Consider the following 55,369-nt stretch of genomic DNA (forward strand, 5'->3'; position numbering starts at 1 on the left):
GCTCCCGGGACGGCCCACAGCGGCCCGAGGCCGGTGGTCGCGCCGGCGAGGCCGAGCGTGTCCAGCGCATCCGACACCGCGCAGGTGTCGACGCCGCGCAGCCGGCCGAGCAGCGGGGCGCTCACCCCGTCACCCCGCGGGTCGCGCGCGTTCGTCGGATCGGCTCGACCATGGGCGTTCCACCTCTCGATGTCGGTCGCGGACCGGGACGCTGCAGCGCGGGCCGGGGGCCGTCCCCGCCTGCTCCCCCGACGTCTCGCCCGGCAGCGGCACCACCTGGGCGGCGGGTACGCCGAGCACGACCTCGCGGCCCACGTTCAGGTCGTCCGGCCCGAAACGGCCCAGCTCGCTCTCGTCCACCTGGGCCCGCACCAGCTCTCCGCCGAGGTCGACGAGCACGCGCGTGCAGCTGCCCAGGTAGGTACGCGACCGCACGCGCCCGGTGAACGTGCTCGACTCGCCGTCGGGCGCGGGTGCGGGAGCCGGGCCGTCCACCCGGACGTGCAAGGCGCGGAAGGCGACGGCCGCCGGGGTGCCCGCCGGGCCGGGCGGGCGCCCCGAGACCCGCACGGCGGCCGCCGTACCGGCCAGGTCGACGACGTACCCGCCGTCGGCCACGTCCGCCACCGTGCCCGACAGGATGTTCTGGAACCCCATGAAGTCGGCGACGAACGCGTTGGCCGGGCGGGTGTAGAGCTCCCGTGGGCTGCCGGCCTGCTCGATCCGCCCCGCGTTCATCACCACGACCCGGTCGGCCAGCGAGATGGCCTCCTCCTGGTCGTGGGTGACGTAGACCGACGTGGTGCCGAGCGCGTCGTGCAGATCCCGGATCTGGGTACGCATCGACAGCCGCAGCTTCGCGTCCAGGTTGGACAGCGGCTCGTCGAACAGCATGAGGGCCGGCCGGTTGACCATCGCCCTGGCCAGGGCGACCCGCTGCTGCTGGCCGCCGGACAGCGACGTCGCCATCTGGTCGACGCGGTCGGCCAGGCCCACCCGTTCGAGGATCTCCAGGACCTGCCGGCGGGCCGGTGCCTTGCCGACCTTCGCCAGCTTGAGCGGGTAGCCGACGTTCCCGCCGACCGTCATGTGCGGCCACAGCCCGTAGCTCTGGAACACCATCCCGATGTCGCGCTTGTCCGGCGGCACGAACGTGGCCGTGGCGGCGGAGTACACGACCCGCTCACCGATGGCGAGCTCACCCCGGGTGGGGACCTCGAGCCCGGCCAGGCAGCGCAGGGTGGTCGTCTTCCCGCATCCGCTGGGCCCCAGCAGCGTGACGAACTCCCCTGCGGCGATGTCGAGGTCGAGGTGCTGCACGGCCGTGGCGCCACCGAACCGCTTGACCAGCCCCGTGATCGACACCCCGGTCATGCCGCCACCTCGGTGGGCTGCCATGCGACGAAGCCCATGCCGCACCCGGTGCCGGCCTCGGAGCGGTAGCAGGGCAGGTAGTCCACGACCCGCGCGCGCAGCCCGCTGCCGGCGACGGCGCCGCTGGCCACGATCCAGTTGCGCATCTCGGAGGTGCCCGAGCGGAGCAGGTCGGCCGGCAGCCCGCGCAGGTAGGCGGCGTCATCGTCCTGCAGCGCGGTCAGGAACCGGCGGTCGAGCTCCTCGTCCACCACGAAGTGGCTCAGCCCGCCCGAGGCGACCACCCCGACGGTGAGGTCGCCGGGGAAGCTGCGGATCGCGGCGCCCAGCGCCACGCCGAAGTCGTGGCAGCGGGCCGGCGCCGGCGGGTTCGGTTCCCAGAACGTGTTGACGAACACCGGCACGATCGGGATGTCGGCCGTGCCGCCGAGCACCTGCTGGAGCACGAAGCCCCATCCGTGCGGGATGCCGTGGTCGCCGTACCTGCCCGCGGGCAGCTCCCGGGAGGCGCCCGGGTCGAAGCCGGCCGCGCTCGTCTCCCGGATCAGGTGCAGCGCCAGCTCGCCGTGACAGCGGCGGACCGTGCTCTCGGCCGGCACGTTCGCCACCTCGGCGATGGCCAGGCCCGGCGGCAACGCGTCGAGCGCCTCCTGGGTGAACGGCTCGTGCGCCACCGTGTCCCCCCAGTAGACGGCGAACGCCGGCAGCAGCTCGTCGGTGAACGTCTCCTTGTGGTCGCTGCTCACCACGACCAGGACGTCCACACCCGACTCCCGCACGATCCGGCCCAGCTCGTCGATCGCCGCGCGGGCGCGGGTGTGCCGCTCGTGCTGGCGCGCCACGTCGCACTCGCCGGCGAACGCGGCACCCCGCAGCCGCGACAGCTCCTCGAACGAGTGGTCGGCGCCGCGGTAGGCCAGGGCCGCGTTGCCCCGATCGGCACGCGCGCGCTGGCCCCACTCCTCGGGCGGGGTGGACAGCTGCGGTGCGTGGGAGGTACCGATCCCGAGACCGATGTGTGCCATGGGCTGCACTAGATCCGGAAGAGCTGGCGGGCGTTGGTCTCGAAGAGCTGCTTGCGCTGCCCGTCGTCGAGCCAGTCGATGTCCTCGATCAGCAGGTGGATGTCGTCGACCCAGCGCCCGGTCTCCGGGTCCGGCATCGACCCGGTGCCGGGCTTCTCGGTGCCGAACAGGCAGCGGTCGACCCCGACGGCCCGCAGCAGGAGCTCGATCGAGTCCCGGGTGTAGAGGCAGGTGTCGTAGTGGAGCCTGCGCAGCTGCTCGGCGAACGTCGTGCCCTTGCGCAGGGCGCCGGGCTGGAAGCGGCCCCGCTGGTACGGGACCGCGCCGCCGCCGTGCGAGACGATGATCTTCAGGTCCGGGAAGTCGTCGAGGACGGTCGAGTTCAGCAGGCCGATGACTGCGAGGGTCTCCTCCTGGATGAAGTGCAGCGAGTACGTCTCGCGAGCGGGCGGGCGGCAGCCGGCCGAGTGGATCAGCACCGGGACGTCGAGCTCGCACACGGCTTCCCAGACCGGGTACCAGAACCGGTCGCCGAGCCCGGGCGGTTGCGCGCTGCCCTCGTACGGGTCGGGGTTGAGCATCGCCCCGACGAACCCGTGCTCCTGCACGCAGCGACGCAGCTCGGCCGTCCACCGCGCGGGCTCCAGCTCCATGCTCTGCGGGAGCCCGGCCACGCCGCGGAAGCGGTCCGGCTCCAGCCGGCAGGTGCGGGCGATGACGTCGTTGGTCTCCTGGGCGAACCACTCCACGAGCCGCCCCTGCTCGCTGTGCATCATCTGGTAGGGCCGCGGCGAGATCAGCTGCACGTCCACGCCTGCGTCGTCGAGGTGGGCGAGGTGGGACTTGCCGCCGAAGCTCTTGTTCGGCTCGGTCAACGCCGCACGCAGGGTGTCGTCGGTGACGCCCGCGCTGCCACGGCCGTGCGCGCCGCGGTGGGCGAGCAAGCCGGCCTTGTAGGCGTAGAGCGACTCGGGGGCGCTGACGTGGCCGTGGATGTCGATCTTCATGCTTGCCTCCATGCGTCGAAGGTCGGTGCGGATGGCGAGGTCAGCTCGCGACGCCCCAGGCGTTCTTGACCCGGGCCAGGTTGTCGGCGGAGACCTGGCCCACCTGGTCGATCGTGAACGGCTTGAGCAGGTCCAGTTCGTTGACCGACGGGTAGCCCCCGGGCGCCGGGCTGTCCGGCATCAGCGGGTAGTAGCCGATGTCGGCGGCGGCCTGCTGGCCCTCGGGCGTGAACAGCCAGGTCATCAGGAGCTTGGCGGCGTCCGGGTTGGGCGCCCCCTCGAGCAGGGCGAGGTAGTGCTCCGAGACGTGCACGCCACCCTCGGTCGGGAACACGAACTCGATCGGCGCGCCCTGCTCCTTGTCCCGCAGGTAGAAGCTGTAGGGGTAGAAGGGGTCGAGGGCGAACTGGCCGGTGGCCACCGCACTGCCCGCGACCGCTCCGGACGCCTGCATCGTGATCTCCTGCGCGGCCAGGCCCTGCAGGAACGCGTCGTCGTAGCGCACGTCCCACAGCAGGTGGCTCAGCACGCCGAAGGAGCCGCCGTTCCTGGTGGTCTCGTCCGAGGTCATCTTCCCGCGGTACGCCGGATCCAGCAGGTCGGCCCACCCCTTCGGCGCATCCTCCGGCGACATCAGGTTCGTGTTGTAGACGATGCCGAAGACGCTGCCGCTGGCCGCGGTGGCATGGCCGGTCGGCTCGGCGAAGCCGGAGCCCTCGGCGGTGACCGGACGGAACGGGACGAGCTTGCCCTCGGCGATCTGTGGGGACACCGAGGTGTTGCCCTCCTGCACCAGGTCGGCGACGTGCTGCCCGCTCGCGAACTCCGCCTGGATCTTGGCGGTGGCCTCGGGGCCGACGATGTAGACGGGGGTGACGTCGATCTCGGGGAACCGTTGGGAGAAGACCTCGTAGAGCGGCTCCCTGTCCTTCTCGCCGGGGCCGTACACGGTGACCGTGGTCTTGCCGGAGTCCCGGGCCGCGCGGTAGAGCTCCTGCATCGCGGTCACGGCCGCCTCGCCGCCGAGAGCCTGCGCGTCAGCCGCATCGACGGTGCCCTCGCCCACCGCGGAGACGGCCGGGAGTTCGCCACCACCACCGCCACACGCGCCGAGGGCGAGCAGTGCGACGCACGAGAGCAACGTCCTGCGCATGTGCTGTCCTTCCGTCGTGGTGGACTCGGGCGACGCTCAGCGCGCGCCGACGGGTTCGGGCGTGGCGGCTTCGGCCGGCAGTGATGCCGGTGGGTCGCCCATGGCCGGGCCGATGCGGCGGCGCAGCAGTCGGGACAGCCCGCCCATCACGACGAGCCCGACCAGCAACGTGCCGAGGACGATGACGAACAGTGCGGCCGCCCTGGACGTCTGCCCCTGCGTGTAGAGCTCGTAGACGAGCAGCGGCACGGTGGGGTTCTGCGCCGAGGACAGCATGATCGGGATCGCGAGGTTGCCCGAGATCACGATCGCGACGACGAACCAGCCGGCGACGAAGCTGGGCATGATCAGCGGCAGCACGATGCCGACGAGCATCCGCAACGGTGCCGCGCCGCTCACCCGGGAGGCCTCCTCCAGCTCCCGGGTGATCTGCCCGACCGCGGGTTGGATCGCGCGGGTTGCGATCGGGACGGCCGCGACCACCAGGCCGATCAACACCAGGACGACCGAGCCGTACAGGTTGCGCAGCCCGGGGATGCTCACGTAGGTCCACGCCATGCCCAGGCTGAGCACCACCCCCGGCACCGCCCACGGCAGCCAGGTCAACAGGTCCAGCACCCGGCGCAGCCGGGACTCGTGGTGCGCCATCGCGTAGACGATCAGCATCGCCAACGTCATCGCGAGCAAACCGCCGACCAGTGCGACCACCAGGGTCGTCTGCAGGGCGGTGACGGTGCGCCGGTCCTCGAGCAGCGCCTCGTAGTTGGCCGGCGAGTAGGCGCCGTCACCGCCGAAGAACGGCTGCATGCTGCCGAGCACCAGCTGCAGCATCGGCAGCACGATCGCCAGCAGCACGTACCCGACGATGAACACGGTGCCGAGCCACCGCCACGCCCCGATGTCCCAGACCTCGGTGCGGTAGCCCTTCCCGGACACCGTCGTGTAGTTGCGCCGGCCCAACACCTTCCATTGCAGGGCCACCAGCGCCAGCACCACCAGGACCAACAGGAGCGACAGGGCGCTGGCGCCGCCGTAGTCGGCCGGGGTGCTGTCGTTGATCCGGCCGTAGATCTGGGTGGAGAAGACCGCGATCCCGGCCGGTGTCCCGAGGAACAACGGGACGTCGAAGGACTCCAGCCCGATGACGAAGTTGAGGATCACGACGCCGGTGATGGCCGGGGCCAGCACCACCAGGTCGATGCCGAGCAAGGTGCGCAGCCGACCGGCGCCCGACACCTGCGCGGACTCCTCCAGGCTCCGGTCGATCGCCCGGAACGGGCCGAGCAGCAGCAGGTACGCGAACGCCGCCCCCTTGACCGTGGCCACCAGGAACAGCCCGCCCCACGAGTTGGCGTCGAACAGGACGCCCTCGGTGCCGGTCAGGTCGCGCCACGTGGTGTTCAGCAGCCCGATGCGCGAGTTGCCCAGCATCCCCCAGCTGATCGCGTAGAACAGCGGCGGCAGCGCCACCACCAGCACCATCGCCGTCGTGACCAGCCCGCGTAGCGGCGTGTTCGTGCGGGTCACCAGGAACGCGAGCAGCAGGGCGACGACCGTGGCCGCCACGGTGCCGACGCCGGAGAGCAGTACCGAGTTGAGCATGGTGGAGTACGAGCCGGGATCGGTGTAGGTGTGCACGAAGGCGTCCACCGACCACTGCGCCGGCAGCCCGGGCGGGGCGTTGCGGAACGCCCCGACCGCCAGCATCGCGATCGGCACGGCGAACAGGAACACGCAGACCGCGATCAGCGGGAGCATGCCGCGGGCCGTGGTGAACGGGCCCGTGCTCGGCATTCGCGTCCGGGTGGCCGACTCGGGCCGGGTCGGCCCAGCGCTCGGTTCGGTCATCGGGCTCCTCGTCGCTGGTTCGCCTCCTGGACCTGGCGGCCGACCCTAGAGCAACATTCGCTCTAGAGGACCTCGCCGCAAACTAGTTCCTTTATAGGGAATCACCCGGGGACGCCGTCATTTCAGCTGCGGCGATTCGCCCCGCCACCGGGCACCGGCACCTGATAGGCATCGGCGACCAGCTTGCGGACGGTGGGGCCCAACTCGACCGGGTCCCAGCGCGCGCCCTTGTCCGCGGTCGGGCCGTGCCGCCAGCCCTCGGCGACACCCACCGACCCGCCGCCGACCTCGAAGACCTGACCGGTGACGTCGGCGGATTCGGTGCTGGCCAGCCACGCGACCAGTGGCGCCACGTTGTCCGGGCTACGCGGATCCCACCCGTCGCCCTCGGGGGCGGCGGCACCCCGTCCCAGGGTGGCGGTCATCCGGGTTCTGGCGACGGGCGAGATGGCGTTGGCGGTCGCGCCGTAGCGGCCGAGTTCGCGTGCCGCACCGATGGTCATCGCCGCGATGCCCGCCTTCGCGGCGGAGTAGTTCGCCTGCCCCGCGCTGCCGTACAGGCCGGCGGGCGAACAGGTGTTGATGATCCGCCCGTCGTTCGCCAGGCCCGCTTTCTGGCGGCCGCGCCAGTGGATCGACGCCCACCGGGTCAACGAGAAGGTGCCCTTGAGATGGACCCGGATGACCGCGTCGAAGTCGTCCTCGTCCATGTTGAACATCATCTTGTCGCGCAGGATCCCGGCGTTGTTCACGATCACGTCGAGGCCGCCGAAAGCGTCGATCGCGGTGTCGACGATGCGTTTCGAGCCGTCCCAGTCGCCGACGTCCTCCTGGCAGGCGATCGCCTCACCGCCGGCGTCGGCGATCTCGGCAACCACCGCCCGGGCGGCCGATCCCGGCTGCGCGGAACCGTCGAGCGCGACACCGAGATCGGCGACGACCACCTTGGCGCCCTGCCTGGCGATCTCCAGGGCCTCGGACCGGCCGATACCGCTGCCTGCGCCGGTCACGACCACTACCCGGCCGGCCAACAACTCTCCCATGGGAACGTCCTCTCAGAGCGTGTGCCGCGCGATCACTTCGGCAACACACGCCGGCTTGGCGCCACCCTCGACCTCGACGGTGAACTGGTTGACCACCTGCACCGTGTTCTCGGAGACCTGCTCCACCGACAGGTTCTGCACGCGCGCACGAACCCGCGATCCCACCGGCACCGGCGCGGGGAACCGGACCCGGTTCAGCCCGTAGTTGACCGTCAACTTGACGCCGTCCGGGCGCGGGCCGAGCCCCCGCCCGAGCCACAACACGAGCGACAGGGTGAGGAACCCGTGCGCGATGGTGCCGTGATACGGGCCGTCCTCGGCCCGCTCCGGGTCGACGTGGATCCACTGGTGATCCTCGGTCGCGTCGGCGAACCGGTCGACGCGTTCCTGGGTGATCTCGACCCATTCTCCGACGCCGAGCTCCTGGCCCTGCTTCTCGAACAGCACCGCGAGTCCGTCACCCATCAGCTTCCACCTGCACCGTTGCGCACGCCGGCCGCCGGAACGTCCATCTCGGTCAGCGCCCAGACCTCCTCCGCAGTGAAGCCCGGCGCCACCGAGTCGATGCCGAGCACGCCGTCGCGGCGCCGGAACACCGCCAGGTCGGTGACCACGATGTCCACGCACGCCTTGCCGGTCAGCGGGAAGGCACACCGCTGCACCAGCTTCGCCTCGCCCTTCGTGCCGCGGTGCTCCATCAGCACCATGACCGTTCCACCGGAGGCCACCAGGTCCATCGCACCGCCGATCCCACCACCGGTCATGCCGGGGACGGCCCAGTTCGCCACGCTGCCCTCGGCGTCCACCTGGTAGGCGCCGAGCACGACCACGTTCACCCGCCCCGAGCGGATCATCTCGAAGGACGTCACGCTGTCGAAGTAGGAGATCCCCGGACGCGGCGTGACGGACACGCCGCTCGCGTTGAAGACGTCCGGGTAGAGCTCGTCGTCGTCGACGATCTCGCCGTAGCCGAGGATGCCGTTCTCGCCCTGCAGGGTGATGTCCCGGTCCTCGACGAACGAGGAGAGATGGCTCGGGATCCCGAGGCCGAGGTTGACGTAGCTCGGCTCGGGCAGCAGACCGGCGGCCTGTTCCGCGATCTGGGCCCGGGTCCAGCCCGGCTTGCCGTTGTACTCGCGTGCGACGTCGGCCGGGCGGCGGCGCAGCCCGTACTTGGGCAGCGGGTTGGCCTCGGTCTTGCGCACCACCCGGGCCACGAAGATCCCCGGCAGGTGGATGCGTTCGGGCGGGAGCTCGCCCGCCTCCACGATCTCGTCGACCTCGACGATCGCCACGCGCGCCGCCTTGGCGAAGCTCGGGGCGAGATGCCGGTTCGCGCCCCGGAACTCGACGTTGCCCAGCCGGTCCGCGCGGTGCGCCGCGATGAAGGCGTAGTCGACCCGGATCGCGGGTTCGAGCAGGTAGGGCTTGCCGTCGAAGCAGCGGACCTCCTTGCCCTCGGCGATCGGGGTGTTCAGCCCGGTCGGGGTGAAGATCGCGCCGAGCCCGGCGCCACCGGCACGCAGTCGTTCGACCAGGGTTCCCTGCGGCACGAGCTCGAAGGTCATCGCGCCCGTGGAGAGCAGCTGGTCGGTCACGCTGCTCCGCCCACCGCGCGCGGTGAACGACACGACCAGGTGGCGGACCCGGCCGCCCTCGACGATCGGATCCGCGCCCGGCGGGAGGCCGTTGGCCACCAGGCACAGCTCGCGGCTGCTGCGTTCGCGCAGCGCTGCAAGCAGGCTGACCGGAGCGCCGGCGCTCTGCCCGAACCCGGACACCGCGATCGACGCGCCGTCGTCCAGGTCCGCGATCGCGGCAGCAGGAGAGCCGTAGACCTTGTCGATCACTGGGACCGGTTCCTCCCCTTCGAGGGCATGCGCGCAACGCTGCGCTACCTGCCAAAACCCTATTACGGACGTTCTTCGACTGCAATGGACCTGTCGTCACACGGAAGCCGGCCAACCGCCCGATCCGGGTCGCACCCGAGGCAGGATCCAGCCGCGAGACGCCATTAGCATCTGGGCCGTGCCAGACCCTGCCGGCCCACCGCCGCCGGACCCGCCCGCGGCCGTTCGGCCGGCCACGGCCGCCGAGGCACAGGTCCGGCGCGGCCGGCGCCGCGACCCCACCATCGACACCCGCGTCGCCAACTCCGTGATCGAGATCTACGCCGAGTTCGGATGGGCCGGGCTCACCTTCGACGAGGTCGCCCGCCGGGCGAAGGTCGGCAAGGCCGCGCTGTACCTGCGGTGGGCCTCCAAGGAGGATCTGCTGCTGGACAGCATGGCGAGCGTGCACGTCCGCCGCATGCCACACGACCGGCACGACCTTCGCACCGACCTGGCCGCCATCGGGCACTCGCTGCTGGCGTTCTACAGCAGCCCGCGAGGTCTGGCCTACCTTCGGATGTACGTGGAGGCCCGCTACGTACCCGGCCTCGAGGACCGCTGGCGCAAGCAGCACACCACGCCGATATTCCGCCGGGCCCGCTCGCTCATCCACGAGGCCATCGCCCGGGGGGAACTCCCGGAGGGGACGTCACCCACCATCGTGCTCGACGCCCTGATCGGCGCGATCACCAACCACGTGCTCGCCACACCCCCGGAGCTGTTCTCCCAGATGCAGGCCAACGGGCCCGCATACGTCGAATCACTGATCGACTTCGTGCTGGCCGGGGCCCGCGCCGATCTGCCGTGACCACCGGAGCAGATTCGACGCTCAGGAATCCTTGCACGAGGTGTTGCGCGGAGCCGGACATGCCGGGGTAGCTTCTGCCGTCGGATCGCGACGACCCAGCCGGAGGTGCCCGTGCCCGCCTTGTCCCAGCTGGTCGCGCTCGAACAGGAGCACCTGCGCCGGCCGGCCGAGGTCTACGCGCGGCTGCGCGCACTCGGCGTCCACTACGCCCCGGAGGTGGACGCGTTCGTGGTCGCCCGGCACGACGACGTCGTGCACGTGCTGCGCGAGCGCCACACGTTCTCCTCGCGGAACACGGTGGGCCGCGAGCTCCCGCCGGCCGACCCGAGCAACCCCAAGGCCCCGCTCTCGCCGTTGCTGCTGCTGTCGGACGACCCCGAGCACGGGAAACGGCGGTCGATCGTCAACCGCGCGTTCACCCCGATGCGGATCGCCTCGTGGGAGCCGCAGGTCCGGCAGGTCGCCGCCGAGCACATCGACCGGTTGCGCGAGCTCCGCGAGGTCGACCTCGTCCGCGACCTCGCCGCGCTGCTGCCGGTACGCGTGATCAGCCTGGTGCTGGGCGTGCCGCAGCAGGACGTCGCCCGGTTCCGGGCCTGGTCGGAGGAGATCACCCGCTCGGTCGGCAACCACGGCGGTGACCCGGTGCGCCGGGAGCAGGTGCAGGACGAGTTCACCGGCTACCTCGGCCGGCTCCTGGACCGGTGGGACGAGCAGGTCGACTCCAGCGTGCTGTCGCAGATCGCCGCCGCCGAGCGGGCCGGCGAGCTGACCCGCCGGGAGTGCGTCAGGTTCGTCGCGGAGCTGCTGGTGGCCGGCAACATCACCACGACGCACCACCTCGCCAGCAGCGTCGCGTTGCTCGCGAGCCGCCCGGAGCTGTTCGACCGGCTGCGAGCCGAACCCGTGTCGGTCCGGTCCTTCGTCGAGGAGTCGCTGCGGCTGGAGGCGCCGATCCAGGGCTTCTACCGGTTGGCCACGACCGACACCGAGATCGGTGGCGTGGCCGTCCCGGAGGGCTCCCGGGTGTTCGTGCTCTACGGGTCGGCGAACCGGGACGACGAGGCCTGGGAGGCCTGCCCGCACCTGGAGCTCGACCGGCGGGACGCCGCCTCCCACCTCGCGTTCGGCCGGGGGGCGCACGCCTGCATCGGCTCGTCCCTCGCCCGTCTGGAAGGCCGGGTCGTGGTCGAGGAGCTGCTCGACCGCGTGGAGTCGCTAGAGCTCACGGTGCCCGTAGACGAGCTGCCCTACGGGGCGAGCTTCATCAACCACGGCCCGGTGAGCGTGCCGGCGCGCCTGAGGTTCCGCGCCCAGGCGACGATCCCGGACTGAGGCCGGTCCGAGGCCACTTCACACACCCTGCAGTGGCTTCACATAGGTCCGGCCTTGTGTGAAGCCGGTCCTGGCTGTGTGAAGTCCGGTCGGGGACGGCCGAACGGGCGGCCGCGGTCGTCACACCTCCAGGCCGAAGACCCGCTCGGCGTTCGTCTGGAAGAACTGGCGCTTCTCCTCGGGCGACAGCGGGAGCGCGTCCTGGTCACGGACCTCGTCCAGCTCGTACTCGTACGGGTAGTCCATCGCGTACATGACGTGGTCGGGCCCCAGGACGTCCCGGCAGAACAGGATCGCCGGCGCCCACGGCATCCCGCTGGTGGTGATCCAGACGTTCTCCCGCAGGTAGTCGCTCGGCCGGCGGGCCAGCGGCCGCATCGTCTCGTACCGGCCGGCGCGCACGCCGGCCGCGTGCATGTAGTCGAGCCGGTAGAGCCAGAAGGGCAGCGCCTCACCGAGGTGGCCCACGACGAGCTTGAGGCGGGGGAACCGGTCGAAGACCCCGGCGATCACGAGGCGCAGCAGGTGGAGCCCCGTCTCGACGGAGAAGCCGTAGATCGCGCCCTCCAGGCCCACGTCCAGGAACGGCTGGATCATGCCGCGTGACGGCGTGTTCGGATGGAGGTAGACCGGCGTGTCCAGGGCTTCGGCCGCCTCGAAGATCGGCCAGTACTTCGGGTCGTCGAGGTACTCGCCGTTCGTGTGCGAGTTGAGGATGACGCCCTTGAAACCCAGGTCGTGACCGCGGCCGACCTCCTTCGCCGCGGCCTCCGGATCCTGGGGCGCCACCGCGGTCAGGCCGGTGAACCGGTCGGGGCGAGCGCGGCACGCGTCCGCCAGCCGGTCGTTCGCCAGCGTCGCCATGGCCACGGCGGTGTCCCGGTCGAACGCCTGGGTGCCCGGCGCGGTGAGCGAGAGGATCTGGTGGTCGATGCCGGTTCTGTCCATGTCGGCCACGCGCTCGTCGCCCAGGTCGACCAGCCGCCGCCGGATCGACGCGGGACGCTCGCTGGAGCTGAACGCGTAGAACCCGCCCCACATGCTCAGGAAGCCGGGATCGGTGTTCGTGCCCTGCTCGGCCATGTCCCGCCACCGCGACAGCAGCTCCGGGATGACGAACGCCTCCTCGGTGGCGATGCGCAGGTAGCCGCGGTCCGGACTGCTCTCTTCCACGTGTCCTCCCCGGGAGTCCGGGGCCACGCTACGAGGAGATTCCGCCCAGCAACAAGGCTACCCAAGGAAGTTCCTCACAGTGGAACCTGACGATCAGGCCCGCTTATGCCGCGGTAGGCGGAATGGTGACTTCCCCTTTTACGATCACGCGCTGTTAGCTGAACGCCCGTGAGCTGAAATGCGCTGTCGGAACTCGACGAGGAGTGGACGACGATGCGGCGTGTATCGCGGTCGGTACGGGTGTGCGCTGTTGCCGCGGCGCTGGGCATGGCCCTCGTGACGGCGTGCGGGGCGGTGGGCGCCAACACCGGCGCCGACGCCGGGGTGCCGGCGCTCGGGCCGATGGAACCCTACGGCGGTGACCTGGCGGCCGAGGGTGCACCGAAGCGGGGCGGGACGCTGCTCGTCGGCAACGACCGCGAGGTCACCAGCTTCGACCCGACGGTCCAGAACGGCAACGCGATCGCCAACGCGGTCTACGACCTGCTGCTGCGGCTCGCGCCGGACGGCACGGTGGTGCCGTACCTGGCGCAGTCGATGGAGACGACCGACGACGGGCGCACCTGGCGCATGGGCCTGCGGCCGGGCGTCGTGTTCTCCGACGGCACGCCGCTGGATGCGAACGCGGTCGTCATCAACACCCAGCGGCACATCGACGCACCCGCCTCTCCCGCGGGCGTCTACGCACGCCAGATCGAGGAGATGACGGCCCCGGACCCGCTCACCGTCGAGTTCCGGCTGAGGAACCCGCTCGGCGACTTCCCGGTGGTGTTCACCCAGGGCATCTTCGCGGGCACGCTCGGCATGATCATCTCGCCGGCGGCGCTCGCCCGGTACGGCGACGACATCGGCAACCACCCGGTCGGCGCGGGACCGTTCGTGGTCACCGACTGGCTGCGGGACAACCGGATGGAGCTCACCCGCAACGAGCACTACTGGCAGGAGGGCATGCCCTACCTCGACGGGATCGAGGTCCGTCCGCTGTCGGACACCGAGACGCGCTACGCCACGATGGTCAACGGCGACGTGGACATGATCTACGGCGGCTACAACGTCGAGCTGGTGCGGGCGTACACGAACCCCGCGTTCCGCGTCTACTACGGGCCCGGCAGCGGCGGGTTCTTCTTCACCTTCAACTTCGCCCGCAAGCCGTTCGACGACCGCAGGATGCGGGAGGCGGTGTCACGCGCGATCGACGTGCGCGCGCTCGCCGCGAGCCAGTACAGCAACCAGCTGATCGGCTCCGACAGCCTCTTCGCGGCCGACAGCCCCTACCACTCCCAGGCCGCCTCGGACATCTGGCCCGAGTACGACCCGGAGCGCGCCAAGCAGCTCGTGCAGGAGTACGTCGCGGACGGCGGGAGCGCGCACTTCTCGTTCTCGACGAGCCGCAGCGAGGTCACGCTCGGCGAGTTCGTGCAGGCGCAGCTCTCCGCCGTCGGGATGGACGTGGAGGTGCGCTACTTCGACCTCGCGGAGTTCACGTCGCGGCTGCTGCAAGGAGGCGACTTCGAGCTCATCAGCAACCTCGCCGGGTTCGACTACCCGTTCCCCGCCGCCCAACGCCTGCTGCAGACCGGCGGCGCGATCAACTTCGGGAAGTACTCGAACCCGGAGGTCGACCGGCTCCTCGGGGAAGCCGCAGCCACCACCGACCCGGCCGAGCGCACCCGCGCGTACCAGCAGGTGGAGCTGCTCGTGAACCAGGACCTCCCGCTGCTGTTCCTGAGCCGGAGCTACCTCTCGACGATCACCAAGCCGGACGTCAAGGGCATCGACCGCTACATCACCCGCGACCTGTTCTACGCGTCGATCTGGCTCGACCGGTGACGCGGGTGAGCCCGCGTCAGCTGCCGCGCAGGGGATCGCTCCCGTCCCAGTCGAGCGAGGCCCGCCACATCGCGGTGAAGCCCCGGTCCATGCCGGGGGTCGCCTCGATCAGCTCGAGCATGCCAGGCCTGTCGGGTCCACCGTCCAGGTACGCCACCTCTCCCCCGGACCCGACGCCGGCGCGGAACGCCAGCGCGTAACCGTCCTCCTCCAGCCTGGAGATGTCGCCGTCGATGTCCTCGCTCGCCACCCCGAAATGATGGAAGCCGTACCCGGAGCGGTCGACCAGCTCCTTGTAGACGGAGGGGTTGTCGTCCTCGGGCTGGATGAGCTCGATCTGCATGTGCCCGGCGAAACCCATCGCGATGGTCACCGTCGCCGTGCTCGGCTCGCCGCGGTAGACCGGGTGCTCACCCCGCCACTGCGGGATCAGGAAGAAGGGCCCGGCTCCCAGGTCCCGGACCCAGTGCGCCACCGCGTCATGCACGTCCGGCACCACGAAGGCCGTCTGGATGATGCCGCCGTGCGGCTGGCCGAATCCGAATTCAGGCATGCCCACCTCCGGCCTGCACGATGCCAGCCGGTGGCAGGGGCGAGCTGTCCAGTTTCTGAACAGCCCGGCGCGCCGGCGGTGGCCGCATACTGCGGGTCGGGTCGCTGGTTGGCCCGCGGTCACCGGGGATCGCGGCCGGCGCCCCGAGGGCGGTAGACCGGATGCTGCGACGGGACGCGTGGGTGTCGTTCCAGGACGGGAAGGACCCCACCGGGGTGTCCGCGCAGCTCCTCGACTCGTGGCGACGCTCGCGCTGGAGCGGGGTCGATCCCGTCCGGACCGAGGTGCCGGTCGTCGACGTCGACACAGACACACCGTTCGTCCGCGCGGCGGCGCCCGTGCTGCGGCGCACCGCCGAGACCCTCGGCGACGCCACGATCTGCCTCGCCCTCGCCGACGCGCAGGGCAGCATCGTCTGGCGGTGGGTGTCCGACCGGTCGTTCACGCGCGTGCTCGACGCGGTGCGGATGAGCACCGGCACCAACTTCGAGGAAGAGCTGGTCGGCACGAACGGCATCGGCACCGCGATGGAGAGCCGTGAGCTCGCCAGCGTGATCGGCCCCGACCACTACTGCCAGGCCTTCCACATGTGGGCCTGCGTGGCCGCTCCGGTTCGCGACCCGATCACCAACAAGATCTGCGGTGCGGTCAACGTCACCTGCTGGGCGAGCGACGCGAACGAGTTCCTGCGCGGGATGACCCGGGCCCTGGCCGACCGGGTGCACCAGCGGCTCGCCGAGCTGGCACACCCGCGCGAGCGGGCCCTGCTCGACGCCTTCCTCCACGGCCGGGCTCGAACCACGGCACCCGTGCTCGCCGTCGACGCCCAGACGATGATCGCCGACGAGGTCGCGGCATCGTGGGGGCTGGAGCACCGTGCGATCTGGGCCGCCGTCTCCGCGATGCGGCCGGGTTCGGACCAGGTCATCGTCCGCGACGGGCTGCGGGCACGGGTGTGGCCGATCGACCCCGACCGCATCGCGGCCGGCGCCACCGTCGCGTTGTACCCCGACCGGCGCGCCGGCACGCCACCGGAGCCGACCGACCTCGGCCTCGGCCCGCTCGAGGCGGCCGAGGCCGACGTGATCGCCCGGGTGCTGGCCGAGTGCGAGGGCAACAAGAGCGCCACCGCGGCGCACCTGCGGATCTCGCGCGCCACCCTCTACCAGAAACTGCACCGCTACCGCCTGGCCTGGGCACCCGAACCGGACGAAGGGGGAAAATGATAGAAAGCGAACCGGAACTCGGCCGCAGCGATCACCTGGCGCTGTTCGAGCGAATGCTGCTGATCCGGCGGGCCGAGGAGACCCTCGCCGAGCTGCGGATGGAGTCGCGCTTCTACGGGACCGTCCACCTGTACATCGGCCAGGAAGCCAGCGGCGTCGGAGCCTGCTCGGTGCTCGGGGACCGGGACTGGATCACGAGCACCCATCGCGGGCACGGCCACTTCCTCGCCAAGGGCGGCGACCTCAAGGCCATGTACGCCGAGATCTGGGGGAAGCGGTCCGGGATCTGTCGCGGAATGGGCGGTTCCATGCACGTCGCCGACCTGTCGAAGGGCATTCTGGGCGCCAACGGCATCGTCGGCGGCGGCTTCGCCATCGCCACCGGTGCGGCCTACGGCGCCAGCCTGCGCGGCGACGGCCGGGTGGCGGTCTGCTTCTTCGGCGACGGCGCCGCCAACCAGGGCTCGTTCATGGAGAGCATGAACGTCAGCGCGGCGTGGTCGCTGCCGACCATCTTCGTCTGCGAGAACAACGGCGTCTCGGAGTTCACCGTCTCGTCGACGGTCACCGGCGGGTCGATCGTCGAGCGCGCCGGCGCGTTCATGCCGGCCACGGTGATCGACGGCAACGACGTCCTGGCCGTGCGTGCCGCCGTCGGCGCGGCGGTGGGGCGTGCCCGGGACGGCGGCGGGCCGTCCTACGTGGAGACCGTCACCTACCGCACGCACGGCCATTTCGAAGGCGAGGACATGTTGTTGCAGGGAACCGGCTCCTACCGCAGCGCCGAGGAGATCGCGGCCTGGCAGGCCGAGGAGCGCGACCCGATCGGCCGCTACCAGCGCTTCCTGCTCGACCAGGGCCTGGCCGGTACCGCCGACATCGCCGAGCGCCGCAGCGCCGTCGAGGAGGAGGTGCGCGCCGCGCTCGCCCACGCCGACGCGGCCGAGCCGGCCGAGGCCGACCTGCCGGAGCGGCTGATGTTCGCCGCGGCGGAGGGCTGATCGCGATGGCCCGCCGACGCTACATCCAGGCTGTGGGCGACGCGCTGCGGGAGGAGATGGAGCGCAACCCGGACATCATCGTCATCGGGGAGGACGTCGAGCTGTCGATCGTGGGCGACCTGCGCGGCCTCCACGACCGGTTCGGTCCCGATCGGATCCGCAACACCCCGATCAGCGAGGCGACGCTCACCGGCATGGCGCTCGGGGCGACCGCGGCCGGCTACCACGTCGTCCTGCACATGATGTTCGCGAACTTCATCTACACCGGGTTCGACGCCATCGCCAACCAGATCGCCAAGATGCGGCTGATGACCGGCGGTCAGCTCACCGCCCCGATCACGATCATCGCCGGCTACGGCGCGGGCGGGTCGACCGCCGCGCAGCACAGCGACAGCGTCCACCCCGCGCTGGCCAACCTCGGCGGCATCAACGTCCTGATGCCCGCCAACCCGGCCGACGCCAAGGGCCTCATGACGACGGCCCTGCGCTCCCCGGACCCGTGCGTGTTCCTCGAGGCGCGCACCCAGGGCGGGAGCCGCGGTGAGGTCCCCGACGGCGAGCACCTCGTGCCGTTCGGCCGGGCCGCCACGGTGCGCGAGGGCCGCGACGTCTCGATCGTCGCGATCGGCTCGATGGTCGCCCCCGCCGTCGCGGCGGCCGACCTGCTCGCCGCCCGGGGCGTCGACGCCGAGGTCGTCGACCTGCGGACGCTCGTGCCGCTGGACGAGGCAGCCATCCTCGAGACCATCGGGAGGACCGGGCGGCTCGTCGTGGTCGACGAGTCGCGGGACCGCTGCGGGGCGGCCGGCTACATCGCGTCGGTCGCCGCGGACGAGGGCTTCGGCCTGTTGCGCGCGCCGGTCAAGCGCGTCAACATCGGCAACGTCGCGATCCCGTTCGCCCGGGAGGCCGAGACCGCCGTGCTGCCCGGCCCGGAGCGGATCGCCGCAGTGGCGGCGCAGCTGGTCGGCGGGCGGGTCGGCGCATGATCCAGCGGCTGAAGCTGCCACAGGTCAGCATGAACATGACCGAAGCCACCATCGTCGAATGGCACAAGCAGCCGGGCGACCGCTTCGAGGCCGGCGACCCGCTCTACGCCTTCGAGACCGAGAAGGTCACGCAGGACGTGGTGGCGACGGCTCGCGGAACGGTCGTCGAACTGCTGGTCCCGGTGGAGGCCGACGTCCAGGTCGGCGACGTGCTGTGCGTCCTGGACATCGAGCAGGAGTGATGCGGCGGCGGACCAGTGGTTTCCACGGGTGCGGTCGCCGCCCCGCCGGACGATCATGTGGTTCATGTCGACGGCACCGGACACTCCGATCCGAGATCCTGATCGACACGGTCGAGGAGCGGCTCAACGGCGCAGCTCACGGCGCGAGCTGATGCCCAGCTTGCTGAAGATCCGGCTCACGTGCCACTCGACGGTGCGCGGGCTGATGAACAGCCGGCCTGCGATCTCGGCGTTGGAGAGGCCCTCGCGGACGAGACGCACGACCTGGGCCTCCTGCGGGGTCAGCTCGGTGCTGGTCTCGGCGGGCCGTTTGCGCGCGGTCTCACCGGTGGCCGCCAGCTCACCCGCGGCCCGGCGGGACCACGCCTGCATCCCCATGGCCCCGAACATCTCGTGGGCCGTGCGCAGTTCGTCCCGCGCGTCGAGCCGCCGCCGCTCGCGGCGCAGCCACTCGCCGTGGACGAGGTGAGCGCGGGCGAGCTCGCCGCGCAGGCGGGTGCGGCCGAGCCGGTCGATCGCCTCCCGGTAGGCGTCCTCGGCGGCACGACCGTCGAGCAGCTGCGCCCTGGTGCGGGCCTCGATCCCGAGGCCCCAGTCGGTGCCGGTCGCGCGGGTGGTCTCGCTGAGCCGCGCGAGGGCGTCGGCGGCGTCGGCGAGCTGCCCGGAGCGGGCCGCGGCCTCGACGTGCTCGACCAGCGCGCCCCAGGGCTCCACCCCCATCACCGGTGGGTGCTCGCCGGCCTTCCGGGCCGCCGCCAGCGCGTCCTCGTAGCGGCCAAGGCTGTTGGCGAGCATCGCCTCGGCCCACCCCGCGAGGACCAGGCCGAACCCCTCACCGCGACGGAGTGCCTCCCCGGTGGCGGTCTCGATCAGCGCCGTCGCCTCGGGTCTGCGGCCCCGCCAGGCGGCGAGCACCAGTGCCCCGTACGGCGGCACGGGGTTCCCGGTCGCCTCCGTGGCCGCGTCCAGCTGGTCGAGCACCGCCTCGGCCCGGTCGAGCTCGCCGACCAGGGTGTGCGCGCCGATGCGCACCGTCAGGGCGAGGGGGAGCGTGTCGAGCGCGCCCGCCTCCCGGGCGAGCCGTACGTGCTGGGCGGTCTCCAGCGTCTCCTCGTCCCACAGGTTCCCGGCGGTGATGCGGGCGAGCCACAGCCTGCGCAGGGCGCCCGGTGAGAGGTGCGGGTCGCGGAATGCCTGCATGGCGCGCCGCAGCGGCGGAACGGCGGCGGCGTACCCGTCGGTGAACCGCATCGCCAGCCCGTCGAGCAGCAGATCCGCCGCGCCCGGCTCGTCCGGCGGCGCGGGCGCCAGCCGGGCGGCCTCGGCGATCTCCCGCACGCCGGTGGTGGCCAGCGAACCGGCGAACATCGCCGCCAGCAGGGCGTCCAGGTAGGTCTCGCGGGCGAGCCGGGCGTCGAGCGGTTCGAGCTGCCTCGCCGCCTCGAGCAGCAGTGGCGGGGCCGTCCGGCCGCGGTTAGTGCTCAGGGCGATCTGGGCGCGCAACAGGTCCGCACGGGCACGCTGGAGCTTGTCCAGCGGTCCGACCTCGACGAGCGGTAGTATGCCCAGCGCGGCGTCCGAGGCGCCCGCATGGTGGGTGGCCTCGGCCGCGACGATCATGCGCTCCGCGCGGCGTACCGGCTCGGGTGTGAGGTGTGCCGCGCGCTCCAGGAGTGCGGCGGCGGCGGCCATCCCACCCCGTGCCTGGGCCCGGCCTGCCGAACGCTCGAGGTCTGCGGCGATCGCCTCGTCCGGGCCACATGCCGCCTGTGCCGCGTGCCAGGCCCGTCGATCCGGGTCGATCTCGGGATCGGTGGCGCGCGCCAGCGCCCGGTGCGCGGTCCGCCGGTCCTCCCCGGAGGCGGCCCGGCAGATCGCCGAACGCACGAGCGGGTGCCGGAACCGGATCCTGGTGCCGATCTGGAGCAGGTCGGCGGCTGCGGCCGGCGCGGCCGCGGCGACACCGATCCCGAGCTGCTCCGCAGCCCGCCACACCAGTGCCGGATCGCCCATCGGCTCCGCTGCCGCGATGAGCAGCAGGTGCCGGGTGTCCGCATCGAGCGGCGCCAGCCGCCTCCGGAAGCTTTCCTCGATCTGCTGCGGAAGGGGGGCGCCGGCCACCGGTCCGAACCCCGCCGCCAGCGCCGCCGGCGTCAGCCCCCGCGGCAGTTCGAGCAACGCGAGCGGGTTGCCCGCGGTCTCCGCGATGATCCGGTCGCGGACCCGCTCGTCGATCGGGCCGCCGAGCTTCGACTCCAGCAGGGCCCGCGCGTCCTCGTCCGCCAGTCCCCCGACCTCCAGCTCGGGCAGGCCCGCCAGCTCCACGGGCTCGCCGGGCACGGGAGCCCCGAAGACGATCGCCACCGACTCCGCGACCAAGCGCCGCGCGGCGAACGCGAGCACCTGAGCGGAGACGCGATCGAGCCACTGGGCGTCGTCGATCAGACAGACGAGCGGTCGCTCCCGGGCCGCGTCCGCCAGCAGGCTCAACACCCCGAGGCCCACCAGGAAGCGATCGGGCGCCGCCCCGCCGCTGAGCCCGAAGACGGTCCGCAGCGCGTCGCGTTGCGGGACGGGCAACGCTTCGACGCGGTCCATCAGCGGTGCGCAGACCTGGTGCAGGCCGGCGAAGGCCAGCTCCATCTCCGACTGGACACCGGCAGCGCGCAACACCCGGCAGTCAGACGCACGCTCGGCCATGTGCCCCAGCAACGCGGTCTTGCCCACGCCGGGTTCCCCGAGGACCACCAGCGCGCCGCTTCGACCCACCCGGATGGTCTCGAGCAGCTGCTCGAGACGCTCACACTCGCTACGCCGACCGAGCAACACCTTCTGTCAGCCCTGCTGGTATGCCAGGTCGGCGGCGGTCAGGCCCTCCAGCGCCATGCCGAACGGCACGCCCTCGATGAGCCGGCGCAGCATCCGCTGGTTGAGCGTCTGCTTCTGGAGCGAGCGGTAGAGCGCCGGCTTCGCGGCGAGGGAACGGGCGATCTCGAGACCGCGGTCGAGGACCCGCTCGTGGGCGACGACCTCGCTGACGACACCCCACTGCTGGGCCGTCACGGCGTCGATGGTCTCCCCGGTCCACAGCAGCCACTTCGCCCGCGCCGTGCCGACGATCTCCTCCCAGACCACCTGCAGGCCGTCACCGGCCGTGATCCCGAAGGTGGGATGCGGGAAGTCGCCGTAGGTCGCGCGCTCCGAGGCGATGTGGATGTCGGCGAGCAGCAGGTACTCCGAGTGGACCGTTGCGGGGCCGTTGGCCACACCGATCACCGGCATCGGCAGGGTCAGCAGGCGCTGCAGGACCGCGGTCCCCTCGGTGCGGATCTTCTCCCAGCGCGCGGGCTTGAAGATCTCACCGAGGCTCTCGCCGTCGATCGAGTCCATGAACGAGTCACCGGTGCCCGTGAGCACCAGCGCCTTGTTGTCCTGGTCGAGCGCGATCTCCTCGAGGGCCCGCGGCAGGTCCTGATGGGTCTGCCCGGTGAAGGTGATCGGCCCCCCATCGGTGTGGAAGCGCACGACCAGGACGCCGTCGGCCGTGCGATCCATGGCCAGGTTGGCGAAGCGGGTGAAGTAGTCGGGGCCGCTCATCTCGTTCTCCAAATCCTACCGACCGGTCTGTAGGATGGACGGTAGCGATCGCTCCCCAGCCACGGCAACAGATGTCGCGCAGAGCACACGACCGGGCGCGGCGCGATCACCCGGGAACCGGCTGCGCGATACTGGATCCGGAGGTGGGACGTGACCGAACCGGGGACGCAGGCCCTCACCCCGGGGCGTCAGCACACCGGGAGCGTGCGCGACCGCCTGCTCGCCGCGGCCGACGAGTTGTTCTACGCCGAAGGCATCACAGCGGTCGGGGTCGAGCGCATCCGGCGAGCGGCCGACGTGGCGAAGTCGTCGATCTACGAGCACTTCGGCAGCAAGGACGGCCTGGTCGCGGCCTACCTGGCCGGGCGCAGCGCGGGCTGGCGCGAACGGCTGGGCGCGGCGCTCGCCGCGGCAGATCCCGTACCCGCGGCACAGCTCGACGTCGTGTTCGACGAGCTCGGAGCGTGGTTCACCGAGCCGGACTTCCGGGGCTGCCCGTTCATCAACGCGTCGGCAGAGCTGCCCGACCCGTCCCATCCGGCGGCGGTGGTCGCGGCCGAGCACCGGGCATGGGTCCTCGGGCTGCTGACCGACATCGCCGTTCGGGCCGGAGCCCGCAACCCGACCCGCCTGGGCCGGCAGCTCGCCCTCCTCTACGACGCCTCGATGGTGGCGGCGCACAACGGGGGCAGCGACGCGGCGGCCGACGCGAAGGCCGCGGCCGCCACGTTGCTGCGAGCGGCCGCAGCGAGCTGAGGTCGCGCAGCCGGCCGGGCGCAGCGAGCTCCGGCTGGAGCGGGCCATGCCGTCAGGTGCCGCTGAAGGCCATCGGCTGGTCCAGCACGATCTCGTGATGGCGGATCAGCCAGCGACCGCCGGTGCGGACCATGCGAGGGCGGTAGTAGCCCGACTCGATCGGTGTGATCACGCCTTGCGCACCGCGCGCGCCCTCGGGCCACCCGCCCTCTCGGCGCTCGTCCCCCACCGTGTCGAAAACGACGAAGTGGGCGTCGAGGGCAGCGGTGTCACCGTCGACCTCGACGGCTATAGATCGTGATCATGTTGCTGGTCGGCTGCGGTAGTGGCTGGTTCGGACGCCGTGTCGGTGTCGGGTCGTCGGCCCGGCTGCGCGGCAGCTCATCCGGGCGGACCTGATCGGCCCGCGCCCGCGCCGGTGCGGGGCAGATGCCCCTCGATGCGCGGGCATGATCCGCAGTTTCGGTTGCCCATCGCTGTCGCCACGACCATCGACGCCCGATACTTCGGATCTTGGCGGGGAAGATCGCGAGTATCGGGAAGCGGTCACCGTCGCCGTCCGGCGGGACGAGTTGCACCACCGTGATCGCGGGGTCCTCGAACCGCGCCGCGGCCGCGACGGGCAACATCAGTCGAAGGTCGAACCCCCCGTCTGTCCGGGCCGCAAGGCTCGCAGGCGGCGCACCTCGAGCCGGTGACCGTTGGCATCGGCGACGTGCAGCCGTCCCTCGACGACGACGCGTCGGCACAGGTTCTGAATGACGCGCTTCTTCATCCTGTCGGCGAACTCGAGCGCAATCAGGCCGGGAGATTCGTCGCACCGGAGCACGGGCGTGAAGTGCCCGTCACGAACGTCGACCGCCTCGATGAGTCCCACTGCGACGACGACAGCATCCAGCGTGACATCGGGATCGGCCTGGAGGCAAGAAGGTTCGACCGGAGCACGTACGGAGAGTCCGGGGCCGGAACGCATCACGAACGCCGCCGCTTGCTCGCGATGACGAGCACGAACGGACAGATGGCCATCGCGGCACCTCCTCCCACGGCGGAGAGCGCGGTGTCTCCGGCGACGAGACCGACCACCGCGAGCGCTACGCAGGCGGCCGGTGCTCCGACGGATGCGGCCTCCCAGCCGGTCCACCGCCGGCCTCTGGCCAGCGAGGAGAGCGTGCGGGCGAGCTCGGGATCGCTCCTCCGCAGCGATTCCGAGATCCTGCCCAACTGCACGAGTTCGCGGAGATCCAGGGTCATCGCAACATCCCAGGCTCATGGCGGACCGCGCACGGGACACGCTGCGCGGTGCTGCGTCGACAGTTCTGCGTGGCCAGCACCAAGGTCGCGCGGTCGGCGCCGGATGGCACCAGTGGCGGCCACGTGCCGACCACGGGTGCTCGTCAGCGGCGCACCGGCCGCGCTCTGGCGCCCATGGCGGACCCCTCAGACGGTGACCAGGCGCAGGACGAGCGCCGCCACACCGACGAGCAGCAGGACGGCAGGGGACTGGATGCTCCGGTCGCCGACGCGGAGGTCAGCCCTTGCGCAGGTCCGGCGCGGGCGCGCCGAGCAACGCGAGGCGCGCCGCGCTCCACGCCGTCCGCACGGCGGTGTGCACCGCGGCGGACGTCGGCCCGAGCAGCCGGGCGGACGCCCCGCAGCCGTTCGGGAGCTCGCTGACCCCGGCGCGCACGTCGGGGCAACCCGCCAGCGCCGTGCGCAGCAGCCCGACCGCGGTGGGCGGGTCGATCAGCGCGGTGACGACGAACAGGGTGGCGACCACGTCGTGCGGGCCGAGCAGGCCGATCGAGCGGGGGTCGTCGCCCGCGGCGGGGTGGATGCGCAGCACGTCGGCGGCGAGGAGCCGCCCGTCGGGGCGGCGGATCTCGGTCTCGGCCCGGAACAGGTCGTAGGCGAAGGCCTCGCCGTGCGCGACGCGCCCGGGGAGCAGCGTCTCGCCGAGGATCACCGTCGACTCCGGGTGGGCGGTGACGCAGGTCCGCTGGAAGAACCGCGACCCGCGGAAGGGCACGACCGGGTCGGGGAGGTACTCCAGCACCGCGCCCGCACCGGCACGCAGGTTGACCAGCTGCGTCGCGTAGTTGCGGTGGGCCCGGTAGACCTTGGTGGCGGCCTGGGTCGTGACGTGCACGGCCGCGCCCGGTGCGCAGTCGACGTCGATGCGGTAGCGGTCGCCCTGCACGAGGCCGTCCCCCGACTGCTGCAGGAAGACGAACGCCATGTCGGGGCGGGCGGGGTCGAGGTGGACCGGCCGGAAGACGTGCAGCGGGGCCCGCTGGTACTGGCGCAGCATCCGCGTCGCACCACCCGACGGGGCCAGGGCGAGGTCGAGCACGCCGACCTTCCCCGCCGCGCCCACGCCCGGGCCGCCTCGCACCGGGCCGTCGAACGCGGACAGCTCCGCGGGCAGGCCCGCCGGCGTGTACCACGCCGGGTCGTGCCGGGACGGCGCGGCGGTCATGCGGCGTCGCCGGGCGGCGCCGCGGGCCTGCCCCGGACCACCTGGCCGATCCGGGCCGCCACCTCGGCGAGCCCCTCGCCGGTGAAGCAGTTCGTGAGGGCGAACGGCCGCCCCTCGCGAACGGCGCGGGCGTCCCGGTCCATCACGCCCAGGTCGGCCCGCACGTGCGGGGCCAGGTCGATCTTGTTGATGAGCAGCAGGTCGGAGTGGGTGACGCCGGGGCCGCGCTTGCGGGGGATCTTGTCGCCCTCCGCGACGTCGATCACGAAGACGAAGTAGTCGGCGAGCGCCCGGCTGAACGTGAGCGTCAGGTTGTCGCCGCCCGACTCGACCAGCACGACGTCCGCGTCGGGGAAACGCCGCGTGAGCTCGGCGACCGCGTCGATGTTCATGGTCGGGTCGTCGCGCACCGCGGTGTGCGGGCAGGAGCCCGTCTCCACCCCCACGACGCGCTCCGGATCCAGCACGCCGGCGAGCGTCGCCCTGACGTGCGTGGCGTCCTCCATCGTGAAGATGTCGTTGGTGACGACCAGCGGCCGGTGGCCCGCCGCGAGCAGCAGCGGGACCAGCGCCTCGATGAGCGCGGTCTTGCCGGAGCCGACGGGTCCGCCGATCCCGATGCGCGGGATGCCCGGCGCTCGCACGCCGCCGGACGGCGGGTGGTGGTGGTCGTGCTCGTGGTGGTCCGACACGTGGTCCTCCTCAACTCGCGAACAGCCGGAGCTCGGCCTGCTCGTGCCGCATCGACATCAGGTCCAGAAGGGGTGTGCACCCGCCGATTCCGGTGACGTCGCGGTCGACCGCCGCCGCGGCGGCCTCCGCGATCACGGGCCGCACGCGGTGCAGAACACCCTGCGCGGTGCGGTGATCGGTCAGGGCGAGCCGCACGGCCGCGGCGACCCAGCCGGCGCAGACGGCGTACAGCTCGCCGGCGACCGCCTCCAGGCGCGGCACCCCCAGCGCGGCGCTGAGCACGCCGAGGACGACCGCGTGGTTGCCCGGACAGCGGCCCGCCGCGACGCGGTCGGCGTAGTCCGCCATCGCCGTCACCCCGAGCGCGGTGGTGGCCGTGCCCAGCAGTGCACGGCCGGTGCGCGCCGACGCCTGCCGGGCCTCCCGGGCGAGCTTCACGGCGGTCAGCCGTTCGTCGACGCGCGCGACCAGGTCGAGGTCGATCCGGCCGTCGGCGCCGACGGCCCGGTGGGCGCAGGCCAGCGCCACCCCGTCCGACGGCGCGACGCCGAGGCGTACGCCGTCCGACAGGAGCTCGACGAGGTCCGCAGGCATCCCGCTCTGCGCGATGGCCTCCAGGCCGTAGGACAGGGTGTAGCGGCCACTCGGGAACGCGGAGTCGGCGAGCTGGAGCGCGGCCAGGTGCCCGGCGAGCACGGCACCCATCAGACGATGTAGTAGAGCTGGGACATCGGGACCTCGTCGACCGCCGGGACGGTGGCGGGCCTGCCGTCGACGCTGACCTGGTAGGTCTCCGGGTCCACGCCGATCTCCGGAGTGGCGCTGTTGCGGACCATCTGGGCCTTGCCGACGGTCCGGCACCCCCGGACCGGTTCGACCCACCGGTCGAGACCGAGGCGGTCCGGCACCCCGGCGTCGATCGCGGCCTGCGACAGGAACGTCGCCGACGTGCGGCCGGCCGCCGCGCCCTGCGCACCGAACATCGAGCGCAGGAGCACCGGCTCGGGCGTCGGGATCGAGGCGTTGGGGTCACCCATCAGCGCGTAGGCGACGAACCCGCCCTTGACGACGTACTTCGGCTTTACGCCGAAGGTGTTCGTCGGCCACAGCACGATGTCGGCGATCTTGCCGGGCTCCAGCGAGCCCACCAGGTGGCCGACGCCGTGGGCGAGCGCGGGGTTGATCGTGAGCTTCGCGAGGTAGCGCAGGATGCGGCCGTTGTCGTGCCCGGCCGGGTCGCCGTCGAGGCTGCCGGTCAGCTTCTTCATCTTGTCCGCGGTGCGCCAGCACGACGTCACGGTGTCGCCGATGCGCCCCATCGCCTGGGAGTCCGAGGAGCACATGCTCAGCACCCCCATGTCGTGCAGGACGTCCTCGGCCGCCTCCGTCTCGGCCCGGATGCGCGACTGCGCGAACGCGACGTCTTCCGGGTTCCCCGGGTTGAGGTGGTGGGTGATGACCGTCATCCAGAACAGGTTGTCGGTCGTGTCCGTCGTGTAGGGCCGGGTGGGGTTCGTCGAGGACGGCAGCACGTTCGGCAGCGACGCGATCGCCATGATGTCCGGGGCGTGGCCGCCGCCCGCGCCCTCGGTGTGGTACGTGTGGATGGCGCGGCCGTCGATCGCCGCGATCGTCCCGGCGAGGTAGCCGCCCTCGTTCAGCGTGTCCGAGTGCAGGGCCACCTGCACGTCGAACTCGTCGGCCACGGTGAGCGCACAGTCGATGGCGGCGTTCGTGGCGCCCCAGTCCTCGTGGACCTTCAGCCCGCAGGCCCCGGCCCGCACCTGCTCGACGAGGCTCTCCGGGCGGCTGCTGTTCCCCTTGCCGAGGAACCCGACGTTCACCGGGAGGACGGCACTGGCCTCGAGCATCCGCGCCATGTTCCACGGCCCCGGGGTGCAGGTCGTGCCCTTGGAACCGTCAGCGGGCCCGGTGCCGCCACCGATCAGCGTGGTGATGCCCGCAGCCAGGGCGTGCGGGACCTGGTCCGGCGTCAGGAAGTGCACGTGGGTGTCGACCGCGCCCGCCGTCGCGACCAGCCCCTCGCCGGAGATCACCTCCGTGCCCGGGCCGACGACCATGCCGGGATCCACCCCGTCCTGGAGGTAGGGGTTGCCGGCCTGGCCGATGCCGGCGATCCGGCCCTCCTTGATCCCGATGTCGGCCTTGAGGATGCCGAGCACGGGATCCATGACGACGACCGAGGTGATCACCAGGTCGAGCGCCCCGTCGGCGTTGCGCAGGCCGGGGACCTGCCCCATCCCGTCGCGCAGCGTCTTGCCGCCTCCGTAGACGGCCTCCTCGCCGGGAGTCACCAGGCTGCGCTCGACCTCGGCGACCAGGGCCGTGTCGGCGAGCCGGAACCGGTCCCCCGCCGTCGGGCCGTAGAGGGCGGCGTACTGCTGCCGCGGAACCCCGCTCATGACCGTTTCCCCCGTACCGACCCGTCGACCAGGTTGTTGAACCCGATCACCCGCCCGCTCCCGCCGAACTCGACGAGGCCGACCTCCCGCTCGTCACCTGGCTCGAAACGGATCGACTGGCCCGACGGGACGTCGAGCCGCATGCCGAGCGTCGCGGGCCTCTCGAAGTCCAGTGCCGGGTTGACCTCGAAGAAGTGGAAGTGCGAACCGACCTGGATCGGCCGGTCGCCGGTGTTGCGGACCGTCAGTCGCAGCGTGCGCCGGCCCGCGTTGATCTCGATCGGATCGGCGGAGAGCAACCACTCACCTGGGATCACGGTGCGTCCTCCTACGGGATGGGGTTGCTGACCGACACCAGCTGGGTGCCGGTGCGGAAGGTGGCCTCGACCTGGACCAGGTTCACCATCTCGGGGACCCCGTCCATGACGTCGTCGCGCGTCAGGACCTGCGTGCCGAGCTCGATGACGTCGGCGACCGACTTCCCGTCGCGCGCCGCCTCCAGCAGCGCCTCGGTGATCAGGGCGATCGACTCCGGGAAGTTCAGCCGGACCCCGCGCTCCCGGCGCCTCCTGGCGAGGTCGGCGACCTGGTAGACGACGAGCTTGTCGATCTCGCGAGGCGTGAGCATCAACGAGGAGATCCAGGTCTCCACACGCGGTGCCCCGGCCATCAGAACCCGGCCAGGCCCTGCGGGCTGTTGTACGGGAGGTCCGCGCTGGTGACCTGCTCGAGCGCCCCGTCCGGCTGGACGGCGTAGCCGACGAGCTTCGCGGCGTTGCCGTAGATCTGGTACAGGTACGCGCCGTCCGGGGAGAGCCAGTTGTCGCTCGGCCCGCTGCTGACGCTGCCGTTGAGCGCCCGGAACGTGCCGTCGCCCGGCACCCGGGGGCACGCGGGGTCCTTCGCGACCGACAGCACGTTGCCGTCGAGCTGGAAGCTGCTGATGTTGCTGTAGCCGAAGTTCGTGGCGAACACGAAGCGGTCGTCCGGGGAGACCGCCAGCCAGCACAGCTCCGACGGCTTCCCGGCGCTGGTGTCGATCTGCACCAGCGGGCCGAAACCGACGATGCCGTCGGCGTCGATGCTGCCCAGGACGACGCCGTCGCCGACGGCCGCCCCGATGACGAAGGTGTCCGGCCGGTCGTGCAGGAAGGCCGGGTAGAACGGGGACCCCGCGCCCGCGTCGTGGAAGGCGGCCGCGCCGAGCGTCCCGTGCGGGTTCACCGGGAAAACCACCAGACCGTCGGGGTCGGGCGCGTTCGACGCGATCGACCGCGGTGAACCGTCCGGTCCCTCGACCCACAGGATCGGGGAGCCGTCGGGGTTCGCCGTGGGCGGCTGGTCGAACGTCGTGCCGACCAGGAGGAACTTCTGGTCCGGGGAGAGCACGGCCATCGTGGACACCCGGTTGGGCTTGTCCATCGTGTTGACCGTGTAGCCCTCGGGCCGCGCGGTCAGCATTCCCTCGTCGTCGACCGACATCAGCCGCACGTGGTCGGGGCCGAAGGAGTGCAGCACGAAGAGCGTGCCGCTGGCGGGCGAGTACGCGAGCGACTTCGCGGTGCCGCTGCGCCCGGTGACGACGTTGCCGGTCCGCTTGACGTCGAGGAGCGTGAGCTTGCCGTCGTCGCCGACGCCGAAGCTCGAGACCGAGTTGTCGCCGCCGTTCGTGGTGAACAGGAACCGGCGGTCGGTGGAGAGGATCACGCTGCCCGCGCCCTCGAAGGCGTTCGGGGCGCTCTCCTGCCCGCTGATCGGCTTGAAGACCCCGGAGCCCGCGCCACCGGTGGGAACGCGTTCGGCCTCGACGAGCGTGCCGCTCGGCGAACGCCGGTAGTGGATCACGGCGTTCTTGGTCTCGTTCGTCTGCGTGTAGAGATGCCCGCCGCGCATCGCGTCGCCGTCCGACATGTGAACCTCGCTCGTCTCGTCCGCGTGCGGAGGTGGTCCGCGGGTTCCACCCTCGCCGCGGCCGCCGCCATCTCGGACCGGTGGAAGCCACCTGCGCTTCCACGGGTCCGGCTCGCGAACACGGGCCCGTACCACCGGGGAGCGGGCCCGAGTCGGACGATGACGAGGCGGTTCAGCCGCTCAGCGCACCACCGGGTTCCCCATCGGGAGCCCCGCGGTGCCACCGAGGTCCTGGTTGATCCCGTCGACCAGGATGTATCCGAAGATCGCGCAGAAGGCGAACGTCGTGATGCCCGCGATCGGGAAGAGTCCGGCGTTGCCGGTGCTCACGCCGAGGTACGCCAGCGCGAACGTGACGACCACGAACACGAAGCCCGCGGTGAACGCCAGCGGCAGCCGCAGCGTCGCCAGCGTCATGAGGACGAACGCGATGAGGAACGACAGCAGGTAGGTCGACTGGACCGAGGTCAGGTTGTCCGTCGTGATGCCCCACCAGCCGCTGGTCGCGCCGATCAGCAGGAACCCGAAGCTCAGCCAGAACGCCGCGAACAAGGCGAAGATCGCGGCGACGCAGTTGGCGGCCAGCGTGGCCGCCCACACCGCCGCGATGAGCTGGAAGAGGCCCGCGGACAGCGCGACGGCCGGGATCATGCCGCCGGCCAGCGTCGCGGTGTCGAGGTAGCCGACGAACCACAGGCCCAGCGTGATCCCGGAAGGCAGCAGGGTCATCAGGCCGAGGAGGGCCGGGTTGCCCACGGGTGCGGCAGCAGGGGCCTCGACAGGGGTGGTGGTGCGCTCGAGTTCGATCTCCGCGCTCATGCGATCACTCCTCCTTGAGACGATCGGACCAGCGACTCCGCCGGATGCCAGAAGGGTGAGGGCGCACGAACCGATCGGGGAACTATCCGAATCGACTGGACTCGTTCAAGATCCCGCGATGCCCGCGCTGTGACCTGCGACGCAGCCGCCTGGGCGGCATGCGTCACGCGAAATCATCACCCTGACCTATTCGTCAGTGAAAATGACACCCACGGTCGCGGCCACCCTCCGCCGTCACTCGCATCCACCCCGTGGTCAGCGCCGCGAGCGCGTCCGGATCGTCCGGCGGCCCATCACCTCGCCACGCCACGTGGAGGTCCGGGCGCACCAGCAGCAGTCCGTACCCGTACACCGGCTCGGCATCGGCGCAGGCGACGTCGTACACGCGCAGCGGTGCCCCGATCGCCGCGAACGCCGCCTCCAGCCCGTCGACGGCGACGCCGCGCGCACGGCCCACCCGCAGCAGCGTGTACTCGCGCCCGAGCTCGTCCTGGATCGGCCGGCCGTCGTCGAGCCAGACGTGCGGGAGTCGCGCGCCGGGGCAGGTCGTCGGCACGTACCGGAAGCTGTCCGGGTCGGGCCCGTCCTGGTCATCGGGCCGGATGAGCGGCGAGCCCAGGTAGCGGTAGCCCAGCTCGATCCCGTACAGGTCGTTGCTCCACCGCTGCTCACGGTCGGCGCGCTCGGCGAGCGCCGTGCGGGTGGCCCGCCCCTCCGGCGTGTCGTCGGCGATGTCCGGTTTCCACATCCCCCGCCACGCCCGGCGCCCGGTGGACGCCTTCCGGGACGCGGCCACGTTGCGGATCCCGATCGGCCGCCGCTCGGCCTCGTAGGCGTCCAGGAGGCCGGGCCCCGCCCAGCCGTGCAGGGTTCCGGCGAGCTTCCAGGCCAGGTCGACGGCGTCGCCGTGCCCGGTGTTCATGCCCAACCCGCCGGTGGGGATCACCAGGTGCACCGCGTCGCCCGCCATCAGCACCCGCCCGACCCGGTACCGGTCGGCCACCATCAGCCGCTGCCGCCAGGTGCCCACGTACTCCGTCTCGTACGAGATCGGGAACCCGACGATCCTCTCGAAGAGCTCGGGCATCTCCTCGTCGCTGCCGACCGTGGCGTGCAGCGAGAAGTGCACCTCGTCGTCCTGCACGATCAGGAAGGAGGACGTGCCGTCGGCGACGTGGTAGTGCCGGCCCTTGCCGATGGGGATCCGGTCGAACAGGTCCTCGCTGGCGAACAGGGCCTGCCGCATCTCGAGCAGCGACTCGCCCCGCAGCTCGATCCCGAGCAGGCGGCGCACCGTGCTGCCGCCGCCGTCGCAGCCGACGAGGTAGTCGCAGCGCTGGGTCGAGGTGGTGCCGTCGAGCGCTCGCACCGTGGCGGTCACCCCGGCGTCGTCCTGGTCGAAGCCGACCAGCTCGTGACCGAAGTCCACGGTGACGCCCGGTGTCGCCTCGGCGGCCGACCTCAGCAGCGGTTCGAGCGTGTACTGCGAGATCAGCTGGTACGGCTCCGCCGGCACGCTGCCGTCCCGGACCTCGCGGTAGGCCACCTTGAGCGCGTTCACCGACGGGTAGGGGTGGTGCACGAGGGGGTCGTTGACGAGGTTGTCCAGGCAGATGAACACGTCCATCGGCACGTCGCCCGCCAGGCCCGCGGCCCGGATCCGGCCGGCCAGCCCGAGCCGGCGGAAGTTCTCCATGGTGCGGGCGTTGCACCGCTCCATCTTCGGGAGCCGGCCCGGTGCCGGGCGCTTGTCGACCAGCCGGACCGCGATCCCCTGCTGCCCCAGCTCGATCGCCAGCGTCAGACCCACCGGACCGCCCCCGGCGATCACCACCTGCGTGTCCATGGTCAGCCCGCGGTCACGGCCTTGCTGTCCAGGCCGAGCAGCCGGGTGACGTTGCCCCGGTAGATGGCGTCGCGCTCGGCGTCGGTGAGGTCGAGCTCGGTGAGGTTGGCGATGGTGGCGCGGATGAAGCCGGGGCCCTTCTCCGGGTCGTAGGGGCTGTCGGAGGCGAACAGCATCCGGTCGACCCCGAAGAAGCGGATCGACGTCCGCAGGGCGTCACCGGCCCCGAAGCAAGCGGTGTCGGCGTAGAACATCTTGAAGTAGTCCAGCGGCCGCTTCGTCAGCGGATATCCCTCGACGTCGGCCTTCTGGTCGGATGGGGTGCGCGCCCCCAGCTGGTCCCAACCCGGCCCGACGCGCCCGGCGAAGTGCGGGATCATCGCGCCGCCGTGGTGGATGAGGAACTTCAGGTCGGGCCAGCGCTCCAGCACCCCGGAGAACACCATCCGCGCCATGAAGACCGACAGGTCGTACTCCCACCCGAGCGCCCACCAGATCTCGTAGCGCGAACGGCTCTCGGTCGGGTAGTCCGGCCACGCGGCGTTGCGGTTCGGGTGGACCTGGACCAGCTTGCCGCTCGCGGCGAGCTTCTCCCAGAACGGGTCGAAGCGCGGCTCGTCGAGCGGGTGACCGCCGACGTGGCAGTAGATCTGCACCCCTAGCGCGCCCAGCTCGTCGAACGCGTGGTCGACCTCCTCGAGCGCACGGTCCACGTCGTTCAGCGCCACCGCGGCGCAGAAGCCGGCGAAGCGGTCGGGGTGGTCGCGGACGAGCCCGGCGAGTCCGTCGTTGCCGATGCGGGCGAACTCGGCGCAGCGGGCGGGGTCGCCGAAGTCCTCCAGCGGCGGTGCGGCCACGTTGATGATCTGCTTGTAGTCGCCGAACTCGTCCATCTGCCGGAAGCGGACGTCCAGGTCGACCAGCGACGGGATGTTCCGCGTGCGGTTCTGCAGGTTGCGCAGCGCCGGCGCGTCGTCGAGCGCGAAGAACCGCCGCGCGTACTCCCCGGGAAGGACGTGGCAGAACGAGTCGATCTTCATGGTGGCCTCCCGCGAGGGGTTCGCACATCGTGCTAACGTGCTCTGCAAGTGTGAGAGCGACAGTAGAACGGTCGGCGCGGCGAGGTCAACATGCCCCAACCAGCAGAACCACGGCGCACGGTGGGCGCCAGCAGCTCACGCAAGGTGCTGCAGCTGCTCCTGTCGTTCTCGGAGCACCGGCCCGAGGCCAGCGTCGCCGAGCTCGCCGCGCTCATCGGCACCCCCGTGGCGACGACGTACCGCTACGTCGCCCTGCTCAAGGAGCTCCAGCTGATCGAGGAGGGCAGAGCCGGCCACTACCACGTCACGTCCCAGGTGATGCCGCTCGCACGAGCGGCGCAGCTGGCCAACGACCTGGCCCGGCTCGCGCGCCCGTTCATGGAGGACGCCGCCCGGGAGCTGAGGGAGACCGTGATGCTCTTCCAGCTGTTCGGCGGCTCCGCGGTCTGCGCAGACCGCGTGGAGTGCGAACGCCCGATGCGCCTCACCTTCCAGCCAGGGCACTCGGTCCCGCTCGGGGTCGGCGCCTCCGGGAAGATGCTGCTCGCCTGCCTCCCCGAGCCCGAACGCGCCCGCCACCTGCCCGCTCTGCTGCAGGAACGGGGCCCCGAGCTGCGCGACCAGATCGACGAGGCGACCGCGCAGCGGTACGCGGTGAGCTGGGGGGAGTTCGACGAGGGCGTGTGGGCCTGCTCGGTGCCGATCGACCTCGGTGGCCAGCGCCCCACGGTGCTGAGCATGGCCGGCCCCGCCGCCCGGATCAGCGAGGACGCCAAGCAGTCCGCGATCTTCGCGCTCCGCGCCTACGCCACCCGGATCCGCGACGCGGTGGCCTCCTACACGCTCTGAGGCCACCCTTGACGGTCGCCGGATCCCACATTACCTTCCGTCGCACATTGAGAGATTCAGTTCTCATATAGTGCTACTGGAGCGCGCCGATGCGCATGCGACAACCTCTTCTCGCGCTCGTCGCGGTCGCTGCGATCGTGGCCGCCGCCGGGTGCGGCGGAGGCGGTCGCGCCGACGGCGACGACCACACGCTCGTCATGACCGAGCGCGGTGTGGGGACGGTTCCTCGAGCTCGTCGCCGACGGCAGCCTGGCCACCGACATCTCCGTCTCCGCGCAGTCCTACGGGCTCGGCCTGGTGATGGCGGTCGTGGTCGGGGTGCTCACCGGCGTGGCGATGGCGTCGTCGCGGATCGTCCGCGACGTGCTCGACCCGTGGGTGTCCGCGCTCAACGCCACCCCGACCATCGCGCTCGCCCCGCTCTTCATCCTGATCCTCGGCCTCGGCGTCGAGTCGAAGGTCGCCATCTGCGCGATCGTGATGCTCTTCCCCATCCTCGTGAACACCTACTACGGGTTCTCGACGACCGATCAGCAGCTCGTCGAGGTGGCCCGCGCCTACGCCGCCTCGCCGTGGCAGAGCTACCTCAAGATCAAGCTCCCGATGGCGCTCCCCTCCGTGATCGCCGGCCTGCGGCTCGCTGCCGCCCACGGCCTCGTCGGCGTCGTCGTCTCGGAGCTGTTCGGCGCGCGGGCGGGCATCGGCCTGCTGATCCAGAGCTCCGCGGAGACCTTCGACACGCGCGCGCTGTTCGTCGGGATCTGCCTGCTCGGCGTCGTCGGCGTCCTCATCACATCGGCCCTCATCGCCGCCGAGCGCCGGATCGGCCGGTGGCGCGTCGCGCAGGAGGAGGCTGCATGACCGCACCGAAGCTGCACATCGACCACCTCGGCAAGGTGTTCCAGCGCACCGGCTCCGAGGTGCAGGCGCTGCAGGACATCGACATCTCGATCGACGAGGGGCAGTTCGTCAGCCTGGTCGGGGCGTCCGGGTGCGGCAAGAGCACCCTCCTGCGCCTCGTCGACGGTCTCATCGCCCCCACGGACGGCGCCGTGCGGCTGGACGGGGCGGCCGTCGCGGGTCCGGGCACGAACCGGGCCTTCGTGTTCCAGCAGGACCGCCTCCTGCCCTGGCGCACCATCGAGCAGAACGTCTGCCTCGGCCTGGAGTTCCAGGGTCAGAGCCGGTCCGAGCGCCGGGAGCGGGCCCGGGAGCTGCTCCAGCTCGTCGGCATCCCGCGGTTCGCGGGCTCGTACCCGCACGAGCTGTCCGGCGGCATGCGGCAGCGCGCGAACATCGCGCGTGCCCTCGCCGTCGACCCCGACGTCCTGTTGATGGACGAGCCGTTCGCCGCGCTCGACGGGCAGACCCGCGAGATCATGCAGACCGAGCTCGTCCGGATCTGGCAGGAGAGCCGCAAGACCGTGCTCTTCGTGACGCACCAGATCGACGAGGCCGTGCTCCTGTCCGACCGGATCGTCGTCCTCACCGCCCGCCCCGGCACGGTGAAGGCCGACATCCCGGTGCCGCTCCCCCGCCCGCGGGAGCTCGCCTCCAAACGCTCCCCCGAGTTCATCGGCCTCGTCGACGAGGTCTGGCAGCTCATCGAGGAAGAGGTCCGCGTGTCCATGGAACTGGAGTTGCAGAATGCCGGCTGAGCACGAGAAGGAACTCCGCGAGCTCGTGGCGCAGGCCGGCCGGATCCTGGACACCCTGGGGCTCGTCGACTACCTGGGTCACTGCAGCGCCCGCGTGCCGGGCACCGACCGGGTGGTCGTCAAGCCCAAGCACTCGCCGAGGATCCGCAGCATGGCCGCCCTCGGACCGGACGACATGGTCGTCGTCGACCTGGACGGCAACCTCCTCGACGGCGCCGACAAGCCACCGGCGGAGGTCTTCATCCACACCGAGATCTACCGGGCCCGGCCCGACGTCGGCGCCGTCGTGCACACCCACCAGCCCACCGCGACGCTGGCCGGCGTCCTCGGGCAGCCGATCGAGCCGACGCTGCACGTCCCCGCGACGTTCGTCCCGACGAACCCGCCCACCTGGCCGCACCCCGTGCTGGTCACCAGCCCCGATCTCGGGCGCGACCTCGCCGCGGCCCTCGGCGACGAGCCGTTCTGCCACCTGCAGGGGCACGGGATCGTCAGCGTCGCCGCCGACATCCCGCACGCGACCGTCGGCGCGGCCATGCTCGAGCAGCTCGCGGAAGCGTCGCTGCGGGCGGCAAGCACCGGCCTACGACCCCGCGTCATCACCCCGGACGAGATCGAGACCCTGCGCGGCCAGACCGCCGGTGTCGAGGGACGGTGGGCCTACTACATGCAGCTAAGCGAGGCGTGAGACGGACCGTTCAACGAGGGGCCGGGGGTGCCGTGGTCGACAGGACCGGCGGCTCGGCGGCCGAGGCACTCCGGTAGTAGGCCTGGGCGCCGGCGACACCCGCGCCGAGCCGGATGTCCGCACCGGCATCGGCCAGCGCCATCTCGGCGGCCGCTAGCGCCGTCAGGCACGACACCTCGTTCAGGTCGCCGAGGTGACCGATCCGGAACACCTCCCCGGCGAGCCGGCCGAGCCCGCCGCCGAAGGACGTGCGGTAGCGGTGGTAGCCGATCCGGCAGACCTCCGCGCCGTCGACACCGTCGGGTACCCGTACGGCCGAGACCGTGTCCGAGTACCACTCGGGCGCGACCGCGCACAGTTGCAGACCCAGGGCCGCGACGCCGTGCCGCACCCCCTCCGCGAGCCGGTGGTGCCGCGCGAACACCAGATCGAGGCCCTCGTCGAAGAGCAGGTCGAGCGAGGCGCGCAGCCCGTGGAGCAGCGGAACCGGCGGCGTGTAGGGGAAGTAGCCGACGTCGTTGGTGGCGATCATGTCCTCGAACGAGAAGTAGCAGCGCTCCATCGTCGCCCGCTTCGCGGCGTCGATCGCCTTCTCGCTCACGCCGAGGATCGACAGACCCGCCGGGAGCATCAGCCCCTTCTGCGAGCCGGTCACCGCGAGGTCGACACCCCACTCCTCCTGCCGGAAGTCGATCGACGCGATCGACGAGACCCCGTCGACGAACAGCAGCGCGTCGGATGCCGCCGCGTCCATCGCCCGGCGCACCCCGGCGACGTGGGAGGTGACACCGGTGGCCGTCTCGTTGTGCGTGACGAGGACGGCCTTGATGCTCGGGTCGGCAACGAGCTGGCGTTCGTACTCGTCGACCGGCACTCCCGCGCCCCACTCGACGTCGATGCACACGACGTCGAGCCCCAACCGCTTCGCCATGTCCACCCAGAGGTGGGAGAACTGCCCGAAGCGCGACATCAGCACACGGTCTCCGCGGTCGAGCGTGTTGCTGATCGCGGCCTCCCACGCGCCGGTGCCCGACGACGGGTAGATGAAGACCCGCCCCGTCACGTTGCGCAGCAGCAGCTTCAGGTCGCGGAACAACCCGGACGTGAGGGCGGGGAAGTCCGGCGAGCGGTGGTCCTCCATCGGGACGTTGAGGGCACGGCGCACGACCTCGGGCACGTTCGTCGGTCCGGGCACGAAGAGATGGGTCATGCCGTGCGCCATGTCGGCTCGCATTCCTCGTCGTCGGAACCAGGCGATGGAGACGCTATTTCCGACGGGGAGGCGAGGGATCCCCCGCAACGGGGAGGCCGAGGGGGAGACGCCGCCGGCACGGAGTCCCGCCTCAGACGGCCTTCCGCGCGGCCAGCCGCTCCGCGAGCTCGCGCAGGGCGGCCGCGCGGATCTTCGAGCCGTTGGTACCGACCGTCGTCGGCATCTCGGGGATGACGTGCACGGTCTCGGGGACCTTGAAGCGCGCGAGCGTCGACGCGCACCAGTCGCGCAGCACCACCGGGTCGGGGGTGGCGCCCTCGGCGGGCTCGACGAACGCGATCGCGCGCGTCTCGCCCGACACGTCGATCCCGACGACCTTCGTGCGGCCGACGTCCGGGTGCTCGGCCAGCCGGTTCTCGATCTCGGCGGGATCGACGAGGAACCCCTTGAGCCGCAACGAGTCGCCGATGCGGTTCAGGTAGGCGAAGGAACCGTCGGGGCGCACCGTGCCCAGGTCGCCGGACCGGAACCAGCCGTCGTCGGTGAACGCGGCGGCGCGGATCGCCCCGTCGTGGTCGCCGAGGTAGCCGTCGACGACGTTGTACCCGCGGAACTGCAGCTCGCCCGGCTCGTCGCCGGTGAGCGGCGCCCCGGTGAACAGGTCGACGGCGCGCACCCGGATGCCGTCCGACACGGGGCTGCCGCCGCCGCGCCACCGCTGCGGCGCCGGGACCGACGGGCGCCAGAACGAGGTGAGTGCGAACACCTCGCTGGAGCCGTAGACGCCGGACGCCGGCGTGCCCGTCTCGTCCTCGGCCCATGCGGCGACGGCGCCGGAGCCGCCGTAGAAGTCGGCGAGCAGCAGCCGACGCCAGTACGACAGGTCGGTGGGCTGCGCACGCCAGGCGTCCACCAATCGGCCGCTGATGTCGTCGGCGCAGGCCAGATGGGTGACGCGGTGCAGAGCCATGTGGCGCACCGCCTGCGCCGGGTCGAAGCGCGGTTCCAGCAGGACGGCGCCGCCGGCCGCGATCGCGGCGAGCGCCGGCACGTACCCGAAGACCCCGGACAGCGGGAGCACGACGAGGCTGACGGACGACCCGTCCCACCCGCCGGCCGCGGCGACGGCCCGCGCGTGCGTCGCGACGCCGCTGCCCAGGTGCGCGGCGAGCTTCGGCCGGCCGGTGGACCCGGACGTCGTGAACGCCACGGCGAGCGCGTCGGGCCCGCCGCGCAGCGTGCCGGCGTCGGGCGCCGGGCCGGCGGGCTCCGGCGGGACCCAGGTGCCGGCGCCGACGTCGTGCCGGGCCGCGGCGGCCACGTCGACGGGCGAGCGACCGGGCCCGGCGACCACGGCCACCTCCGGCGCGGGGATGCCGGCCGCGGCGAGCGCCTCGCGCAGCCGCCCGGACAGGTCGATGCCGAGGAAGTCGTGCGCCACCGCGACGACGACCGGGCGTGCCTTCTCCAGCACGTGCGCGATGTCGCCGACGCCGTAACGGGTGTTGATGCCGATGACGTGCCCGCCGAGCGCGGCCACCGCGAACTGCCAGACCAGCCCGTCGGACCAGTTCGGCAGCATGACGCCGACGCAGTCGCCCTCCCCGACGCCGCGCTCGCGCAGGGCGTCCCGCAGCGCGACGGTGCGCGCGAGGAACTCACCGCGGGTGACCCGGACGTCGTCCTCCCCGTCGATCACTAGCACGGCGTTGGGGCCGGTCCCGACGACGTCCGCGAGCAGATCACCCAGGGTCATGGGGACGTCCTCGCCAGGTCGGTGAGCCACCCGTCCAGCGTGGCCGCGAAGCCGGGGAGCTCCTCCATCGGGTAGTGGCCGACTCCGTCCAGGAACGTGCAACGGGCGTCGGGGATCAGGTCGGCGGCGTGCCGGACGTCGGCCGGGTCGAGCCACAGGTCGTCCTCGCCCGCGACGAGGTGCACGGGGCACCCGACACCGGGCAGTCCGGACCGTACGTCGTGGGTGACCCAGCCGATGAGGTCGCTGGTGGTGACCTCCGGGTCCTCCCGCCGGTGCATGCGCGCGATCAGCTCGGCCCGCTCCGGTGGCACGCTCGCGCCGACGACGGCGAGCGTGCCGTGGTAGGTCCGGTCCGACCGGCTCGGCGCGGCGGCGTCGACCAGCTCGCGCTCCAGGCCGCCGACCGAGAGCATCCGGGCGGCGTCCGTGCCGCCGTGCGCCGCCATCGCGACGGCTCCGGCCAGCCGGTCGCCGCGGCGCACGGCCAGCTGCAGCGCGATCGCGCCCCCGATCGAGCACCCGACGACGAACGGCCGCTCCATGCCGAGCCGGTCGATCAGCTCCCCGCACCAGGAGGCGTAGTCGCCGAGGTCGCGCACCGGCCCGCGCGGGGCCGGCTCGGAGCGGCCGTGCCCCGGCAGGTCGGGGACGACGACCCGGTAGCCGAGCGCGGCCAGGTCGGACTGCACGTCCCGCCACTGGACACCGTTCTGGCCCGCGGTGTGCAGGCACAGCACCGGGACGCCCTCGCCCTCCTCCAGGACGAACGCGCGGCTCCCCGCGACGTGGAGGTCGTGCGCTCGGATCACGACGCCTCCTCGCGGGCGAACGCACGGGCCTCGTCGACGAGCGCGACGAGCGCGCCGGTCAGCCGCAGGTACTCGTAGGCGCTGCCGCTGACGGTGAACTCGCCGCGCATCGTGCGCTTCGTGAAATCGTTGACCGGCCCGGTCAGCAGCCGCACCCAGGTGATGTCGGGTGCGCCGAGCACGAACGCCGGTCCCGCCGGGGTGCGCGCTCCGGCGTCGAGCACGCGGCCGCGGTAGATCCGGAACTGGACGACGTCCTCGCCGAACCGCAGGCCGATCGCCCCGTCCCACGTGCTCGTCGCGGTGGTGAACGCCGAGGAGGCCGCGAGCCGCTCCCCCAGGTGCCGGGCCCAGCCGGCGTCGGGGAACGCCCGCCCGATCCGCCGCCCGTCGTCGCCCGCCGCGTCGCGAGCCGTGACCAGCGCGGCGGTCTCGCCCTCCTGGACGATCACACCCTGCTGGTCGCGCACGAGCACGTGCCGCCCGATCACGCCGTTGACCAGCGCGGACGTCCGCCGGGCCCGGGTGATCGTCATCTCGTAGCGCACGCCGTCACCCGGGTGGAGCGGCGCGAGGTAGCGCCAGCGGGTGTCCAGGGCGGCCTCCACGTGGGTGGCGAGCCCGCGCTCGTACAGCCATCCGAAGAAGCAGGCGATGCCGAGCGGACCGTGCACGAGCGGGCGCCCGCCGCCGGGCCGCCCCGCGCTGTGCATGGGGTGGCGGTCGCCGCTGAGCTCGGCGAACGCGGCGACGTCGGCCGGGGAGAGTGTGCGTTCCGGACCGGTGAAGGTGCGCCCGACCTCGAAGTCCTCGAAGTACGGGCCGGATCCGGCCATGTCCGCCCCTTTCGACACGAACGAGCGTTCCTGTCGCCCAACGAAGCACGCCGTCGGCACCCCTGTCAAGCGGGCTCGGCGCGGGTTCGGGTGCCGTACGCTCGGCGGCATGAACACCCGTTCCGCCACCCTGATCGCCGATACCGGCCGGCGGAACGAAGCGGCCATCCTCAACGCGGCGCTCGAAGCGTTCGGCCGCAAGGGCTTCAACGGCGCGTCGATGCGCGACGTCGCCAAGCTCGCGGGCACCAGCCTCTCGAACCTCTACAACTACTTCCCCTCGAAGTCCCGGCTCCTCGCCGAGGTGCTCCAGCACGCCAACGACGAGCTCCAGGCGCGGGTGCGGCGCGCGGTCGCCGACGCCGGGGACGACGCCAGCTCGCGGATGCGCGAGGCGGTGCGCGCCTACGTCGGGTTCGTGGTCGACCACCAGATCGCGATGCTCGTCTCGACGAACGAGGTGCGCTACCTGGAGCCGGCCGACCGCGCCGCCCTGGTGGCCGAGCGCGACACGACACAGGGCACGTTCGAGGAGATCGTCGCGCAGGGCGTGTCGAGCGGGGAGTTCCGCACGCCGTACGCCACCGACGCCTCGCGCGCGATCCTGTCCGGGATCGGCGCGATCGCGTCCTGGTACCGCCCGGACGGGCGGCTCTCGCGGGGGCAGCTCGCCGAGCAGCAGGCACGCTACGCACTCGCGCTGCTGGAGGCCCCCCTTCCGCGCTGACGCCGGGTCGGCTAGCGTAAGAACGATCGTTCGTACCTAGCTCCCCACGGCCGCGCCGCCGCAGCCCGGAGGTGGACAGAGATGGACCAGCACGCTCCCCCGCAGCGGATGGGCCGGCTTGCCGCCGCCGCCGTGTTCGCCACCACCCTCGAGTGGTTCGACTTCCTCATCTACGCGACCGCCGCCGCGCTCGTCTTCGGCCACCTGTTCTTCCCGTCGGCGAGCCCCGTCGCGGGCACGCTCGCCTCGTTCGCGACGTTCGCGGTCGGGTTCGTCGCCCGCCCGCTCGGCGGGATCATCGCCGGGCACGTGGGCGACCGCTTCGGCCGCAAGCCCCCGCTCGTCGCCGCCATGCTGATCATGGGTCTGGCCACGTTCGCCATCGGCATCCTGCCCGGCTACGACGCGATCGGATCGTGGGCACCGACCCTGCTCGTCGTCGCCCGGCTGGTGCAGGGCATCGGCGTCGGGGCCCAGTGGGGCGGCGCGGCGCTGCTGCTCACCGAGCACGCGCCACCCGAACGGCGCGGCTTCTACGGCAGCCTCGTGCAGACCGGCGCGATCTTCGGCGCCGTGGCGGGCAACCTGTTCTTCCTCGTCCTCACCGCCGTGCTCGGCGAGGAGCAGTTCCTCGCGTGGGGCTGGCGGATCCCGTTCCTGTCCGGGCTCGTGCTCGTCGTCATCGGCGCGTACGTCCAGCTGCGCATCGAGGACACCCCCGTGTTCCGCGAGCTGCGGCAGCAGTCGATCAGCTCCCGCCAGGAGGCCGGGCTCCGCAAGGCGCCGCTCGCCGAGGCGGTCCGGCGGTACTGGCGGGAGATCCTGCAGGCCGCGGGCGCCTTCTTCGTCGTCAACGCCACCTTCTACATCCTGATCAGCGGCATGCTGGACTACGCGACGAAGACCGTGGGAATGTCCCGCACCACCATCCTGTGGTGCGTGATGGCCGCCGGGCTCACCCAGGTGGTGACCATGCCCCTGTTCGGCGCGCTCACCGACCGCATGGGTTCGCGCAAGCGCCTCTACCTCACCGGCACGGTGCTGATGGCGGTGTTCGCGTTCCCGATGTTCTGGCTGGTCGACACGGGTTCCGTGCCACTGGTGCTCCTCGCTCTGGTCATCGGGTTCACCATCCACGCGACGATGTACGGCCCCCAGGCCACGCTCTACGCCGAGATGTTCCCGGCCGACGTCCGCTACTCGGGGGCGTCGCTGGGCTACCAGTTCGCGTCGGTCTTCGCCGGCGGGCTGGCCCCGTTCATCATGACTGCCCTGCTGGCGGCGACCGGCGCGTCGTGGTCGGTCGCGCTGTACATCATCGCGTGCGCGGCGCTGACGTTCGTCGCGGTCGCGACGATCAAGGAACGGTTCGGCCGCGACCTGTACGAGACGTCGGCCGCCCTCGCGAAGGCTTGAGGTACTTGCGGCACTGCTGCGCGTCCAGCGGCTCCGGCCCGTCGTACCCGGGCAGCACGGCTGCCGCGCCGGGGAAGTCCTGGTCGGCGGTGTAGCCGTTGGTCACCACGACGGTGGCCAGGCCCGCGGCGGTCGCCGCATGCAACCCGACCGCCGAGTCCTCCACGGCCAGCGCCTCGGCGGCCGGCAGGCCGAGCCCGGCGAGGGCCCGCAGGTACACCTCGGGATCGGGCTTGAGCTCGGCCACGTCGTCGCCGGTCACGACGACCTCGATCGGGTACGCGCCCAGCAGCCGGTCGAGTAGCGGCCCGACCCACGACCGGCGCCCGGTGGTGGCCACCGCCAGGCGGATGCCCGCCCCGGTGAGGTCGGCGACCAGCTCGGGCAGCCCGGGACGGGCGACGACCGCGCCGCTCAGGACGCGCTCGGTGAACAGGGCGGTCTTCGTGCGGTGCACGCGGGCGGCGAGCTCGTCGGCCTCGCCGTCGCCGAGGCCGCGGGCCCTCAGGTCCGCGGCGATCCGCCGGCTGCCCCCGGTGATCTCGAGCAGGCGACCGTACTCGGCGACGTCCCACTCGACGTCCACGCCGTGCTGGGCGAACGCCGCGTTGAAGGCCGGGCGGTGCCCGTGGCGTTCGGTGTCGGCGAGGGTGCCGTCGACGTCGAAGATCACCGCGCGCAGCTCGCTGTCCACCGCCGTCCCGGTCACGGGATCTGCGCCGACGCCGCGGCGCGCAGCGCGAGCGCGCGGTCGGTCATCGTCCCCGGGCCGCTGAACAGGGCGGACCCGGCGCAGAACACCCGCGCACCGGCCCGGGCGACGGCCGCGATCGTGCCGGTGCCGATGCCCCCGTCGACCTCCAGCTCGACGTCCAGCCCCCGCCGGTCGATCTCCGCCCGGGCCTCGGCGATCTTCGGCTCCATCCCGGACAGGTACGCCTGCCCGCCGAACCCCGGGTTCACGGTCATCACCAGCAGCAGGTCGACCAGGTCGAGCACGTGCTCGACGGCGGCGAACGGCGTGGCCGGGTTGAGCGCCACCCCGGCCTGCGCGCCGAGCTCACGGATCCGGCCCAGGGTGCGGTGCAGGTGCCGGGTGGCCTCCGCGTGGACGATGACGATCCCGCAGCCGGCGTCCACCCACCGGGACAGCATCGGATCGGGATCCTCGACCATGAGGTGCGCCTCGAACCCCAGGTCCACCCGCCCTCGGCACGAGGCGATCACGTCCGGGCCGAAGGTGATGTTCGGGACGAACCTGCCGTCCATCACGTCCCACTGGATCCGGTCGACGCCGGCCTTCTCGATCTCCTGTACCTCCCGGCCCAGGTCGGCGAGATCGGCCGGCAGGACCGATGCGACCAGCAGCGGCGACCCCGTCCGCACCATCACGTCCGCCTCCTCGCGGGTCACGCCGGCTGCAGCTGCGCCCGCAGCCGCACTGCGGTCGCGTTGGCGCCGACGCGCTCACCGAGCGCGGCCTGACCGGCCTCGACCAGTGCCGGGTCGCCGTGCCACGCGGCCAGCGCCGGGTCGACGAGCGCCCGGCCGAACGAGAACGTCAGCGGCCACGGCGTGAGGTGGTACTGCATCGCCTCGAGGTTGGCGGTCGCGCGCTCCGGCGGCTGCCCGCCGGAGAGGAACGCGACGCCGGCCAACTCGTCCGGCCAGGCGCGCAGCACCTCGACGGTCGCCTCGGCGACCCGCACCGGTGCGGTGCGGTCGGCGTGGTCCCTGCCCTCGATCACCATGTTGGGCTTGAGCACGATCCCGGCGAGGTCGACGCCGAGGAGACCGAGCTCCTCCCGGACCGCGGCGTGGACCTCGGCGGTGACCTCCGCGCAGCGTTCGATCGAGTGGGCGCCGTCCATCAGGACCTCGGGCTCGACGATCGGCACGATCCCGGCCGCCTGGCAGGCCGCCGCGTAGCGGGCGAGGGCGTTCGCGTTGCTGCGCACGGCGCCCGCGCTGGGCAACCCGTCGGTGATCACGTGGACGGCGCGCCACTTGGCGAACGCCGCACCGATCTGCGCGTACTCCGCGAGCCGGGCCGGCAGGCCGTCCAGGCCCTCGGTGACCGTCTCGCCGGGCAGCCCCGGGCAGGGCTTCGCCCCGGTGTCGACCTTGATGCCGGGCAGGACACCCAGCGCCCGCACCCCGTGGGCGAACGGCGTTCCACAGGCGAACGTCTGGCGGAGGGTCTCGTCGCAGAAGATGATCCCCGAGGCGCCGTCGGCCAGCCCGGGTGTCGATGCGAGCAGCTCCCGGTAGCGGCGCCGGTTCTCGACGGTGGCCTCGACCCCCGCCTTCTCCAGCCGGCCGGACATCGTGGCGACGCTCTCGTCCGCGGCGAGGACACCCTTCCCGGGTGCCACCATCTGCGCCGCGATCTGCCTGCACGAACCCATGTCGGGAGTTCCTTCCGTCGACGAACCCCATCGGACGTTAGGGACGCGCGGACCGACCTGACCTCACCCATCCTGGGGAGACACCCGGGGGAACGCCGGATCCCACGCCGTCCGCCACCCCCAACCGGCCCCCCGCGAGGGGGATGGCCACACCCGGGCCTGCAGGCAACCTCCGGACCATGCTCGCCGACCACACGACGCTCGCGCAGTTCCTCATCGAAGAACGGCGCCGCCATCCCACCGCGTGCGCGGACCTGAACTCCCTGGTCCGCGACGTCGCGCTGGCCTGCAAGGCGGTCGCCAACCGGGTCTCGTCGGGCGCCCTGCGCGACCCGCCGAGCCGGACCGACCGGACCAACGTCCACGGTGAGGTGCAGCACGAACTGGACCTGGTCGCCAACGACTACTTCCTGCGGGCGACGGAGCGCGGCGGCCGCCTCGCGGGGATGGTCTCGGAGGAGCTCGACGAACCCCACCTGCTGCCCGCGGAGCACCCGCGGGGCAACTACCTCCTGGTCTTCGACCCGCTCGACGGGTCGTCCAACATCGACGTGAACGTGTCCGTCGGCAGCATCTTCTCGATCCTGCGCGCGCCCCGGCCCGGGGTGGACGCGGCGAGGCAGGACTTCCTGCAGCCCGGGACGGCGCAGGCCTGCGCGGGTTACGCGCTCTACGGTCCGGCCACGATGCTCGTGCTGACCCTCGGTCGGGGCGTGCACACCTTCACCCTCGACCCGGCGCTCGGTGAGTTCGTCCTCAGCCGGGAGGCGGTCCGGGTGCCGCGGCACGCGAGCGAGTTCGCGATCAACGCGTCGAACCGGCGGTTCTGGGAACCAGCCGTGCGCCGGTACGTCGACGAGTGCCTGACCGGCCGGGCGGGGACGCGGCACAAGGACTTCAACATGCGCTGGGTCGCCTCCCTCGTCGCGGAGGCCCATCGCATCCTCACCCGCGGCGGGGTGTTCCTCTATCCCCGCGACACGAAGGACCCGGCCAAGCCGGGCCGGCTGCGGCTGCTCTACGAGGCCAACCCCATCGCGTTCCTCATCGAGCAGGCCGGAGGCATGGCGAGCACGGGACGCGAACGCGTGCTCGACGTCGCCCCCGCCGACCTGCACCAGCGCATCCCGTTGATCTTCGGGGCCGCCGACGAGGTCGCGCTGATCGACCGCTACCACCAGCAGCACAACGACCACCCGCACGACTCGCCCCTGTACGGCGAGCGCGGCCTGTTCCGCGTCGGGACCGGCTGAAACGTCTCTGCCAGCGGGGCGGAAGCTCCTACGAACGGTAGCTCTTCGCCAACGAGCGGGAAAAGATCACACATCCCGGTCCCCGCTCTTGCCGCGTCAATCATCCAGACTGTACGGTACTTTTTGCGATACCGCACTGAAACAAAGGGGTCGAAGTGGGAGAATCTCCGCCCTGACGCCGCCACCGCGCCAATCAGGACGACGCGGACATTCCCGATCAGATCTCATCTCGATCCGCACCGAGATCAGTGACGGTGCCCATCAGGGCGAATCATCAGCCATATTTCTCTGGATCATTCATATCGGTTTTTGCATGCCGACGGAGAAGGGTGCTCAATGACGACTACTTTCTCAGGTGACCGATCAGCCGAGTTGGCCGCGGCGGGCCTGGACGGACAGAACAGGCAAGCCCTGGGCCGGCTGCTCGGAACCGGGACCATCGGGTACGCCGAGGAGGGACCCGACGGCCGGATGACCGCCACGGTCCGGATCCCGGAGGACGAGCTGTGCTGGGAGCCCGGGATCCTCATCCTGCCCCACGGTGGCGAGCTCGAACTCACCCTCATCAACGACGACAAGAACACCCACTGCGCGGTGCTGCCCAACATCGGGCACGAACTGATCATCTGGCTGGTGAACCACTCCAAGGGGTCGGCCACCCTCAACCTCCAGGGCCCGGGCACCTACTGGTACGGCTCCACGACCGGTAACGACGAAGGCCGCGGTCTGACCGGGGCAATCGTCATCGGCGGGGAAGTTCCGGCCGAAGCCAAGCTCGACCGTCCCGCCCAGCCCCGCCCGTAGAAGAGAGGAGCAGAGGATGACCGAATACGTCGACGCAGGTCGGGCCGTCAGCCTCACATCGCTCAGCGATGTGAAGGGGAGCGCGCCCGACGTCGCTCAGAGCGTCAACCACGAGCGCGTTCTGGACGCCCGCTCGGAGCCGCAGAACTGGCTCACCTACTACGGGGCCTACGACGGCCAGCGGTACAGCACGCTGGACCAGATCAACAAGGAGACCGTCAAGCGCCTGACCCCCGCGTGGGTGTTCCAGGCCGGCATGACCGGCATGCACTCCGGCGCCTCGACCTACTCCTTCGAGGCCTCACCGCTCGTCGTGGACGGGGTCATGTTCGTCTCCGGCCCCGACGGCAAGGTCTGGGCCCTGGACGCCAAGACCGGCGAGGAGCTCTGGCGGTACAAGCACGCCTCCCCGTACGACGTCTCGCTGTGCTGCGGGAACGTGAACCGCGGCGTGGCCGTGGGACACGGGCGCGTGTACATGTACACCCTCAACGCCCACCTCGTGGCACTCGACGCGACGAACGGCGAGGTCGTCTTCGACGTCGCCAACGGTGACGTGCGCGCCGGGGAGAGCGGTTCGGTCGCGCCGCTCATCGTGAAGGACATGGTCATCGTCGGGAGCGCGGGCGGCGAGTTCGGGGTCCGCGGGCACCTGGACGCGTTCGACGCCCAGACCGGCGAGCGTCGCTGGCGCTGCTACACGGTGCCCAAGCCCGGCGAGCCCGGCTCGGAGACCTGGCCGGACGACGGCGAGGCGTGGCAGCGCGGCGGTGCGAACTGCTGGGTCACCCCCACCTACGACCCGGAGCTGGAGCTGCTGTTCCAGGGGACGGGCAACCCGGCGCCCGACTTCGACGGCGGCGTCCGCGAGGGCGACAACCTCTACACCGACAGCACCGTCGCGGTGGACGTGAACACCGGCCAGATCCGCTGGCACTACCAGTTCACCCCGCACGACCTGTGGGACTACGACTCCACGATGGAGAACGTCCTTTTCGACGCCCCCGACGGGCGCAAGCTGCTCGCGCACGCGGACAAGAACGGGTACTTCTTCGTCCTCGACCGGACCAACGGCGAGCTGGTGCGGGTGTTCCCCTTCGTCGACCGGATCACCTGGGGGGAGATCACCCCCGACGGGAAGGTCACCCCGAAGGTGTACCCGGACAAGGAAGGCGAGCCGGTCCACTTCTGGCCGGGGCCTGCCGGGGGCAAGGAATGGACGCACATGTCCTACAACCCCCAGACCGGGCTGATCTACGTGCCGGTGCAGGAGGTCGGGGCGACGGCCACCCGCCGGCGCCGCGAGTTCAAGGAGAGCATGCCGTACTGGGGCGCGGGCGTCGCCGTGGACCTCGAGGACTTCTACGGGTACGTGGCCGCCATCGACCCGCTGACCGGCGAGGAGAAGTGGCGCTGGCGCAACGAGTACCCGATGTGCGCCTCGACGCTGACCACGGCGGGCGGGCTCGTGTTCCAGGGCACGCCGACGGGTGAGTTCGTCGCACTGGACGCCACGACCGGCGAGAAGCTGTGGTCGTTCCAGTGCGGGAGCGGGCACCACAGCAGCCCCACCCCGTTCAGCGTCGACGGCCGCCAGTACATCGCGGTGCCGACCGGTTGGGGTGGCTGGATCGAGGGCTTCCTTCCCGGGTTGCTCGGAGCCCGCGCGGGCGACGCGCTGTTCGCGTTCGCCCTGCCCGAGAGCTAGCTAGCGCAACCACACGCCGCCGGAACCGTGGAAGGGAGGTGACGGTGTGGAGACCACCACCGAGTGGGAGGCCCCCGAGTTCGAGGAGTTCGGGTGTGCCCCCGAGGTGACCATGTACGTCGCGCGCTCGGAGTCCTGAGCCGACGCACGGGTTGTAAGAAGGGAGGGGCACCGGACGAGGTCCGGCGCCCCTCCCGTCCGTTCTTGGCTGAGGTGGAGGTCTAGGCGCGATGACGACGACGACACCGTCCCGCAACGGGGCGGCGGCTGCGACCGGACGGACCGGGACGACGGACCCGGGGACCGCGGCGTTCCTGGAGCGCCTGCGCGCGCACTCGACGAGCTACCACAGCGCCCACCCCTTCCACCTGCGGATGAACGAGGGCACGCTCTCCCCCGCCCAGATCCGCGGCTGGGTGGCGAACCGCTTCTACTACCAGGAGAACATCCCCCGCAAGGACGGTGCGATCCTGTCCAACTGCCCCGACGTGGAGGTCCGCAGGCGCTGGATGCGCCGGATCGTCGACCACGACGGGCTCGTCGAGGGCGAGGGCGGCATCGAGGCATGGCTGCGCCTCGGCGAGGCGTGCGGGCTGACCCGCGAGGAGGTCCTCGACCACCGACACCTCGTGCCGGGCGTGCGGTTCGCCGTCGACGCCTACGTGACGTTCGCCCGCACGAAGCCGTGGGTGGACGCGGTCGCGTCGTCGCTGACCGAGCTGTTCGCGCCGGACCTGATGGCCGAGCGCCTGGCCGCGTTCGAGCGCTGCTACACCTGGATCGACCCGGACGGCTTGGCCTACTTCCGGGCCCGGCTCCAGCAGGCGCCACGCGACTCCGAGCACGCCCTTGAGGTCGTCACCGCGCACTGCCTGACCCCCGCCCAGCAGGACCGCGCCGTGGATGCTCTGTCGTTCAAGTGCGACGTGCTCTGGGCCATGATGGACGCGATCGGTCACGCCTATGCCGACTGAAGCCGGGCCCACCCCGCTCACCCTTCCCGACACGGCCCGGCCGCGGCTCGGGCCGCACCTGCGGCTGCGCTTCGACCGCTCGCGCGGCAAGCACGTCCTGCTCGGACCGGAGTCGGTGATCGTCCTCAACGGAAGCGGTGCGGACGTCGTCGGCATGTGCGACGGTTCCCGGACCGTCGCCGAGATCGTGGACGAGCTGGGTACCCGCTACGAGCGCCCGGTGGACGACGAGGTGCGGCACTTCCTCGCACGCATGGCGGCCCGCCGCCACGTCACCCTGGAGGAGGCGAGGTGATGGACCGGCCCTTCGGGCTCCTGGCCGAGCTCACCTACCGCTGTCCGCTCGCGTGCGCCTACTGCTCCAACCCGCTCGAGCTCGCCGCCTACGACGACGAGCTGTCCACGGCGGACTGGCAGCGCGTGTTCACCGAGGCCGCCGACATGGGCGTGCTGCAGTGCCACCTCTCCGGCGGCGAGCCGCTGCTGCGCCGCGACCTGGTGGACCTGGTGCGCACGGCCGCCGAACTGGGCATGTACACGAACCTGGTCACCAGCGCGATCGGGCTCTCCCGGCCGCGGGCCGAGGCGCTCAAGGCGGCGGGCCTCGAGCACGTGCAGGTCAGCGTGCAGGCCGACGAGCCGGCGACGTCGGACCGGATCGCGGGCATCCCGTCGTTCGAGCGCAAGCTGAAGGCCGCCGCCGTCGTGAAGGACCTCGGCTGGCCGCTGACCGTCAACGTCGTGCTGCACCGGCAGAACATCGACCGGATCGCCGAGATCGTGGCGCTGGTCGAGGAGCTGGACGCCGACCGCGTCGAGCTGGCCAACACCCAGTACTACGGGTGGGCATGGCGGAACCGGGCCGCGCTGCTGCCCAGCCGCGAGCAGCTCGCCCGCGCCGAGGAGGTCGTGCGGGACGCCCGGGCGCGACTGGGCGGCCGGATGGAGATCCTGCACGTCCTCCCGGACTACTACAGCGAGTTCCCGAAGCCGTGCATGGGCGGCTGGGCATCGCGACAGATCACCGTGACGCCGAACGGTGACGCCATGCCCTGCCTCGCCGCGCACACGCTCCCGCTGCCGGCCGCCAGCGTCCGCGAGGCCTCCCTGGAGACGATCTGGGACGACTCACCGATGTTCAACGCGTTCCGCGGGACCGGCTGGATGCAGGACCCGTGCCGCACCTGCGAGCGTCGCGACCTGGACTTCGGCGGGTGCCGCTGCCAGGCGTTCCAGCTGACCGGCGACGCCACCCGGACCGACCCCGTCTGCCACCTCTCCGCCGACCACGGGCTGGTGACCGCCGCGGTCGCGAAGGCCAACGCGGGATCCCGCCCGGTGGAGGAGCTGCTGATCTCCCGCCCCCACCGCGGATGAGCAGACGAGAGGAGGGAGCGCTCGGCATGAGCGTCAGCGGACAGGTACTGGACAAGCCGGAGACCACGCGATGGTTCTGCGAGCCCTGCGGGTTCATCTACGACCCCGAGGAAGGTGACCCGGACGGCGGCATCGCCCCGGGGACGCCCTTCGAGGACATCCCGGACGACTGGATGTGCCCCATCTGCGGTGCGACGAAGGCGGACTTCCGCGAGCTGGAACCGGGAGAGTTCCCGGAGGAGTGGGGACGCTGAGTCGTGATCAGGGGATACAGCCATTTCGTGACGCTCGCCGAGTCGCTGCAGTGGGACGAGACGACCCTCGACTACTCGGCCGACCGCGAGGCCTGGCCGCGACTCACGGAGACCGAGAACGCCCGGGTCCTCGGGCTGATCGCCGGCTTCGTCATCGCCGAGACCGCCGTGTCCTCGGAGCTCGGCCACTACCAGGCGGCCGCGCCCGACGACTCGATGGAGGCGGTCTTCCGCGCCCAGGCCAGGGACGAGGCGCGCCACGCCCGGTTCTTCGACCTGGTCGCGGCCGAGATCGCCGGCGTCCCGGGGGCCGACCCCGCGGAACGACGGGACGCCCTGCGCGCACACGTCGGCACCGAGCTCGTCGACCTGTTCGAGGAACGCCTGCCGGCCACCGCCCAGCGGCTCGCCCAGGACCACGGGGGCCTGACCGCCGCGGTCGGGCTCTACCACATGGTGATCGAGGGCGTGGTCCTCCTCGCGGGACAGCACGCGATGCTCGACACGCTCGAGGGCCTGTCCGTCGCCCTGCCGGGGTTGCGCAAGGGGGTCGAGATGGTCCTGCGCGACGAGCGCTGGCACATCGGCTTCGGATCACGCATCGTCCAGAACGCCGACATCGGCGCGGACGAGGCGGACGCGCTGCTCAGGCAGGGCGAGACGGCCGCGAAGGTGTGGGGCGACCTCATCACACCCGATGCGATCGAGTCCGCCGTGCGGCAGCACCGGCGCCGGCTCAAGGCCGCCGGCATCAAGTTCTGGTGACGGGACCACTCAGAGTCCCAGTGCGTCCCGGACGGCCGGCGTGTTCCTCCGGGACACCGGCACCACGTCGTTGGCCCGGCTGTCCATGACCAGGAACAGCTCGCCCTTGAACCCGCGCTCGATCTCCCGGATGCGGCTGAGGTTGACCACGTAACGACGGTGCACCCGCAGGAACCCGGCGTCGGTCAGCTCGCCTGCGAGCTTGTCCAGGCCGGCGGACGCGGCGCGCAGCCGCCCCTGGTCGGTGAACAGCCACACGTCGTTGCCGTCCGACTCGGCGAAGCAGACCTCCGGCAGCCGCAGCAGCACCATCCGGTCCCCTTTCGCCGCCACGACGCGGCGCATGGGCACGTTGGACGGGATGGTGGGCGCCGCTGCGGGGAGCGGATGACCGTCGTCGGAGCCACCGAGCAGGATCAGGTGCCCGGCCAGTTGCCCCGCGAAGAACACGGGCCGGATGGTCACCGGGGACGGCTCGTCGGCGAGGTGGGTGTAGATCTGCGTCGAGCCGACCCAGTCGGGGTCCTTGGCGGCCCGCGCACTCGCGTACTCGGCGACCCGGATCAGGTCCGGCAGGCACGTGTGCCACCTGATGGCGGGCTCGACCGCGGGAGCCTCGGCGGGCACCCCCATGAGCAGGCCGGCCCGCTCGTCGGCGATCACCACCTTCCCCGCGGTGTCCACGGCGGCCACAGCGGTGATGCCACGCCCCTTCACCTGGGCGAACGCGGCGATCAGCTCGGCGGCGCTGTCCCGGGCCCGCCCCTTCAGCGCGCCCTGCGTCTGGGCGACCGCATGGGACAGCCACCTGCCGGTGACCTCCGGGAGCGGGGTGCGCCAGCAGGAGACGTTGAGCACCGCGATCGGCTCGCGGGTCACGACGTCACGCACGGCGACGCCCGCGCACGCCCAGCCGTGGAACGCCTGGCACCAGTGCTCCGCGCCCCTGATCAGAACCGGGCCGTGCGACGCCAGCGCGGTACCCATGCCGTTCGTGCCGGCCGTGGCCTCCGACCAGCAGGACCAGGTGGCGAGGTTGGCGTCGGCCGCTCTGGCCACAGTGGCCTGGTCGCCCCAGGTGGCCAGGATCCGGCCGGTGGCGTCGGCGACCGTCACGATGCCGTTGCGGCCCTCGACCTCCCGGGCCACGCCCGCCGCGAGGCCGCCCAGCTCCGTGAACACCACGTCCTGTTCGAGCGTGTGGTCGCTGCGCGCCGCCGCCTGCGGAGCTTCGGTCAGGTGTGGATCGACCCGGTACTGCTCGCGGCAGCGGTGCCAGGAGAGCAGCACCTCGGGCCGGACGCCACGGACCTGGTCGTCGCCCTGCACGAACTGCTCCCACGCCGCGAACACGGAGCCTTTCCCGGTACTCACCGGCGCAACGTTGTGTCGGTGCCCATCGCTCATACCGAAGAACCGCCTCTGGTCCATCCACGGCGCCGCACAACACCCACCCGACCCGGGCCGCCGAGCCGACCGCGACCGGACACCGCGTGGCGCACTTTCATCTTGTGTACCTGGCCCCACGGAGGTCTGTAAACTCAGCCGATGGTCAGGTTCGTCCGCGTTCCCGCGGCCGGCTGATCTCACCGGGTGATCAGCCCCGCGAAGGCGTCGCGCACGTTGGCGTCGGACGGCACGACCGACCAGTGCGGTGGCGGTGTGTGCCGCGGAGGCCGGCCCGCCATTCGGCGGGAAGGCGGCCGGGGAAGTCGCCGTTGCCGACGAACAACGCCCGGTTCGTACCGGGCCGTACGGGGCGGCGGGGCTGTAGGCGGTGCACGTCACCGCACTCGACGAGCGCCGCGGGC

The 55,369-nt window shown here is 71.7% G+C and carries 57 protein-coding genes (1 of these 57 running past the window's edge); 23 read left to right on the forward strand and 34 right to left on the reverse strand.

What is annotated here, in order from left to right; genetic code table 11:
* From ACU436_RS36230 to ACU436_RS36270, 9 genes are all read right to left on the reverse strand, one after another.
* Positions 1-125, reverse strand: the 5' end (the start) of a protein-coding gene (locus tag ACU436_RS36230; RefSeq protein ID WP_459031606.1) for an RraA family protein. 541 nt of this gene lie to the left of the window's left edge; 125 of the gene's 666 nt are visible here — the first part of the coding sequence; the start codon lies at positions 123-125; its stop codon lies beyond the left edge, outside the window.
* A gap of 4 nt (positions 126-129) precedes the next feature.
* Entirely contained in the window at positions 130-1,374 is a 1,245-nt protein-coding gene (locus ACU436_RS36235) for an ABC transporter ATP-binding protein (RefSeq protein WP_459031607.1), read from the reverse strand.
* The gene (locus ACU436_RS36240) at positions 1,371-2,399 is read right to left on the reverse strand and encodes a DODA-type extradiol aromatic ring-opening family dioxygenase (protein ID WP_459031608.1); all 1,029 of its coding nucleotides are present in this window, start codon (positions 2,397-2,399) and stop codon (positions 1,371-1,373) included. The genes ACU436_RS36235 and ACU436_RS36240 overlap by 4 nt, the downstream gene beginning before the upstream one ends.
* An 8-nt stretch (positions 2,400-2,407) precedes the next feature.
* A complete protein-coding gene (locus tag ACU436_RS36245; protein ID WP_459031609.1) occupies positions 2,408-3,406 on the reverse strand; it encodes an amidohydrolase family protein in 999 nt (332 codons plus the stop codon).
* Between the two features lie 40 nt (positions 3,407-3,446).
* Positions 3,447-4,559, reverse strand: coding sequence for an ABC transporter substrate-binding protein (locus ACU436_RS36250; protein ID WP_459031610.1), 1,113 nt, complete (start codon positions 4,557-4,559; stop codon positions 3,447-3,449).
* Positions 4,560-4,595: 36 nt separating this feature from the next.
* Positions 4,596-6,407 carry an ABC transporter permease gene (locus ACU436_RS36255; protein ID WP_459031611.1) on the reverse strand — a complete coding sequence of 604 codons (1,812 nt, stop codon included), beginning with the start codon at positions 6,405-6,407 and terminating at the stop codon, positions 4,596-4,598.
* Positions 6,408-6,529: 122 nt separating this feature from the next.
* Entirely contained in the window at positions 6,530-7,450 is a 921-nt protein-coding gene (locus ACU436_RS36260; RefSeq protein WP_459031612.1) for an SDR family oxidoreductase, read from the reverse strand.
* A 12-nt stretch (positions 7,451-7,462) separates the two neighbouring features.
* Complete coding sequence (locus ACU436_RS36265; RefSeq protein ID WP_459031613.1) at positions 7,463-7,915, reverse strand: MaoC family dehydratase; 453 nt, start codon at positions 7,913-7,915, stop codon at positions 7,463-7,465.
* The gene (locus ACU436_RS36270; RefSeq protein WP_459031614.1) at positions 7,915-9,300 is read right to left on the reverse strand and encodes a 3-oxoacid CoA-transferase; all 1,386 of its coding nucleotides are present in this window, start codon (positions 9,298-9,300) and stop codon (positions 7,915-7,917) included. Before ACU436_RS36270 ends, ACU436_RS36265 begins: the two co-directional genes overlap by 1 nt.
* A gap of 178 nt (positions 9,301-9,478) precedes the next feature.
* On the opposite strand from ACU436_RS36270, the gene ACU436_RS36275 reads away from it, so the two are divergent.
* A complete protein-coding gene (locus ACU436_RS36275) occupies positions 9,479-10,150 on the forward strand; it encodes a TetR/AcrR family transcriptional regulator (protein WP_459031615.1) in 672 nt (223 codons plus the stop codon).
* Between the two features lie 111 nt (positions 10,151-10,261).
* Positions 10,262-11,485: a cytochrome P450 gene (locus tag ACU436_RS36280; RefSeq protein ID WP_459031616.1), complete on the forward strand. Its 1,224-nt coding sequence runs from the start codon at positions 10,262-10,264 to the stop codon at positions 11,483-11,485.
* Between the two features lie 120 nt (positions 11,486-11,605).
* Here the strand turns inward: ACU436_RS36280 and ACU436_RS36285 are convergent, their stop codons facing one another.
* Positions 11,606-12,658, reverse strand: a complete 1,053-nt coding sequence (locus ACU436_RS36285) for an amidohydrolase family protein (RefSeq protein WP_459031617.1) — start codon at positions 12,656-12,658, stop codon at positions 11,606-11,608.
* A gap of 213 nt (positions 12,659-12,871) precedes the next feature.
* On the opposite strand from ACU436_RS36285, the gene ACU436_RS36290 reads away from it, so the two are divergent.
* Positions 12,872-14,488 carry an ABC transporter substrate-binding protein gene (locus ACU436_RS36290; RefSeq protein ID WP_459031618.1) on the forward strand — a complete coding sequence of 539 codons (1,617 nt, stop codon included), beginning with the start codon at positions 12,872-12,874 and terminating at the stop codon, positions 14,486-14,488.
* A 16-nt stretch (positions 14,489-14,504) separates the two neighbouring features.
* On the opposite strand, the gene ACU436_RS36295 is transcribed toward ACU436_RS36290, so the two are convergent.
* A complete protein-coding gene (locus tag ACU436_RS36295; protein ID WP_459031619.1) occupies positions 14,505-15,041 on the reverse strand; it encodes a VOC family protein in 537 nt (178 codons plus the stop codon).
* A gap of 161 nt (positions 15,042-15,202) precedes the next feature.
* Between ACU436_RS36295 and ACU436_RS36300 the strand changes: the two genes are divergently transcribed.
* Genes ACU436_RS36300 through ACU436_RS36315 form a run of 4 tightly spaced genes read left to right on the forward strand, consistent with a single transcriptional unit; the run spans position 15,203 to position 18,499 of the window.
* Positions 15,203-16,267: a helix-turn-helix domain-containing protein gene (locus tag ACU436_RS36300; protein ID WP_459031620.1), complete on the forward strand. Its 1,065-nt coding sequence runs from the start codon at positions 15,203-15,205 to the stop codon at positions 16,265-16,267.
* Positions 16,264-17,268, forward strand: a complete 1,005-nt coding sequence (locus tag ACU436_RS36305) for a thiamine pyrophosphate-dependent dehydrogenase E1 component subunit alpha (protein WP_459031621.1) — start codon at positions 16,264-16,266, stop codon at positions 17,266-17,268. The genes ACU436_RS36300 and ACU436_RS36305 overlap by 4 nt, the downstream gene beginning before the upstream one ends.
* A 5-nt stretch (positions 17,269-17,273) precedes the next feature.
* Entirely contained in the window at positions 17,274-18,257 is a 984-nt protein-coding gene (locus ACU436_RS36310; protein WP_459031622.1) for an alpha-ketoacid dehydrogenase subunit beta, read from the forward strand.
* On the forward strand, positions 18,254-18,499 hold the full coding sequence (locus ACU436_RS36315) for a lipoyl domain-containing protein (RefSeq protein ID WP_459031623.1): 246 nt from the start codon (positions 18,254-18,256) through the stop codon (positions 18,497-18,499). Before ACU436_RS36310 ends, ACU436_RS36315 begins: the two co-directional genes overlap by 4 nt.
* Before the next feature lie 123 nt (positions 18,500-18,622).
* Here the strand turns inward: ACU436_RS36315 and ACU436_RS36320 are convergent, their stop codons facing one another.
* Positions 18,623-21,328 carry a helix-turn-helix transcriptional regulator gene (locus ACU436_RS36320; protein ID WP_459031624.1) on the reverse strand — a complete coding sequence of 902 codons (2,706 nt, stop codon included), beginning with the start codon at positions 21,326-21,328 and terminating at the stop codon, positions 18,623-18,625.
* Positions 21,329-21,334: 6 nt separating this feature from the next.
* Positions 21,335-22,096, reverse strand: coding sequence for an enoyl-CoA hydratase/isomerase family protein (locus ACU436_RS36325; protein WP_459031625.1), 762 nt, complete (start codon positions 22,094-22,096; stop codon positions 21,335-21,337).
* Positions 22,097-22,246: 150 nt separating this feature from the next.
* On the opposite strand from ACU436_RS36325, the gene ACU436_RS36330 reads away from it, so the two are divergent.
* A complete protein-coding gene (locus ACU436_RS36330; RefSeq protein ID WP_459031626.1) occupies positions 22,247-22,852 on the forward strand; it encodes a TetR/AcrR family transcriptional regulator in 606 nt (201 codons plus the stop codon).
* 52 nt (positions 22,853-22,904) lie between these two features.
* On the opposite strand, the gene ACU436_RS36335 is transcribed toward ACU436_RS36330, so the two are convergent.
* The 13 genes from ACU436_RS36335 to ACU436_RS36395 form a co-directional block, all read right to left on the reverse strand.
* Positions 22,905-23,144, reverse strand: coding sequence for a nuclear transport factor 2 family protein (locus tag ACU436_RS36335; RefSeq protein WP_459031737.1), 240 nt, complete (start codon positions 23,142-23,144; stop codon positions 22,905-22,907).
* Positions 23,145-23,480: 336 nt separating this feature from the next.
* A complete protein-coding gene (locus ACU436_RS36340; protein WP_459031627.1) occupies positions 23,481-23,729 on the reverse strand; it encodes a hypothetical protein in 249 nt (82 codons plus the stop codon).
* A 95-nt stretch (positions 23,730-23,824) separates the two neighbouring features.
* Positions 23,825-24,103, reverse strand: a complete 279-nt coding sequence (locus ACU436_RS36345) for a DUF3040 domain-containing protein (protein ID WP_459031628.1) — start codon at positions 24,101-24,103, stop codon at positions 23,825-23,827.
* Between the two features lie 277 nt (positions 24,104-24,380).
* Entirely contained in the window at positions 24,381-25,328 is a 948-nt protein-coding gene (locus ACU436_RS36350; RefSeq protein WP_459031629.1) for an urease accessory protein UreD, read from the reverse strand.
* Entirely contained in the window at positions 25,325-26,020 is a 696-nt protein-coding gene (gene ureG, locus ACU436_RS36355) for an urease accessory protein UreG (RefSeq protein ID WP_459031630.1), read from the reverse strand. The genes ACU436_RS36350 and ureG overlap by 4 nt, the downstream gene beginning before the upstream one ends.
* Before the next feature lie 10 nt (positions 26,021-26,030).
* On the reverse strand, positions 26,031-26,726 hold the full coding sequence (locus ACU436_RS36360; RefSeq protein ID WP_459031631.1) for an urease accessory protein UreF: 696 nt from the start codon (positions 26,724-26,726) through the stop codon (positions 26,031-26,033).
* Positions 26,726-28,444 (reverse strand): urease subunit alpha, encoded by a 1,719-nt coding sequence (gene ureC, locus ACU436_RS36365; protein WP_459031632.1) that lies wholly within the window; start codon positions 28,442-28,444, stop codon positions 26,726-26,728. Before ureC ends, ACU436_RS36360 begins: the two co-directional genes overlap by 1 nt.
* Entirely contained in the window at positions 28,441-28,761 is a 321-nt protein-coding gene (locus ACU436_RS36370; RefSeq protein WP_459031633.1) for an urease subunit beta, read from the reverse strand. Before ACU436_RS36370 ends, ureC begins: the two co-directional genes overlap by 4 nt.
* An 11-nt stretch (positions 28,762-28,772) precedes the next feature.
* Positions 28,773-29,075 (reverse strand): urease subunit gamma, encoded by a 303-nt coding sequence (locus ACU436_RS36375; protein WP_459031634.1) that lies wholly within the window; start codon positions 29,073-29,075, stop codon positions 28,773-28,775.
* 38 nt (positions 29,076-29,113) lie between these two features.
* Complete coding sequence (locus ACU436_RS36380; protein WP_459031635.1) at positions 29,114-30,355, reverse strand: lactonase family protein; 1,242 nt, start codon at positions 30,353-30,355, stop codon at positions 29,114-29,116.
* A 180-nt stretch (positions 30,356-30,535) separates the two neighbouring features.
* On the reverse strand, positions 30,536-31,174 hold the full coding sequence (locus ACU436_RS36385; RefSeq protein WP_459031636.1) for a GPR1/FUN34/YaaH family transporter: 639 nt from the start codon (positions 31,172-31,174) through the stop codon (positions 30,536-30,538).
* Positions 31,175-31,367: 193 nt separating this feature from the next.
* Positions 31,368-33,020 carry an FAD-dependent monooxygenase gene (locus ACU436_RS36390; protein ID WP_459031637.1) on the reverse strand — a complete coding sequence of 551 codons (1,653 nt, stop codon included), beginning with the start codon at positions 33,018-33,020 and terminating at the stop codon, positions 31,368-31,370.
* Between the two features lie 2 nt (positions 33,021-33,022).
* A complete protein-coding gene (locus ACU436_RS36395; RefSeq protein ID WP_459031638.1) occupies positions 33,023-34,060 on the reverse strand; it encodes an amidohydrolase family protein in 1,038 nt (345 codons plus the stop codon).
* A 90-nt stretch (positions 34,061-34,150) separates the two neighbouring features.
* On the opposite strand from ACU436_RS36395, the gene ACU436_RS36400 reads away from it, so the two are divergent.
* From ACU436_RS36400 to ACU436_RS36415, 4 genes are all read left to right on the forward strand, one after another.
* A complete protein-coding gene (locus ACU436_RS36400) occupies positions 34,151-34,909 on the forward strand; it encodes an IclR family transcriptional regulator (protein ID WP_459031639.1) in 759 nt (252 codons plus the stop codon).
* Between the two features lie 210 nt (positions 34,910-35,119).
* Entirely contained in the window at positions 35,120-35,770 is a 651-nt protein-coding gene (locus tag ACU436_RS36405; RefSeq protein ID WP_459031640.1) for an ABC transporter permease, read from the forward strand.
* Positions 35,767-36,567: an ABC transporter ATP-binding protein gene (locus tag ACU436_RS36410; RefSeq protein WP_459031641.1), complete on the forward strand. Its 801-nt coding sequence runs from the start codon at positions 35,767-35,769 to the stop codon at positions 36,565-36,567. Before ACU436_RS36405 ends, ACU436_RS36410 begins: the two co-directional genes overlap by 4 nt.
* Entirely contained in the window at positions 36,557-37,255 is a 699-nt protein-coding gene (locus ACU436_RS36415) for a class II aldolase/adducin family protein (protein WP_459031642.1), read from the forward strand. The genes ACU436_RS36410 and ACU436_RS36415 overlap by 11 nt, the downstream gene beginning before the upstream one ends.
* 10 nt (positions 37,256-37,265) lie before the next feature.
* Here ACU436_RS36415 and ACU436_RS36420 read toward each other — a convergent pair whose 3' ends face one another.
* The 4 genes from ACU436_RS36420 to ACU436_RS36435 all read right to left on the reverse strand — a co-directional run bounded on the left by ACU436_RS36420 (position 37,266) and on the right by ACU436_RS36435 (position 41,872).
* Entirely contained in the window at positions 37,266-38,465 is a 1,200-nt protein-coding gene (locus tag ACU436_RS36420) for an aminotransferase class V-fold PLP-dependent enzyme (RefSeq protein WP_459031643.1), read from the reverse strand.
* Positions 38,466-38,598: 133 nt separating this feature from the next.
* Complete coding sequence (locus ACU436_RS36425) at positions 38,599-40,224, reverse strand: AMP-binding protein (RefSeq protein ID WP_459031644.1); 1,626 nt, start codon at positions 40,222-40,224, stop codon at positions 38,599-38,601.
* Complete coding sequence (locus tag ACU436_RS36430; RefSeq protein ID WP_459031645.1) at positions 40,221-41,036, reverse strand: alpha/beta fold hydrolase; 816 nt, start codon at positions 41,034-41,036, stop codon at positions 40,221-40,223. The genes ACU436_RS36425 and ACU436_RS36430 overlap by 4 nt, the downstream gene beginning before the upstream one ends.
* The gene (locus ACU436_RS36435) at positions 41,033-41,872 is read right to left on the reverse strand and encodes a MaoC/PaaZ C-terminal domain-containing protein (RefSeq protein ID WP_459031646.1); all 840 of its coding nucleotides are present in this window, start codon (positions 41,870-41,872) and stop codon (positions 41,033-41,035) included. The genes ACU436_RS36430 and ACU436_RS36435 overlap by 4 nt, the downstream gene beginning before the upstream one ends.
* Before the next feature lie 109 nt (positions 41,873-41,981).
* Between ACU436_RS36435 and ACU436_RS36440 the strand changes: the two genes are divergently transcribed.
* Both ACU436_RS36440 and ACU436_RS36445 read left to right on the forward strand, forming a co-directional pair.
* On the forward strand, positions 41,982-42,599 hold the full coding sequence (locus ACU436_RS36440; RefSeq protein WP_459031647.1) for a TetR family transcriptional regulator: 618 nt from the start codon (positions 41,982-41,984) through the stop codon (positions 42,597-42,599).
* Between the two features lie 81 nt (positions 42,600-42,680).
* Positions 42,681-44,015: an MFS transporter gene (locus ACU436_RS36445; protein ID WP_459031648.1), complete on the forward strand. Its 1,335-nt coding sequence runs from the start codon at positions 42,681-42,683 to the stop codon at positions 44,013-44,015.
* Here the strand turns inward: ACU436_RS36445 and ACU436_RS36450 are convergent.
* From ACU436_RS36450 to ACU436_RS36460, 3 genes are read right to left on the reverse strand one after another with little or no spacing between them, the layout of a single operon-like run.
* Positions 43,957-44,724 carry an HAD-IA family hydrolase gene (locus ACU436_RS36450; protein ID WP_459031649.1) on the reverse strand — a complete coding sequence of 256 codons (768 nt, stop codon included), beginning with the start codon at positions 44,722-44,724 and terminating at the stop codon, positions 43,957-43,959. The genes ACU436_RS36445 and ACU436_RS36450 overlap by 59 nt on opposite strands.
* A complete protein-coding gene (rpe, locus tag ACU436_RS36455; RefSeq protein ID WP_459031738.1) occupies positions 44,721-45,404 on the reverse strand; it encodes a ribulose-phosphate 3-epimerase in 684 nt (227 codons plus the stop codon). The genes ACU436_RS36450 and rpe overlap by 4 nt, the downstream gene beginning before the upstream one ends.
* Before the next feature lie 20 nt (positions 45,405-45,424).
* Positions 45,425-46,423, reverse strand: coding sequence for a class I fructose-bisphosphate aldolase (locus ACU436_RS36460; protein WP_459031650.1), 999 nt, complete (start codon positions 46,421-46,423; stop codon positions 45,425-45,427).
* 179 nt (positions 46,424-46,602) lie between these two features.
* Here ACU436_RS36460 and ACU436_RS36465 point away from each other — a divergent pair, with 179 nt between their 5' ends.
* The 9 genes from ACU436_RS36465 to ACU436_RS36505 all read left to right on the forward strand — a co-directional run bounded on the left by ACU436_RS36465 (position 46,603) and on the right by ACU436_RS36505 (position 53,558).
* The gene (locus ACU436_RS36465) at positions 46,603-47,676 is read left to right on the forward strand and encodes a class 1 fructose-bisphosphatase (RefSeq protein ID WP_459031651.1); all 1,074 of its coding nucleotides are present in this window, start codon (positions 46,603-46,605) and stop codon (positions 47,674-47,676) included.
* 336 nt (positions 47,677-48,012) lie between these two features.
* Complete coding sequence (locus tag ACU436_RS36470) at positions 48,013-48,480, forward strand: MSMEG_3727 family PQQ-associated protein (RefSeq protein WP_459031652.1); 468 nt, start codon at positions 48,013-48,015, stop codon at positions 48,478-48,480.
* Between the two features lie 16 nt (positions 48,481-48,496).
* Positions 48,497-50,188, forward strand: a complete 1,692-nt coding sequence (locus tag ACU436_RS36475) for a PQQ-dependent dehydrogenase, methanol/ethanol family (RefSeq protein ID WP_459031653.1) — start codon at positions 48,497-48,499, stop codon at positions 50,186-50,188.
* 46 nt (positions 50,189-50,234) lie between these two features.
* On the forward strand, positions 50,235-50,327 hold the full coding sequence (gene pqqA / locus ACU436_RS36480) for a pyrroloquinoline quinone precursor peptide PqqA (RefSeq protein ID WP_345603549.1): 93 nt from the start codon (positions 50,235-50,237) through the stop codon (positions 50,325-50,327).
* Between the two features lie 91 nt (positions 50,328-50,418).
* Positions 50,419-51,162, forward strand: a complete 744-nt coding sequence (gene pqqC / locus ACU436_RS36485; RefSeq protein WP_459031654.1) for a pyrroloquinoline-quinone synthase PqqC — start codon at positions 50,419-50,421, stop codon at positions 51,160-51,162.
* Positions 51,152-51,457 carry a pyrroloquinoline quinone biosynthesis peptide chaperone PqqD gene (gene pqqD, locus ACU436_RS36490; protein ID WP_459031655.1) on the forward strand — a complete coding sequence of 102 codons (306 nt, stop codon included), beginning with the start codon at positions 51,152-51,154 and terminating at the stop codon, positions 51,455-51,457. The genes pqqC and pqqD overlap by 11 nt, the downstream gene beginning before the upstream one ends.
* The gene (gene pqqE, locus ACU436_RS36495) at positions 51,457-52,539 is read left to right on the forward strand and encodes a pyrroloquinoline quinone biosynthesis protein PqqE (protein WP_459031656.1); all 1,083 of its coding nucleotides are present in this window, start codon (positions 51,457-51,459) and stop codon (positions 52,537-52,539) included. The genes pqqD and pqqE overlap by 1 nt, the downstream gene beginning before the upstream one ends.
* 26 nt (positions 52,540-52,565) lie before the next feature.
* Complete coding sequence (locus ACU436_RS36500) at positions 52,566-52,793, forward strand: rubredoxin (RefSeq protein ID WP_459031657.1); 228 nt, start codon at positions 52,566-52,568, stop codon at positions 52,791-52,793.
* A gap of 3 nt (positions 52,794-52,796) precedes the next feature.
* Positions 52,797-53,558: a ribonucleotide-diphosphate reductase subunit beta gene (locus ACU436_RS36505; RefSeq protein ID WP_459031658.1), complete on the forward strand. Its 762-nt coding sequence runs from the start codon at positions 52,797-52,799 to the stop codon at positions 53,556-53,558.
* 9 nt (positions 53,559-53,567) lie between these two features.
* Here the strand turns inward: ACU436_RS36505 and ACU436_RS36510 are convergent, their stop codons facing one another.
* Positions 53,568-54,932 carry a LytTR family transcriptional regulator DNA-binding domain-containing protein gene (locus tag ACU436_RS36510; RefSeq protein WP_459031659.1) on the reverse strand — a complete coding sequence of 455 codons (1,365 nt, stop codon included), beginning with the start codon at positions 54,930-54,932 and terminating at the stop codon, positions 53,568-53,570.
* Between the last annotated feature and the right edge of the window lie 437 nt (positions 54,933-55,369).

The organism is Pseudonocardia wallangbongensis, from assembly GCF_054486945.1.

Bases quoted from the DNA above. Each gene is read 5' to 3' on its own strand.
- ACU436_RS36345 (WP_459031628.1), bottom strand. From the start codon at position 24,103: ATGACCCTGGATCTCCGCGAACTCGTGCAGTTGGGCAGGATCTCGGAA.
- pqqC (WP_459031654.1), top strand. From the start codon at position 50,419: ATGACGACGACGACACCGTCCCGCAACGGGGCGGCGGCTGCGACCGGA.
- ACU436_RS36245 (WP_459031609.1), bottom strand. From the start codon at position 3,406: ATGAAGATCGACATCCACGGCCACGTCAGCGCCCCCGAGTCGCTCTAC.
- ACU436_RS36260 (WP_459031612.1), bottom strand. From the start codon at position 7,450: ATGGGAGAGTTGTTGGCCGGCCGGGTAGTGGTCGTGACCGGCGCAGGC.
- ACU436_RS36305 (WP_459031621.1), top strand. From the start codon at position 16,264: ATGATAGAAAGCGAACCGGAACTCGGCCGCAGCGATCACCTGGCGCTG.
- ACU436_RS36265 (WP_459031613.1), bottom strand. From the start codon at position 7,915: ATGGGTGACGGACTCGCGGTGCTGTTCGAGAAGCAGGGCCAGGAGCTC.
- ACU436_RS36290 (WP_459031618.1), top strand. From the start codon at position 12,872: ATGCGGCGTGTATCGCGGTCGGTACGGGTGTGCGCTGTTGCCGCGGCG.
- ACU436_RS36410 (WP_459031641.1), top strand. From the start codon at position 35,767: ATGACCGCACCGAAGCTGCACATCGACCACCTCGGCAAGGTGTTCCAG.
- ACU436_RS36435 (WP_459031646.1), bottom strand. From the start codon at position 41,872: ATGGCCGGATCCGGCCCGTACTTCGAGGACTTCGAGGTCGGGCGCACC.
- ACU436_RS36250 (WP_459031610.1), bottom strand. From the start codon at position 4,559: ATGCGCAGGACGTTGCTCTCGTGCGTCGCACTGCTCGCCCTCGGCGCG.
- ACU436_RS36360 (WP_459031631.1), bottom strand. From the start codon at position 26,726: ATGGGTGCCGTGCTCGCCGGGCACCTGGCCGCGCTCCAGCTCGCCGAC.
- pqqE (WP_459031656.1), top strand. From the start codon at position 51,457: ATGGACCGGCCCTTCGGGCTCCTGGCCGAGCTCACCTACCGCTGTCCG.
- ACU436_RS36350 (WP_459031629.1), bottom strand. From the start codon at position 25,328: ATGACCGCCGCGCCGTCCCGGCACGACCCGGCGTGGTACACGCCGGCG.
- pqqD (WP_459031655.1), top strand. From the start codon at position 51,152: ATGCCGACTGAAGCCGGGCCCACCCCGCTCACCCTTCCCGACACGGCC.
- ACU436_RS36420 (WP_459031643.1), bottom strand. From the start codon at position 38,465: ATGACCCATCTCTTCGTGCCCGGACCGACGAACGTGCCCGAGGTCGTG.
- ACU436_RS36465 (WP_459031651.1), top strand. From the start codon at position 46,603: ATGCTCGCCGACCACACGACGCTCGCGCAGTTCCTCATCGAAGAACGG.
- ACU436_RS36440 (WP_459031647.1), top strand. From the start codon at position 41,982: ATGAACACCCGTTCCGCCACCCTGATCGCCGATACCGGCCGGCGGAAC.
- ACU436_RS36300 (WP_459031620.1), top strand. From the start codon at position 15,203: ATGCTGCGACGGGACGCGTGGGTGTCGTTCCAGGACGGGAAGGACCCC.
- ACU436_RS36255 (WP_459031611.1), bottom strand. From the start codon at position 6,407: ATGACCGAACCGAGCGCTGGGCCGACCCGGCCCGAGTCGGCCACCCGG.
- ACU436_RS36295 (WP_459031619.1), bottom strand. From the start codon at position 15,041: ATGCCTGAATTCGGATTCGGCCAGCCGCACGGCGGCATCATCCAGACG.
- ACU436_RS36460 (WP_459031650.1), bottom strand. From the start codon at position 46,423: ATGGGTTCGTGCAGGCAGATCGCGGCGCAGATGGTGGCACCCGGGAAG.
- ACU436_RS36315 (WP_459031623.1), top strand. From the start codon at position 18,254: ATGATCCAGCGGCTGAAGCTGCCACAGGTCAGCATGAACATGACCGAA.
- rpe (WP_459031738.1), bottom strand. From the start codon at position 45,404: ATGGTGCGGACGGGGTCGCCGCTGCTGGTCGCATCGGTCCTGCCGGCC.
- ACU436_RS36240 (WP_459031608.1), bottom strand. From the start codon at position 2,399: ATGGCACACATCGGTCTCGGGATCGGTACCTCCCACGCACCGCAGCTG.
- ACU436_RS36380 (WP_459031635.1), bottom strand. From the start codon at position 30,355: ATGTCGGACGGCGACGCGATGCGCGGCGGGCATCTCTACACGCAGACG.
- ACU436_RS36395 (WP_459031638.1), bottom strand. From the start codon at position 34,060: ATGAAGATCGACTCGTTCTGCCACGTCCTTCCCGGGGAGTACGCGCGG.
- ureC (WP_459031632.1), bottom strand. From the start codon at position 28,444: ATGAGCGGGGTTCCGCGGCAGCAGTACGCCGCCCTCTACGGCCCGACG.
- ACU436_RS36400 (WP_459031639.1), top strand. From the start codon at position 34,151: ATGCCCCAACCAGCAGAACCACGGCGCACGGTGGGCGCCAGCAGCTCA.
- ACU436_RS36425 (WP_459031644.1), bottom strand. From the start codon at position 40,224: ATGACCCTGGGTGATCTGCTCGCGGACGTCGTCGGGACCGGCCCCAAC.
- ACU436_RS36310 (WP_459031622.1), top strand. From the start codon at position 17,274: ATGGCCCGCCGACGCTACATCCAGGCTGTGGGCGACGCGCTGCGGGAG.
- ACU436_RS36470 (WP_459031652.1), top strand. From the start codon at position 48,013: ATGACGACTACTTTCTCAGGTGACCGATCAGCCGAGTTGGCCGCGGCG.
- ACU436_RS36445 (WP_459031648.1), top strand. From the start codon at position 42,681: ATGGACCAGCACGCTCCCCCGCAGCGGATGGGCCGGCTTGCCGCCGCC.
- ACU436_RS36385 (WP_459031636.1), bottom strand. From the start codon at position 31,174: ATGAGCGCGGAGATCGAACTCGAGCGCACCACCACCCCTGTCGAGGCC.
- ACU436_RS36475 (WP_459031653.1), top strand. From the start codon at position 48,497: ATGACCGAATACGTCGACGCAGGTCGGGCCGTCAGCCTCACATCGCTC.
- ACU436_RS36390 (WP_459031637.1), bottom strand. From the start codon at position 33,020: ATGGACACGCAGGTGGTGATCGCCGGGGGCGGTCCGGTGGGTCTGACG.
- ACU436_RS36415 (WP_459031642.1), top strand. From the start codon at position 36,557: ATGCCGGCTGAGCACGAGAAGGAACTCCGCGAGCTCGTGGCGCAGGCC.
- ACU436_RS36235 (WP_459031607.1), bottom strand. From the start codon at position 1,374: ATGACCGGGGTGTCGATCACGGGGCTGGTCAAGCGGTTCGGTGGCGCC.
- ACU436_RS36500 (WP_459031657.1), top strand. From the start codon at position 52,566: ATGAGCGTCAGCGGACAGGTACTGGACAAGCCGGAGACCACGCGATGG.
- ACU436_RS36325 (WP_459031625.1), bottom strand. From the start codon at position 22,096: ATGAGCGGCCCCGACTACTTCACCCGCTTCGCCAACCTGGCCATGGAT.